This window comes from Streptomyces gilvus, assembly GCF_022513565.1.
GTDB lineage: Bacteria > Actinomycetota > Actinomycetes > Streptomycetales > Streptomycetaceae > Streptomyces > Streptomyces gilvus.
In genome coordinates this window covers 398182-454454 of record NZ_JAKWBE010000002.1, presented here as the reverse complement: position 1 = coordinate 454454, position 56273 = coordinate 398182, and the positions used below count along the sequence as shown (strand labels likewise).

Here is a 56273-nt window from a genome sequence, read left to right as displayed (position 1 = left end):
CCCGCCCAGGACCGCCCCGTACATGCTGGTCAGACCGCCCAGGAAGATCCCGGCGAAGGCCCGGAACAGCGGGGCGACCAGCGCGGTGGGCACCAGACCCGCGCGCGGCGCGTACAGGCAGGCGGCGAGCGCGGCCAGCCCCAGGCCGAGCGCCCAGGAGATCCGCGCCAGCCGCTGGGCGCTCAGCCCGACCACGCGGGCGGTGTCGGCGGACTCGGCGACGGCGCGCATGGCCGAGCCGAGCGTGGTGCGGGCGAACAGATAGCCCACCAGGGTCATCGCCACGGCGGCGACGCCGATCGTGACCAGACTCTGCACCGGCAGCGCGGCGCCGGACCAGCGCACCGTCCCGTCGACCAGGCTGGGGAAGGACTTGGGCTGGTCGCCCCAGATCGATCCGGCGGTGCTCTCGGCGATCAGGGACACGCCCATCGTGACCACGAGCGCGGAGAACAACTGGCCCTGCCCCAGCGGCCGGATCACCGTCTCCCGGACGAGCAGGCCCGCCGCGACGGTGATGGCGACGGCGGCGAGAATGCCGAGCACCGTGGCCACACCGTGGTCGTGGAGCGAGACCGCCACGTACAGGCCCAGTGTCGCGAGCGACGCCATCGCGAAGTTCACGACGTCCGTGGCCCGGTAGATGATGACCAGTCCCAGGCCCATGAGGCCGTAGACGGCTCCGCTGGCCAGACCGCTGACCAGGACAAGCAGGAACTGACTCACAGTCCCTCCCCCGAGGAAGGGCGCGTTCGCGCCACACGTGCAAGCGGCATGATCACCTCACGAACCGCGAAGTTAAAGTGAACTCAATTCAGTAAGCTAGGCACTCCGGTGCGGGGCGGGCAAGCCTCGTGCACGGGATTTGTGCGGGGCGGCCCGCAGGGGCTCAGCGCGCGGCGGTCGCGGGCGGCCCGGCGAGCGCGGTCCGCGCCGCCGCCAGACCGAAGACCAGCGCCGGGGCGAGGCCGCCCGCGTAAGCGCGCCGGTACAGGCCGCCCGCGTCGGCACCCGCCGCCAGCAGCCCCGGGATCGGACCGGCCCCGTCCGTGTCCGCGGACCGCACGCGTGCCTCCGTGTCGATCAGCAGGCCGCCGAAGGTGAACGTGATCGCCGGGGCCGCCTCGACGACGTAGAAGGGCGGTTCGTCCAGCGGCCGCCGGTCCAGCAGCCGGCCGGGTGCGGTCGCGGCGTTCGCCCGCGCGGCCGCGTTGAACTCCTCCACCCGGTCGCGGATCGTCGCGCCGGGATAGCCCCACTCCTCGGGCATCGAGGCGAAGTCCTCCAGGCTGTCGGCCACCGCGCTGCGGGCGCCGGCGCGGTGGCACAGCTGGAACTTGTCCAGGCCGGGGATGCCCTCGACGTAGGAGGCGCTGATCCACTCGCGGTGCACGCGCGCGTCGGCGACCAGCAGGCCCCGGGCCTCGGGCCGTTCCAGCAGCGCCATCGCCGTCAGGTGGTCCCCGACCGTCTCGTCGACGAAGCGCTCGCCGGTCGTGTCGAAGAGCAGGGCGTGCTCGCTGTAGTACAGCGCCAGGTCGACGAAGCGCGCGGGGTCGGCCAGGGAGACGCCCGCCGGCATCAGGTGGCCGTAGAAGCCCGCGTCCTTCTTCCCGAACGCGGCGCCGGCCGAGCGGCCGAGCGTGAGGCCGTCGCCCCGGCTGTGCGGGTTGGCCCGCAGCCCCATGTCCGCTGCCCGGGGGTGGACGTGTTCGGCGCGCAGGCTCGGATCGCCCTGGAATCCGCCGGTGGCCAGGAGCGTCCAGGTGGCCTCGATCCGGCGCACCGATCCGTCCGGCAGGACGCACTCCGCGCCCTTGACCACGCCGTCGTCCGTCACGAGGGCGCGGGTCCAGGTGTCGGTCAGCACCTCCTGGCCCCGGTCGCGGATCAGCCGTTCGCACGTGTCGAGGTAGTGGTTGGTGTCGACCTGGTGCCCCCGGCCGAAGCCGAGCACGGGCACCGGCGGCCGGCACTCCACACCGAGCGACCGGATCCAGGCCACCCCGTCGGCGAACCCGTCCACCAGGGCGGTGGCCAGCTCCGGGTCGCCGTCCGGGTTGACCCGGCGCATCTCCTCGACCGTCGGGGTCGTCCAGACGAAACCGGCGAAGCGCGCGGAGCCGCCGGTGCGTTCCGCCTTCTCCACCAGGACCACCGTGCCGCCCTCGGCGGCCACTCTCGCGGCGGCCGAGAGACCGGCCATGCCGCCGCCTATCACCAGAAGATCCACTGTCTCCGCATCCATAGCGGGTCCCACCGCCTTCGTGTCGCCGAGCGGGACAAGACGCTAATTGAACTCACTTCTGGAGTCGAGAGGGTGGGTGGCGCGAGGTGTCCCCGCGTGACTGACTGACGTACCGGCCTCCCGCACGGCAAGCGGCACGTCAGTCGGGAACCAGGACCGCGCGCCCCCGCACCTCACCGGACCGGAGCCTCGCGATTGCGTGCGGTGCCTCCGACAGCGGGAACTGCTCGGCCCCCACGCGCAGGACGCCGTCGCGGGCCAGGGAGACCACCGTCCGCAGTTCGGGCAGGGTTCCCCAGAAGGGCAGTGAGATCCGCGTTCCCGGAGGCAGCGTCCCCGGTTTGCGGACCGTCAGTTCTCCGCCGCCGCTGCCCACCACGGCCAGTTCCCCGCCCGGCCGCAGCACCTCCACCGCCAGCGCCAGACTGGACCGGCTGCCGACGAAGTCGAGCACGGCCGCCGCGCCCGCGCCGCCCGTCCGGCTGCTCAGGGTCGCCGCCGTGTCGGGCCGCAGGAGGGTGCCGAAGTGCGCGCCGCACTCGTCGGCCAGCGCGAGCGCCGCCTCACGCACGTCCACGGCCAGCACCCGCGCGGTCGTCGTGGCCCGCAGCAGCTGAACGGCCAGATGCCCCAGACCGCCGACGCCGATGACGACCACGCCGGCGCCCTCGTCCAGGGCGCCCCGTACCGCTGCCAGGGCGTGATACGCCGTGAGTCCGGCGTCCGACAGGGGCGCCGCCTGTACGGCCGGCAGGTCGCCCACCGGCACCACCAGCCGCCCGGACGGCACGAGCAGCAGATCGGCCATCCCGCCGTCCCGCCCGAGCCCCGCCCCGGTCCCCACGCGCTCCGCGTCCAGCGCCGCCCGCCGGTCGCAGTAGTTGTCGGCTCCCGCCGCACAGCGCGCGCAACTCCCGCAGCCCCAGGGGCCGTACACGACCACGCGCTCGCCGATCGCCGGGCCCGTGGCCAGCGGGCCGCGCTCGACCACACGGCCCGCGGTCTCGTGCCCGAGGGTGAACGGGAGCCGGTACGGAAGGGCGCCCGGGGACGCGTCGATGACATGGAGGTCCGAACGGCACAGGCCCGCCGCCTCCACCTCGATGAGGACCTCTTCGCCCGTCGGGCGCGGCCGGGGCACCTCGGTGAGTTCCGGCGGACCGCCCCAGCGGGTCAGCCGGACCGCTCTCGTCCTGCCTGTTGACATACCCGGGACATTAACAAAAATGAAGTCAGTTCAGTAGCCGACCGTGGGGTGGTGACCGTACGTGGAGGGTGAGCGCGCGGGGCGCTTCGACGGGCGGGTCGCGCTCGTCACCGGCGCGGGATCCGGCATCGGCGCGGCGGCCGCCCGGCGACTCGCCGCACAGGGTGCCCGGGTTCTGGTGGCGGACATCGACGGCCGGGCGGCCCAGGCGGTCGCCAAGGAGCTGCCGCGGGCGCACCCCCTGACCGTCGACGTGGCCCAACCGGCCCAGGTCGACGAGGCGTTCGACGAGTTGGTACGACGGCACGGGCGGCTCGACGTCGTCGTGCACGCGGCCGGCGTCGACGACCCCGCCGCCAAGGAGTGGATCGCCGAGGCGCTGCTCGCGGACCGGCCGCCGGAGGTGACGGCGCGGCTCGGCGACGAAGCGTGGCGCCGCGTCATGCGCGTCAACCTCGACGGCACCTTCCATGTGCTGCGGGCGGCCGTGCGGGTCATGGCACCGCGCCGGTCGGGAGCCGTTGTCACCGTCGGCTCCTCCTCGGCCTTCGACACCCTGGTCGGCTACCCGCACTACGCGGCCTCGAAGGCCGGGGCCCACGCGCTGAGCCAGTCCGTCGCCAAGGAGGCCATCGCGTTCGGCGTCCGCGTCAACACGGTGGCGCCCGGGCCGACCGAGACCGGCATGGCGGCGCGAACGCCCGCGGCGCTGCGGCAGGGCTTCGCGGACGGTCGGGTACGGCCGTACGCCACACCGGAGGAGATCGCCGACGTCGCCCTGTTCCTGGCGAGCGAGGAGGCGGCGAACCTCGTGGGCGCGGTGCTGCTGGCCAACGGCGGACGGTTCACGGTGTGAGCGCCGAACCGTCGTGGGCGACCGCCCGGTCCCGGCGGACGGCGGCGCCCGTCCCGCGCAGCCGCACGATGTCACCGACCCGCGCCCCCTGGGGCGGGCGCGGCCGAGGGAGGTACGCATGTTCCGGCTCGACGCCGACCCCGCGCTGCTGCGGGAGACCGAGGAGCAGCGCCAACTGCGCTCCGTCCTGCGGGAATTCCTCGCGCAGACCTGCGGACCGGAGGAGGTCCGCAAGCAGGCCGGCAGCCCGCGGGGCCACGACGAGGTGCTGTGGCACCGGCTCGCCGGCGAGATCGGCGTCCATGGGCTCGCCGTCCCCGAGGAGTACGGGGGCGCGGGCGGCACGTTCGCCGAACTCGCCGTGGCGATGGAGGAGACCGGGCGTGTGCTGTGCCCGGCGCCGCTGCTGAGCACCGTCGTCCTCGCGGGGCACACCTTGCTGGACAGCGGTGACCGGCGGGCCTGCGCACGCTGGCTGCCGGGCATCGCCGACGGCACGCTCACCGCCACGGTCGCCGGATTCCCGCAGCCGGGCGGTGTCACGGCCGAACGGGGCGCCGGTGGCTGGGTGTTGCGCGGCGGGGCCGATTTCGTGCCCGACGGGGCGGGCGCGGATCTGCTGCTGGTCGTGGCCCGGGCGCCGGACGGGGAGCGGTTGTTCGCCTGCGAACCCGACCCCGCGACCTGCGAGCGCACGGCCCGTCGCGTCCTCGACCCGACCCGCCGGCAGGCGCTCGTCCGCTTCCGGGGAGCACCGGCCGAGCCGGTCGGTGAGCCCCAACGGGCGCCGGACACGGTCGCCGGGGTCCTCGACGCGGCACGGGCGGCGCTGGCCGCCGAGCACGTCGGCGGGAGCGCGCACGCCCTGGACGCCGTACTCGCGCATGTGGGGCAGAGGACCCAGTTCGGGCGCCCCATCGGGTCGTTCCAGGCGGTCAAGCACCGGCTCGCCGACCTGCTGGTCGAGGTCGAGGGCGCGCGGTCGGCGGCGGCGTACGCGAGCGCCTGTCTCGCCGGACGGCGGACGGACGAGCTGCCGGTGGCGGCGAGCGCGGCCGCGGTGGCCTGCACCGCCGCCTACCGGCTGGCCACCGCGGAGTACGTGCAGCTGCACGGCGGCATCGGCTTCACCTGGGAGCACCCGGCCCACCTGTATCTGCGCCGGGCCCGGGCCGACGAGGCGCTGTTCGGCACCGGCGACGACCACCGTCTGCGCCTGGCCGGACTGCTGGGGCTCACCGGCCGCATCGGCTGACTTCTCGGGCGGACCGGCGGCGGCCGGTCCATTGACAGGGGCGTCCACTGCCCACAGAATCGAACTCAATTCAGTTCAGTTTGGAGGAACTCATGGCAGTCGAGGACGAGATCCAGTTCGAGCGCGACGGGCACGTGGCGCGGGTCTGGCTGAACCGCCCGCACAAGAAGAACTGCGTGACCGTGCCGATTCTCGAGCGGCTGGACGAGATCATCACCGAGGTCGACGCGGACCCGGAGCTGCGCGTGCTGATCCTGCGCGGCCGCGGCAACACCTTCTGCTCCGGGTTCGACCTGGACAGCCTCAAGGCCGACTTCGTCGGCCGGTCCAACGCCATCGACGTCGCCGTGCTGTCGGCGAAGGTCTGCGACCGGCTCTACTCGATGAAGACCCCGTCGATCGCCGTCCTGGAGGGCCACGTCACCGCGGGCGGCTTCGAGCTGATGATCTCCTGCGACTTCGCGATCGCCGCGGACGACGCCCTGATCGGCGACTTCCACATCCGGCGCGCGCTGTTCGGCGGCGCCGGCCCGATCTACCGGGTGCCGCGCATGATCGGCGTGCGCAAGACCAAGGAGCTCATGCTCACCGGCAAGCTGCTCACCGGCGTCGAGGCGGCCGAGTTCGACCTCATCAACGCCTCGGCCCCCGCCGACAAACTCGACGCCACCGTCGAGGAGTTCGCCGACCAGCTCGTCGACAAGAGCCCGTTCACCATGTGGATCACCAAGATGACCATCGACCGCAGCCTCGACGCCGACATCCAGTCACTGATGGTCATGGAGCACCTCGCGGTCGGCGTGATGCTCAACTCCGAGGACGCCGCCGAGGGCGTGTCGGCGTTCCTGGAGAAGCGGGAGCCGCAGTGGAAGGGCCGCTGAGCGACGTGCCGGAGACCGGGGCCCGGCTGCGGGGCTCCCGGTGCGCCGACTGCGCGGTGGCCGTCCACCCCGCCGACCCCGCCTGTCCGCGCTGCGGCGGACCGGCCGAGCCGGTCGAGCTCTCCGGCACCGGCACCCTGTGGACCTGGACCGTGCAGCGCTACGCGCCCAAGTCGCCGCCCTACGTCCCACCCGCCGCCGGCTTCGCGCCGTTCACCGTCGGATACGTCGAACTGCCGGAAGGTGTACGGGTGTTGGCCAGGCTCGACATCCGGCCCGAGGACGCGGAGATCGGCATGCCGGTGACGCTGACGGCCGGCGACGGCGTACCCAGGGCAGCGGGAGCCGCCGTATGAGCGGCGAGGACGTGCTGGTCTGCGGTGCCGGGATCACCTCGTTCGCCCGTACGGAGGCGAGCGGCCGGCAGCTGGCCGTGCAGGCCGTGCGGGCCGCTCTCGCCGACGCCGGACTGCCGTGGTCGCGGGTGCGGGCCGCGTACGGCGGCAGCGACGCGGCCGGCAACGCCGACACGCTGGTCGCCGAACTGGGCCTGACCGGAGTGCCGTTCACCAACGTGCGCAACGGCTGCGCCACCGGCGGCAGCGCGCTGGTCTCGGCCGCCCACGCCATCCGCTCCGGCGCGGCGGACGTGGCGCTCGCCGTCGGCTTCGACAAGCACCCGCGCGGCGCCTTCGACCCACGGCCCGCCGACTGGGGACTCGACGAGGCCTACGGCCGCGACGGGCTGATGGTGACCACCCAGTTCTTCGCCATGAAGATCCAGCGGTACATGCACGACCACGGCATCAGCGCCCGCACCCTGGCACTGGTCGCCGAGAAGGCGTACGCGAACGGGGTGCTCAACCCCCACGCCTGGCGCCGCAAGCCGCTCGACGCGGACGAGATCCTGGCGTCCGGGATGGTCAACGATCCGCTGACCCGCTACATGTTCTGCTCACCCGGCCAGGGCGCGGTCGCCCTGGTCCTGTGCAGCCCGTCCGTGGCCCGCGAGATCAAGGCGAGGGCCGTCACCCTGCGGGCGGCGGTCGTGCGCACCCGCCGGTTCGGCTCCTTCGAGGTGTTCAGCCCCTGGGCGCCCCCAGGGACCCCCACGAGCGTCAGCGCGGACGCCGCCCGAAGCGCCTTCGAGCAGGCGGGGCTCGGGCCGCGGGACATCGACGTGTGCCAGCTGCAGGACACCGAGAGCGGCGCCGAGGTGATGCACCTGGCCGAGTGCGGGTTCTGCGAGGACGGCGAACAGGAGTCCCTCATCCCGTTCGGGGCGACCGGGATCGGCGGCTCGCTGCCGGTCAACACCGACGGCGGATGCATCGCCAACGGCGAGCCCATCGGCGCCTCCGGACTGCGCCAGGTCCACGAGATCGTGCAGCAGCTGCGCGGACGGGCCGGCGAACGACAGGTGCCCGGCGATCCGCGCACCGGCTTCACCCATGTGTACGGGGCGCCCGGCGTCAGCGCCTGCACCGTGCTGACCCGTTGAGAGGAGGACCATGGACGGCATACCCGGCCCGGACGAGTTCCGGGCGCAGGCCCGCAGCTGGCTGAGGACCGTGGCGCCGGCGCGCGCCACCCACCAGGAGTGGGGCCGGGGCGACGACTCGGTGGCCGTCTTCGAGAACTGGACCGAGGACGAGGAACGCGCCCACACCGAGCGGACCCGGGCCTGGGAGCGCACCCGACACGACCAGGGCTGGGGCGCGCTCTCCTGGCCGGCGGAGTACGGAGGACGCGAACTCCCCGCGCACTACGAGCAGTTGTACCGGGCCGAGGAATCGGCGTTCGACGTGCCGCGGCGCACCGAGATCTTCCCGGTCACCCAGCAACTCGTCGCCCCCGCCCTCCGCATCTGGGGCACCCCGGAGCAGAAACGGCGCCTGCTGCGCCCCCTGCTCCGCACCGACGAACTCGCCTGCCAGCTCTTCTCGGAGACCGAGGCGGGTTCCGACCTCGCCGCCGTCCGCACCCGGGCCGTACGGGAGGACGACGGCTGGCGGCTGAACGGTCACAAGATCTGGACCTCCGGAGCCCGGGTCGCCACCTGGGGCGTGGCCGTCTGCCGGACCGACCCCGAGGTGCCCAAGCACACGGGCATCACGGTCTTCCTGGTCCGGATGGACGCGCCGGGCGTCACCGTACGGCCCATCCGGCAGATGACCGGCGGCTCCAGCTTCAACGAGGTCTATCTGGACGACGTGTTCGTCCCCGACACCGACCGGCTCGGACCCGTCGGCGAGGGCTGGCGGGTCGCCCTCACCGTGCTCGCCGCCGAACGCCTCGACTCCGGCGGACTCGGCCTGGACAACGCCGACCGCGCCCTCGACCTCGCCCGGCACCTGCCCCGACCGCTGAACGACGGCGAACGGCAGCAGGCGGCCGACCTGTTCGTCCGCGCCCTGGTCCAGCGGCTCATCGCCGTACGGGTCACCTCGGCGCTGGCGGCCGGCCGCGCACCCGGCGCCGAGGCCTCGGTCGGCAAGCTCCACGCCACCGCGACGATGCGCGCCACCACCGACCTCGTCCAGCAACTCCTCGGGCCGCGGCTGGCCGCCGACACGGGGGAGTGGGGCACGTTCGCCTGGACCGAGCACCTGCTCGGCGCACCCGGCTACCGCATCGCCGGCGGCAGCGACGAGATCCAGCGCAACATCCTCGCCGAACGCGTCCTCAGACTGCCCAAGGAGCCGAAGGGAGCAGGGCGTTGAGCACCACGACCGAAGTGAGCGAACTCGCCGGCCGGGTCCGGGGCCGACTGGCTCCCCGGCACCCCGACACGCCCCTCGGCGAACTCCGCACCCTGCCGGGCGGCCACTCCGGTCTCACCTACCGCATCGCGGCGGGCCCGGTGTCGTACGTCATCAAGGCGGTGCCACCGGGCCGGCACCCCGTCGGCCGCAATGACGTGCTGCGCCAGGCCCGGATCCTGCGGGCTCTTGCCGGATCGTCCGTCCCCGTGCCGGAGATCGTTGCCGCCGACGAGGCCGAACCCGCCTGGTTCGCCATGGAGTTCGTGGACGGCGAGGCGATCGAGCCGGTCCTCGACGAACACCGCCTCGATCCGGGACTGTGCCGCACGCGGATGCTGGCCGCGGCCCGCGTGCTCCGCGATCTGCACGACACGAAGGCACCGGAGACCGCCGAAGCGCTGGCCGCGGCGGGTGAGTTGGACAGATGGAGCCGCACCATGCGCGCGGTGCCGGCCGAACTCCGCTCCGGCGCCGAGGACGTGCTGGCGGCTCTGGGCTCCCGCGTCCCGGGCGGTGTTCCCCCGGTGCTCACCCACGGCGACTTCCGCCTGGGCAACGTCCTGTGCCGGGGCGCGCGGCCGGCCGCCGTCGTCGACTGGGAGATCTGGGGACTCGGCGATCCACGCATCGACCTCGCCTGGTTCCTCCTCTTCGCCGACCATCGCAACTTCCCCCGGCTCGGCCGCGCCGTCCCCGGACTGCCCACCGAAGGGGAACTGCTCGACGCCTACCTCGACGGCCGCCCCGAACCTCCCGCCCTCGACTGGTTCCGCGCCCTGGCCCGCACCAAGATGGCCGCGATCATGGGCCACAACCTGCGCCGGCACCGCGAGGGCACCCACCTCGACCCCGACCAGGAGCGGCTGCCGCCGACCATCGCGGCGATGATCCGCTCGGCCCACGGCATCCTCGCCCGACGGCCCTGAAGGAGCGCCACCATGGATTTCGCACTCTCCCCGCGGGCCGACGAACTCCGTTCGCGCATGGCCGCGTTCATGGAGGAGTACGTCCTGCCCGCCGAGCCGGTCCACGACCGGCAGCTCGCCGAGGCCGATGACCCGCATGAACTGCCACCAGTGATGCGGGAGTTGAAGGAGAAGGCCCGGGCTGAAGGACTGTGGAACCTCTTCCTCGCGCACGGGAACTGGGGCGCGGGCCTCACCAACCTGGAGTACGCGCCGCTCGCCGAACTCGCCGGACGGTCGGTGATCGGGCCCGAGGTGTTCAACTGCTCGGCACCCGACACCGGGAACATGGAACTGCTCGCCCTCTTCGGCACACCCGAGCAGCAGGACCGCTGGCTGCGGCCGCTGCTCTCCGCCGAGATCCGCTCGTGCTTCGCCATGACGGAGCCCGAGGTGGCCAGCTCCGACGCCCGCAACATCCGCACCCGGATCACCCGGGACGGCGACGAGTACGTCGTCAACGGGCACAAGTGGTACACGTCCGGAATCCTCGATCCCGACTGCCGGCTGATCATCCTCATGGGCGTCACCGATCCCGACGCGCCGACGTACCGGCAGCAGAGCATGCTGCTCATCCCGCGCGACACCCCGGGCATCACCGTGCTGCGCGATCTCCCCATGTTCGGCTACACCGACCGCTGCGGCCACGGAGACGTGCTCTTCGAGGACGTACGGGTGCCGGTCTCGGCGCTCCTCGGCGGTGAGGGCGAGGGATTCGCCCTGGCGCAGGGGCGGTTGGGCCCGGGACGGATGCACTACGCCATGCGGGCGGTCGGATTCGCCGAGCGCGCACTGGAGTTGATGTGCCGCCGGACCCTGACCCGCACCGCCTTCGGCGGCAGGCTCGCCGAACAGGGCGTCGTACGGGAGTGGATCGCCCGCAGCCGCATCGAGATCGAGCAACTGCGGCTGCTGGTCCTCAAATCGGCCTGGCTGATGGACACCTCGGGCAACGCGGCCGCCCGGACGGAAGTCGCCGCGATCAAGGTGGCCGCGCTGGAGGTCGCGCACCGGGTGGTCGACCGCGCGGTCCAGGCGCACGGGGCCGCGGGGGTCAGCGACGACACCGTCCTGGCCCGGCTGTACGCCATCACCCGGGCGCTGCGGATCGCGGACGGACCGGACGAGGTGCATCTGCGGACGGTGGCACGGCGTGAACTGGCCAAGTACCCCGAGGAGTCGGCGTGAACGGACGACAACTGGACGGCCGGGTCGCCGTCGTCACCGGCGGTTCCCGGGGCATCGGCCTCGGAATCGCCAAGGCGTACCGGGAGGCGGGCGCCCATGTGGTCATCGCCTCCCGGAAGGCGGACGGCCTGGCCGCCGCACGCGAGGAACTACTGCGGATCAAGGGGGACGGCGAGATCCACGAGGTGGTCGCCAACGTCGGCGAGCCCGAGGACGCCGAGGCGTGCGTCGAGGAGACCATGTCCCGCCTCGGCCGACTCGACATCCTCGTCAACAACGCGGCCACCAACCCCTACATGGGCGACCTCCTCGGCCTCGACCTGCCGCGCGCGGAGAAGACCGTACGGGTCAACCAGTACGGCATGCTCGCCTGGACCCGGTACGCGTGGCGGGCGTGGATGAGCGAGCACGGGGGAGCGGTGGTCAACATCGCCTCCGTCGGCGGGATCGTCGTCGACCCGCACATCGGCTGGTACAACGCCACCAAGGCCGCCATGCTCCACATGACCCGGCAACTCGCCTACGAGCTCGGGCCGATGGCACGCGTGAACGCCATCGCGCCCGGGCTGATCAAGACGGAGCTGGCCCGCGCCGTGTGGGAGCCGCGCGAGCCCGTCCTGACCGCGAGGCTGCCGCTGCGCAGGCTCGGGACGGTGGAGGACGTGGCGCACGCCGCCGTCTTCCTGGCGTCCGAGGCCTCGGCCTGGATGACGGGCCAGACACTGGTCCTGGACGGCGGGGCCACCGTGCTGCCGATCGGGGTGGACGCGTGACGGCCGCCGAGCTGTTCTCGCTGCGGGGGCGCACGGCCGTGGTCACCGGGGCCTCCTCGGGGCTCGGGGCCCGGTTCGCCACGGTCCTCGCGTCGGCCGGCGCCAGTGTGTTCGCCGCCGCCCGGCGACCGCACAAGCTCAAGGAACTCGCCGCCGACGACCCGCGCGTTCACCCCGTCGTCTGCGACGTCTCGCGCGAGGAGGACCGCGTCCGGCTGATGGGGACCGCGCTGGACGAGACCGGCCGGATCGACGTCCTGGTCAACAACGCGGGGGCGCCGGGCGCCGTACGCGCGGAGGACGAGAGCGCGGAGGACTTCGCGGGGGTGCTGGACGTGAACCTGGTGGCTCCCTTCCACCTCGCGCGGCTGCTGGCCGAGGCGCCGGTTCCGGACGGCGGCCGTACTCGCTCGGTCGTGAACGTGTCCTCCGTCCTGGGTCTTGTCTCCGGCGCGCCGCTGGGAGGCGCGGCCTACGCGGCGTCCAAGGCCGGGCTCGTCGGGCTGACCCGGGAGCTGGCGGGTCAGTGGGGGAGGTCGGGGGTGCGGGTCAACGCGCTCGCACCCGGCTGGTTCCGCTCGGAGATGACGGACGAGCTGTTCTCCGACGAACGCTCACGGCGCTGGGTCGAACGGGGCACGATGCTCGGACGCGGCGGCGAGCGGGGGGAGTTGGACGGGGCGCTGCTCTATCTGGCCTCGGACGCGTCCTCGTACTGCACCGGGCACGTGCTCACCGTGGACGGCGGGTGGACGGCGCGATGAGGGTCACGGCCGAGGTCGACGACGACGGGCTGGCACGGGTCGAGATGTGCCGGGGAGCGGGCAACGCGATCGACCTGGCGACGGCGCGGGCGCTGCTGGACGCCGCGCGGGAGTGCGAGAAGGCGCGGGTCCGGGCGGTGCTGCTCACCGGGCGGGGGCGGTCCTTCTGCGTCGGCGGCGACCTGAAGGAGTTCGCCGAGCTGTCGGGGGAGCGTCTGGCGGACCACCTCACCGAGGTCACCGACGCGCTCCACGGGGCACTGCGGATCCTCGCCGGCCTGGACGCTCCGCTGGTGGTCGCCGCGCAGGGGGCCGTCGCCGGGGCGGGGCTGGGTCTGCTGGCGGCGGCGGACGTCAGCCTCGCGTCGACCGACGCGGGCTTCACGGCCGCCTACACCGCGATCGGGTACACGCCGGACGCCGGGGTCAGCTGGGCCCTGCCCCGGCTGGTCGGACCCCGGCGGGCGCTGGACCTGCTGCTGACGAACCGGCGCGTGACGGCCGAGGAGGCGCTGCGGCTGGGGCTGGTGGGCCGGGTCGTCGCCCCGGAGCGGCTGACCGAGGAGGCCGTGGGGACGGCCCGGGCACTGGCCCGTGGAGCCACGTCGGCGTACGGCGTGACCCGCCGCCTGGTCACCCGGGCCCTCTCGGCCGGCCTCGCGGACCACCTCGACGAGGAGTCCCGCCACCTCACGGCCGCGGCGGCGTCGGCGGAGGGCAGGGAGGGCGTGACAGCGTTCCTCGCGGGCCGCCGACCGGACTTCCGGCGGCTCGACGGGGGCGGGGCCGAAGCCCCTTCCCCGGCGGCGTCGTCCTGACCCGCTTCGGTGACGGCTCCGCCACGCGAGCCCGCGTCCCGACCCGCTCGCGACCTCGGCGCTGCCCCAGCCCGCGCTCGCGTCCGCATTCAGCCGACGGGTGAGACGACCCGCGCCCCAGCCATAGCGCCCGCCACCGGTCCCCCGAGGGCCGGCCCGGGCGCCCCACGTCCAGCGCCCGCGTCCCCGATTCGGGACCGACTTGAACTTGGGTCTACTCTCGGACGACCGGGCGGTGATCGGAACCGTCCGTGGAGGAGAAGGAGAGACGATGGCGAGGGCGCGGATCGTGGATCCGGAGCAGGGGCCCAGGTCGAAGCGCGGCGCGATTCTCGTGGCCGCCGTGGAGCGGTTCGGGGAGGACGGCTACGAGAACACCAAGTGGTCGGAGGTGGCCGACCGGGTCGGCATCGGGCAGACCGCCCTCTACCACTACTTCGAGTCCAAGGCCCACTGCCTGCTCACCATCATGCGCCTGGAACTCCAGCGCTCCCACGACCAGTTCGTCGAGGCCACGAAGGACGAGACGGAACCGGTGGAGGAACTGCGCGCCGCCGTGCGCGCCGCCTTCGCCGTCACCGAGCAGGAGATCCGCCAGATGCGCATCCTGCAGGCCAACATGTCGCTGCTCGCCACCCCGCGGAAGTCCAAGCGCGAGGAGACCGAACGCGTCGCCGCCCGCCAGCTGGTGCAGATGGTCGAGCGTGACTGGACGAACCTGCTGATGCGCGGCATGTCCAAGGGCGCCTACCCGGTCCGCGACGCGCACACCCTCGGCCTCGCCGTCCTGGGCATGATCGTCAGCGTCTGGCGCTGGTACCGCCCGAGCGGGGCGATCCCCCTGTCGGAGATCAGCGAGATGATCGAGGGCTGTGTGGTGCGGATGGTCGCGGAATAGGCCTCGGCCCCGCGGAATACGCCCCCGGCCCCGCGGAATACGCCCCCGCCCCGCCCCTTGTCGGCGGCGGGGCGGGGGCCTTACAGTCAAACTGAACTGAACTCAGGTTGTTTCTGGAACTGAGGGAGAGCGATCGGCAGTGGTGATTCGCGAATACATGGCCCGGATGGACGGCCAGGACCCGGACAAGGCCCTCGAACTCCTGGAACCGGACTTCCGGTTCCTCATCTCCCTCCCCGCCGGCCAACACACCGGCACGTCCCGCGACGACTTCTCCGCATACATCGCCGGCCGCCACGCGGTGGACCGCCGGCACGAGATCGTCCGGTACGCGGTCGACGGGGACGTCGAGACGGCGTACGGCTTCGTCGTCGACCAGGGCGTGACGACCGGGGCCTTCCTCTCCGCCGCGCTGATCTCGCCCGCCGGGCTGATGGCCCGCTACCAGTCGTTCTTCACCCCCGACTTCGACCTCGTGGACCGGCCGTGAGCGCGCCGGCCACCTCCGCCGCCCCGTTCCTGACCACCTGGTTCGGGATCCTCGACAGCGACGACGCCTACCGCATCCTGGACCTGATCAGCGAGGACTTCTCCTTCTCGATCCTCTTTTCCACCGGGGGCGACGCCGGCACCGACTTCCACGGCGGACGGGCCGAGATGGAGGGCTACCTCGCCCAGCGCGAGGTGGGCGTGCGCACCCACCACCTGCTCACCGCGTCCACGGTCGGCCGGGACGAGCTGTATCTCGGCGAGGTACGCAGGTCCGGCGCACCGGAGGCGACCTTCGTGGCCTCGGCCCGGCTGGACGACGCGGGCAGGGTACGGCGGCTGCTGATCGGGCGCTCGCCCGCGGTCCTGTTCACCTGAGGAGGCGCGATGTACAACCTGGTCCTGCTGGCCGCCCGGCCGCCCGAGTGGACCCATGAGCGGTTCATCGCCTGGTGGCGCGGCGATCACGCCGAACTCACCCGGCGGCTGCCCGGCCTCAGGTCCTGGCGGCACACCGACCTCGACGCCGCCCTGGAACCGCGCTCTGAGGGCTGGGACGGGGTGTCCATCCTGAGTTTCGACACCCCCGAGGACCTGCGCACGGCACTCCGCAGCCCCGAGTGGGCGGCGGCCGTCGCCCAGGTCGGCGACATGCGCGGACGCCGGATCGCCGTCATGGGCGGCGAGATGGAGATGTACGGCGGCTGAGCATGCCCGGGGCGCGTCCCCGGGCCGACCCCGCCCACCCTCCTACACGCGGTGGGCCCTTCGCGACGAGGCGAGGAAGCGGATGCGACAGACAGTGCGGGAGTTCCAGCAACGGTCCGAACAGGCCGACTTCACGGCCGTCGTCGACGACCACGGACATCACGGCGCGCGCGATCTGCTGCGGCGGGCGACCGAGCTGGCCGAGGCGATGACCCCGGCCGGCACCCCGGGCGGCACGGTGCTGCTCCAGGCCGACAACTCGTGGCGCACGGTCGCCGCGACGCTCGCCGTCGGACTGACCGGCGGGGTCCTGGCCCTGGTCAACCGGCACACCACCCGCGCCGAGTTCACCGCCGCCCTGGAGGACATCCGGCCGGACGTCCTGATCGCCGAACCGTCCGCGATCGAGGACTGGGGTGCCACGGGAGCGCTGCCGGACGTGTCGGCGACGCAGGCCCTCGACGGCTGGACCGTCCTGGCCGGGCGCGGCCCGCGCGATGTCTCCCGGTGGTCCGGCGGTGCCGTCATCGGGCTGACCTCCGGCTCCACCGGCCGCCCCAAGGGCGTCGTCCAGTCGGAGAGCGCCCTGCGCTACGCGTGCTCGTGCACCGCCGAGGTCAACGGTCTGAGTGAGGGGGACGCGGTGGCCGCCGTCGTCCCGCTCTCCTCCACCGCCGCCTACTGCTTCGGGGTCTGTCTCGCACTGATGCTGGGCGGGCCGCTCGTGCTGTCCGGGCGGTGGGACCGCGAGGAGGCGCTCGCGCGGATGGCCGCCCATGACGTCCGGTGGACGATGTGCGTGCCGACCATGGCCTTCCAGATGGGGTCCGCGGCCGCCGGTTCGAAGGTCCTAAACGGGGTCCGTTCGATCACCGTCGGTGGGGGCCCCATGGACCGCGGGGCCCTCGCCCGTGCCGAACGCTCCCTGGGGACGACGATCCTGCGCGTCTTCGGCATGTCGGAGTGTCTCGGCCACACCTCGCCCCGGCCCGACGACCCCGAGGAGGTCCGCCTCGGCCGCGACGGACGGCCCTTCCCCGGCACCGATCTCCGGGCGGTGGCCCCCGACGGCACCGTTCTGGGGCCCGGCACGACCGGTCGCGCCCAGGTGCGCGGCCCTTCCCTCTTCCTCGGCTACGCCCGCGACGGCAAGGTCGAACCGCCGGCCCTCACCCCGGACGGCTTCTTCCCCACCGGCGACCTGCTGATGACCGCCGAGGACGGCACGGTCACCGTCATGGGCCGGGAGAAGGACGTCATCATCCGCGGCGGACGCAACCTCGACATCACCGAGATCGAGCGCGCCGTCGCCGCCCACCCGGCGGTGGCGCGCGCCTGCGTGGCCCCCGTGCCCGACCCGCTCCTCGGTGAACGCGCCGCCGTGCTGGTGGTGGTGGAGGACGGACACGGCGAACTCGGCCTCGACGAGATCACCGCACACCTCGCCCGCACCGGCCTGTCCAAGGCCAAGTGGCCCGAGTTCCTCTTCACCGTCCACGAGCTGCCGCAGACCACCGTCGGCAAACTCGACCGCTCCGGGGCCCGCGCGCTCGTCCACGACCTGCACGCGAAGGTCGCCCCCCACGCCGAACAGCACCGCCTAGGAGATGCATGACCACCCCCACGACCCACACGCCCCGTTTCGACCGCGGCCGTTGGGCGCAGGCCGGACCCGAGACCGTGGGACCCGGCGTCCACCGCATTCCGCTCCCGCTGCCGGACGACGGACTGCGCGCCGTCAACGTCTACGCGCTGGAAGGGCTGACGGAGGGGCTGGTCCTGGTCGACGGAGGGTGGTCGATCCCCGAGTCCCGTAAGGCACTTGAGGACGCGCTGGGCGAACTCGGCCACGACCTCGGCGAGATCGGCCATGTCCTGGTCACCCACATCCACCGCGACCACTACACCCAGGCCGTCGAACTGCGCAGGCTCCTGGGCTCCCGGGTCTACCTCGGCGCGGGCGAGCGGCGGGGTCTTGAGCTGCTGGGCGAACTGCGGACCGACGAGCCGGTCGGCTCGCTGGCCACCCTGCGGCAGGCCGGCGCCCACGAACTCGCCGAACAGGTCGCCGCGATGTACGACGGCGACTTCGACGCCACCGTCTGGGAGGCCCCCGACCGCTGGCTCCAGGCGGAGCAACTCGCCTTCGGTGACGTGGGCCTGACGGTCATTCCGACACCCGGCCACACCCAGGGACACGTCGTCTACCTCGACCAGGCGCGCGGACTGCTGTTCTCCGGCGACCACGTCCTGCCTCACATCACCCCCTCCATCGGCTTCGAACTCGGCGGCCCCGAACTGCCGTTGGGGGACTACCTCGACTCACTGCGGCTGATGACCACACTCGCCGACGCCCGGCTGCTGCCCGCGCACGGCCCGGTCGGCGACAGCGTGCACACGCGGGTCGGGGAACTCCTGGCCCACCACGACGACCGTCTCGCCGAGACGCTGGCCGCCCTCGACGGGCGTACCCGGACCGCGTACGAGGTGGCGGGGGAGCTGGGATGGACCCGCAGAAGGGTCCCCTTCTCGAAGCTCGGCGCCTTCGACCAGATGCTCGCCGTCAACGAGACGGCGGCGCACCTGGACGTGCTGGTGGCCCGGGGAAGCGCCGACCGCAGGCGGATCGACGAGGTCAACCGGTATACGCCCGTGGGTGGTTGACGGGGCCGCTCACCGCGCGGTCCAGCCGCCGTCGACGTAGAGTTCGGACCCGGTCATGAAGCTCGACTCGTCCGAGGCGAGGAAGGCCACGGCGGCCGCCACCTCCTCGGGCGTGCCGAGCCGGCCGAGCGGCGTCCCCTCGAGCATCGCGGCCAACCGGGGCGTGCCGCGCCACAGTTCGCGCGAGCGCGGTGTCTCGATGAATCCGGGATGCAGGGAGTTCACCCGGACACCGCGCTTGGCCCAGTACAGCGCGGCGTTCTTCGTCATCAGACGTACGGCGCCCTTGGCCGCGTGGTACGAGAACTGGGCGCCGAACCCGCCGACCGTGCCGAAGATCGACGCGACGTTGACGATGGAGCCGCCGCCGGCCCGCTCGATGGACGGCCCGGCGTGTTTCATGCCGAGCCACACACCGGTCTGGGTCACCCCGAGGACCTGCTCCCAGGACTCCATGGTCTCGGTCACGACGGTGTTCATGCCGGCGATGCCGGCGTTGTTCACCAGCACGGACAACTCGCCCCGCCGGGCGGTCACCTCGGCGACGACCTGCTGCCAGGCCGCCTCGTCCGAGACGTCCAGGGCCAGCCCCAGGGCGCCGCCCCCGACCTCCTGGGCGAGCTGCTCGCAGCGGCCGGCGTCGAGGTCGGTCACCACGACCGCCGCGCCCTCGCCCGCGAGCCGGCGCACGACGGCGTCGCCGATGCCTCCCGTGGCACCGGTCACCAGCACGGTCCTTCCCGCCATCCTGGAGCGCATCGGATCCCCTCGCCTCGCGGTCGTGTCGGTGGTGGTCAGTCCCGTACGCCGAGCCAGGCGAGGGCCCCGCCGTCGATGACGTACGACGACCCCGTGATGAACGCGGCGTCGTCGGAGGCGAGGAAGCACGCCAGCGCGGCGACCTCCTCCGGGCGTCCGAGCCGCTGAACCAACTGGGGCGCGGTCAGCTCGCGTTCGGCCGCCTCGGGGTCCGCGGCGGCGGCGAGGAAGTTCCGGGTGAGCCGCGTTTCGATGACACCGGGGCAGAAGCAGTTGCAGCGCACCGGGGCCAGGTCGACGGCGGTGACCTTGGTCAGATGGATGACGCCGGCCTTGGTGACGCCGTAGGCGGGCGCGTTGGCGAAGCCGGTGAGGCCGGAGACGGAGGCGGTGTTGACGATGGCGGGCCCGCGCGTGGAACGGCGCAGATACGGTGCGGCGAACTTCGTCGTCAGCCACACGGCCTTGAGGTTGACCTCGTAGACCGCGTCCCAGACCTCCTCCGGAAGGGAGTCGACCCCGCGGTCCGGTTCGGCCGTGAACGCGGTCTCGATCACCCCGGCGTTGTTGACCAGGACGTCGAGTCCGTCGAAGCGCCCCGCGGCTCGCGTGACCATGCCGGCGATGTCGTCGCGGACGCGCAGATCGCAGACGATCGGCTCCGCGCGGGCCCCGGCGGCACGCACCAGGGCCGCGGTCTCGGCGGCGGTCTCCGCGTCGCGGTCGGCGACGGCCACGGCGGACGCGCCCCGACGGGCCAGCTCCACGGCGATCGCCCGCCCGATGCCCTGCCCCGCGCCGGTGACCAGCGCGGTCTTGCCATCCAGGGAACCCACTGCTGCGCCCTCCCGAGTCACGACTCCTACATGAACTGAACTAGCTTCAGTTTGTCGGAGTCTACGGTCGGCTGAGCGGGGGCGACAAGCCCCGGGCGGACTGAACCCGATTCCGGCCCTTGCGGCCGGCTCAGAGCCGCAGGACGACCAGGGCGGTGTCGTCGGTGCTGCCGGTCGCGGGGAGGAGATCGGCCAGCAGGGCGTCGGCCAGGGGCTCCGGGTCGGCCTGGCGGTGGCGGGCGAGGGAGTCGGCCAGACGGGCCAGACCGACGTCGATGTCCTCGTCCCGCCGTTCGATCAGCCCGTCCGTGTAGAGGACCAGGGTGGCGCCCTCGGTGAAGGACACGGTGGCCTGGGGGCGGGGGAGGTGCTCCGGGCGGGCGCCGAGCGGCGGGTCGGTGGCCTGGTCCAGGAAGGTGACGGCGCCTTCGGGGTCCACCAGGGCGGGCGGTGGATGACCGGCGCTGCTGTAGGTGATGGTGTGGCCGTCCCAGTCGACGAAGGCGTTCACCGCCGTCGTCGACTCGGCGCCCTCGACGTAGCGGGCGTACAGCCCCAGCGCGTCCAGCGCCTGCGCCGGGCCCTCCACGACCCGGGACGCCGAGCTCAGCGCGCTGCGCAGCTGCCCCATGACGCACGCGGCCGCGAGACCGTGGCCGACGACGTCACCGACCGCCACCGCGATCCGGTCGCCCGGCGTGGGCAGGTCGACCAGGTCGTACCAGTCGCCGCACACGTTGAGCGCCCCGATGGCGGGCCGGTAGCGCACGGCCGTCCGGTGCTGCTCGATCGGCCGCGGGGCGGGCAGCAGCGCCGCCTGCAGCGCGAGTGCCACCTCACGCTCCCGGGCATGCGCCTGGCGCAGACGTTCGTTGACCTCCTGCAGCTCACGCGCGCGCGTGTAGAGCTCCGCCTCCAGCACACGGGCCTGCCGGTCGCTGCTGCCGGTGCCCCCGCGGGCCCGGATGAGCTCCGTGACCTCCTCCACCCGGTGCGCGATGAGGGCCACCTTCCCGTCCGGGCCGAGGATGGGCGCGTTGACCGGGCTCCAGTAGTGCTCCTGCCAGTGCCCCGGCCGCTCCGGGTCCTCGATGTCGTAACGCTGCAGGGCCATCGTGTCGCGCTCGCCGGTGGCGACCGCGCGCAGCATCGAGGCCTTCACGTCGCGCATGCCGGCGGCCGCCGGGTCGTTCGGGTTCTCCGGGAAGACGTCGAAGATGTAGCGGCCCACCAACTGCTCGCGGGTGCGTCCGGACAGGCGCTGGAAGTCCTCGTTGGCGTCCGCGTACACCAGGTCGGGGGTCAGCAGGGCCACCATGCCCGGGAGACCTCGGAAGACCGCCGCGTAGTCGATCTGCGGTTCCGTCATGCACTGCCTGCCTCGCCCCGAGCCGTTATATGAATGATTTTCCACGATAGAGGGGAAAACGCCGCAGGGGTGCGGGAGTGCTCCGTCCGGGTCCGCCGGGTGACGCGGCCACGGCGGAACCCGGCCGCCGTACTCACCTGGCCGTCGGCCCTCCTGGGATCGGCCCCGCTCGGCTACCCTGACCCAGGAGGTGGCCAAGTGGCTGAAAATGAGGGGGAGTTGGCGGAGTCGACCACTGTGGTGGTGATCGGTGCGGGACCCGCCGGCCTGACCGTCGCCAACCTGTTGCGGCGCAGCGGCGTCGACTGCGTGGTGCTGGAACGACGCAGCCGTGAGCACGTCGCGCAGCGGCAGCGGGCCGGCATCGTGGAGACCCGAGCCGTGCGGATGTTCGACTCCTGGGGGCTGGCCGACCGGGTCCTGGGCGGAGTCCCGCACGACGGCATCCTCGAGTTCCGGGTGGACGGCGAGAGCCATTTCGTGTTCGACGGCGACGGCTCCGACGGCCCGGCCGCCCAGCTCTGCCCCCAGCAGGTCCTCGTCCAGAAGCTCACCGTCCACTACCTCGCCGACGGCGGCGACCTGCGCTTCGAGGCGGCCGACGTCTCCCTGCACGATCTGAGCCGCGAGCGCCCCACCGTCCGCTACCGCGCCCCCGACGGCACGCTCCACGCCCTGACCTGCGCGTTCGTCGCCGGCTGCGACGGCGAGCACGGCATCAGCCGCGCCTCGGTCCCCGCCGGCGCCCTCACCGCCCACACCTTCGACCAGGGCATCGGCTGGCTCACCGTCCTCGCCGACGCACCGCCCCCGGCCCACCCGCTCCTGGCCGTCAGCCCCCAGGGCTTCGCCGCGCACTTCCCGCGCGGGCCGCGCAGCAGCCGCTACTACCTCCAGTGCCCGCCCGACGACCACCCCGACGCCTGGCCCGACACCCGCGTCTGGGACGCCCTGCGCACGCGCCTCGGCGACCCGGCGCTGGCCTCCGGCCCGATCACCGACCGGGAGATCTTCCGGCTGCGCAGTCTCGTCCACGACCCGATGCAGTACGGCCGCCTCTTCCTGGTCGGCGACGCCGCGCACATCGTCTCCCCGATGGGCGGCAAGGGCATGAACCTCGCCCTCTACGACGCCGACGTCCTCGCCCGCGCCGTACGCGACTTCGTGCACGACCACGACGACACCGGTCTGCGCGCCTACTCGCGCCGCTGTCTGCGCCGCGTCTGGAACGACCAGGAGTTCTCCCACTGGCTGACGCGCACGGTGCACGACGCCGGTGACGACACCGACGCCGGGCCGTTCCTCGGCCACCTCGCGCGCGCCCGCCTCGACCGGCTCTTCAGCTCCCAGGCCGCGGCGGGCGCTTTCGCGGAACTCATGACGGGCCTCGATCCGGAGACCAATTCCGTCGGTTCCCGAAAACCCTGACGCTCTTTCCGGGCCTCCGTGATCTTTCCGGGAGCTCATTGTCAGTGGCACGTCCTACTCTCGCCATATGACCTACAGCGTCTGGCACAGGGGCCTCGGTATCACGCTCGATCTGACCGAGGCCGATCTCGGGCACCCCGAATACCCCCGGCTGCTCGACGAGATCTACGGCAATTACCAACCGGATCTTCTCTACTGCCTGGAAGCCCATGAGGACGAGGGGTTCGTCTGCCCGGGCTTCATGACCATCCGCAAGGTCAACGGCCGTCCGCACGCGATGCATGTGGCAAAAGGGGAACGCCCCGAGACGAAGGCGGAAAGCGATCTCCACAAGGCGCTGGGGGAATACACCGCCGAGGTCGCGTCGGGCGAGGGATTCCGTGTGACGCGACCGGCTGCGGGCGAGCGGGGAAAGGGCCGCGTGGACGTCACGGTGGAGGGCGCCGACAGCCGCCGGCTCGCCTACGAAATCCAGCTCGCCGCGATAGCGGGCGGTTCCGTCGACGACCGCACCCGGATGGCCCGCCGGGCGGGACTGACCCCGCTGTGGCTGGTGAACAACGAGAACGCGATACCGATCGACCGCGCACCCTGGGCCCGGCTGAACGTGCAGAGCTGGCGCGACGTCACCGACCGCGCCGCCCTCCCGGTGCGTGGCGGGATCAAGCAGCTGAACATGTCCCGCTGCGACTGGAGCAATCCGGTGCCCTGCCCCCAGCAGGGAGCGGGCCGCTGCGGCGGTCGGCACGCGCTGTGGGAACCGGTCCGGGGTCTCTATTACGAGGACGTCATCCGGCGCACCGCCACCGGCGAGCTCGTCTCCCTGTACCTGCCCCGCCCCGAGGGCCGGCGCGGCTGGCACATGTGGGTCACCCCGGCCGACAAGGAGGAGTTCCTGGAGGGCCGGCCCGAACCGGTCCCGGGCACGGTCGTGCCTGCGGCGCGGCCCGCGACCGGCGCGGAGCGGCGCGGGGAGGGGCCTGCCGGAGGGGTGCGGGCCGAGCTCGACCGGGCGCTGGACGACGAGCGGCCCATCGACGCCTCGCCGTGGCACACCGAGCCGGGACCGTCCGAATTCTCCCGCCCGTTCGTCGTGGGGGAGTTCGTGATACCGGGTGATCTGGTCGCCGCCCGGCGCACGTTCACCCGGGCCCTGGAACACGCCGCCGACATCGCCGCGCATCTGCCGAGCGGCGCGGACATCGCGGCGGGCCGCGCCGAGATCACCGGCGAGCAGCGGGAGCGTCTCGCGGACGCGCGGGAGCGGTGCCGGCGTCTCGCCGAGGAGATGCACACGCACCCGTGGTGGGAGACGGTCGGCGACCGACAGGCCGCCCGGGACGCGCTGACGTACGCCGCGACCCATGACAGCGCCTCGTCCTGGACTGTTCGTCCAGGAGCTGGACCTGTAGTCTACGGTTCGTGACGGATGACGCGGAGGACATGGAGGGCACGGAGGACCGGGCCCTCGACGCCGAGCGGGACGCGATCCTCGCGGCGCTGCGTCCGGTCGTCGAGGGGATCGCGGCGACCTTCGGACCGGTGTCCGAGGCGGTCCTGCACGACTACCGCCACCCGGAGAACTCGGTCGTGGCCGTCGCCGGTTCGGTGACCGGGCGGGCCGTGGGCGGCGCGATGAGCGAGATCGGCCTGCGCGTCCTGGCCCGCGGCGACCAGGCCGAGGACGAGCTGAACTACGTCACCCGCACCCGCTCCGGCACGCTGGTCAAGGCGTCCACGATGGTGCTGCGCGACTCCACCGGAGCGGTCTTCGGCGCCCTGTGCGTCAACGTCGACATCACCGCCGTACAGCAGGCCCACGCCCTGCTCGGCGCCCTGTCCGGAGTCGCCGCCGGCGCGGCCGACGCTCCGGTCACCACCTTCGGCAACGACATCGACTCCGTCGTCGACGCCCTCCTCGACGCCCACCGGATCGGGCGCAACCGCCCCTGGGCCGCCCTCGACCGCGCCGAACGCCTGGAGCTGTTCAGCGCCCTCGACGACCACGGCGTCTTCCAGGTGCGCCGCGCCGTCGAACAGGTCGCCGGACGCCTCAACATCTCCCGAGCCTCCGCCTACAACTACCTCTCCCAGACCCGCGCCGCTGCTGCACCGGCCCCCGCGAGCGGGCGCGCGGCTCGCGCCGCTGCCGCCCTGCCCCCGGCTGAAGGATCCGTGGCCGGTGCCGCTACGGCTCCGCCCGGGGCTGGCGGATCTGCGGCTCGCGCCACCACCGCTCCGGCCCCCGCGAGCGGGCGCGCGGCTCGCGCCGCTGCTGCTCCGACCACTGCTGGAGGATCCGTGGCCGGTGCCGCTACGGCTCCAACCGGGGCTGGAGGATCCGCGGCCGGCGCCGCCACCGCCCCGCCCCCGGCAGGGGGATCCGCGGCCGGCGCCGCCACTGCTCCGACCCCCGCTGGAGGATGTGCCGCCCGCGCCGCCACCACCCCGCCGCCGCCGGCTGGAGGATCCGCCGCCCGCGCCGCCACCGCTCCGACCCCCGTTGAACGACCCGCAGCCCCCACCACCGCCCCGACCCCCGCTGGAGGACCCGCGTGACGATCAGTACCCCGCCCGTCACCCTCGACGCCGTTCGTGACGCGGCGGCGCGGCTTCGGGGCGTTGTCCATCGCACGCCCGTGCTGCGTTCACGCACCCTCGACGCCCTGGTCGGGGCCGAGGTTCATCTCAAGTGCGAGAACTTCCAGCGTGTGGGCGCCTTCAAGTTCCGCGGTGCCTACAACGCCGCCTCCCGGCTCACCCCCGAGCAGTTGGCCCGGGGCATCGCCGCCTACTCCTCCGGCAACCACGCCCAGGCCGTCGCCCTGGCCGCCCGGGAACTGGGCACCTCGGCCGTCATCGTCATGCCCGAGGACGCCCCCGCCTCCAAACGGGCCGCCACCGAGGGCTACGGCGCCGAGATCGTCACCTACGACCGCTACACCGAGGACCGCACGGCCGTCGCCGAAGCCCTCGCCGACGAACGCGGCCTCGCGCTCATCCCGCCCTACGAGCACCCCGACGTCATGGCGGGACAGGGCACCGCAGCCCTCGAACTCCTGGAGGAAACAGGGGAGTTGGACGCACTGATCGTGCCCGTCGGCGGCGGCGGGCTGATCGCCGGGAGCGCCACGGCGGCCAAGGGCGTCAGCCCCGGCCTCCGCGTGATCGGCGTCGAGCCCGAGGCCGGGGACGACACCAAACGGTCCCTGGAGGCGGGCCGGCGCGTCACCATCCCGGTGCCGCGCACCATCGCCGACGGGCAGGCACTGGAGACGCCCGGCGAGCTGGCCTTCTCCGTCAACCAACGGCTCGTCGACGGGATCGCACTCGTGTCCGACGACGAGATCAGCGCGGCGATGCGGTTCGCGTTCGAGCGGCTGAAGATCGTCGTCGAGCCGAGCGGCGCCACCGGGCTGGCCGCGCTGCTCGCCGGGCGGGTGGACGCGCTGCCCCGCCGGGTCGGTGTCATCGTCTCCGGCGGCAATGTGGACGCCGACCGGTTCGCCCGGCTGTGCGGCCGGGCGACGGCGTCATGACCAGAACTCGTCGGTCCGGTCGAGGTCCTCGACACACTCGTCGAGATCGGTGATCTTGTCACCGACGATCCGGAAGACGATGCCTCCGTCCTCGTCGATCCGCTTGTCACCGCGCTGGGCGGTGGCATGGTGCATGGAGACGACATGGCCGCGGCCGTCCACCAGGACGTTGCGCAGTTCGACCTTGAAGGTGCCGCCCGTCTCCTCGTAGAGCCGGCGGTAGTACTCGAGGACCGCGTCGATCCCCTTGCAGTCGCCCGACAGCTGGTGACTGCCGGGCACATGGTGCGTGGCGTCGTTCGTCATCATCGAGCGGAGGGTGTCCATGTCGCCACGCGAGAAGGCTTCGTAGCCCGTGCGGACCAGACGTGCGTGAGGGTGTTCGGCCACGGTGATCGCCACCTTTCTGGTGCTTCGGCGATTGCGGCTTCCAGCCGTCATTCTGCGCTCACCCGAATGGCGGTGTCGACCGCAGGGGCGGACGATGGTGGCGTGGGCAGGGCTCGCAATGGAGGGAGCCGACATGATTGAGATCAAGGCCATCGAGAAGCCCGACGAGCGGCGCGACTTCCCGCGCGGACACCTCGAAGCGGTCCATATGAGCGGACTCGACTTCGCCGTGGGGACCTTCGAACCGGGCTGGCGCTGGTCGGAGTCCGTCGCGCCCATCGCCGGGACGGAAAGCTGCCAGGTCCACCACAACGGCTACTGCGTATCGGGCCGCATGCGGCTGCGCATGGACGACGGCGCCGAGCAGGAAGTCGGACCGGGCGACGTGTTCGTGGTGACTCCGGGCCATGACGCCTGGGTCGTCAGCGACGAGCCGTGCGTGGTGTACGACTTCGCCGGCCAGATGGCCACGGAGTACGCGAAGTCCAAGGGCTAGCAGGGATCACACCGGAAGAAGGTGGGCGATCAACTCGCCGAGCTGGCGGGCGTTGCGGCACTCGTGCATCTCCACCAGCTCGGCGTACTCCGGTGCCGCGGAGTCCCCCGTGCCCCACTGGGCGCGCGGCTCGGGGTTCAACCAGTAGACGCGGCGGGCCCGTTCCCCGATGTGGCGTACGGCCGCCAGGTTCGGGTCGCTCATGTTCGTCCGGGCGTCACCCAGCACGAACACCGTCGTGCGGGGGCCGACCGCGTCGCCGTAGCGCTCCGCGAACTCGCCCAGCGCGACGCCGTAGTCGCTGCTGCCGTGCCAGCCCGTGAGCGTGGCCTCGGCCCGGATCCGGGCGCTCAGGCCCTCCGCGTCCGCGGCGCCGTGCTCCAGCAGTCCCGTCACCTCGTCGATCCGGTTGACGAAGGCGAACACCCGCACCTTGCTGAACTGGTCGTGCAGCGCCTGCACCAGCAGCATCGTGAAGTCCGAGAACCCGGACACCGAGCCCGACACATCGCACAGCAGCACCAGTTCGGGCCGGACGGGACGGCGTCTGCGCAGCACCGGCTTCATCGGCACCCCGCCCGTCGACAGGGACCCGCGCAGCGTGCGCCGCAGATCGATGCTGCCCCGCGCCGCCCGGCGCCGGCGCGCAGCGAGCCGGGTGGCGAGCTTGCGGGCGAGCGGCCGCACCGTCCGGCGCAGTTCGGCGAGCCGGTCCTGGCCGGCGTAGAGGAAGTCGAGCCGGTCGGGGGTGGTGGCCACCGCGCGCCGGGCGAGCTGGTCCCGGTCGCGCCGCTCGGCCACCCGCCGACGCGCCTCCGCCGCCACCAGCCGCCGGAAGGCCTCGATGCGCCGCCGGATCTCGTCGTCGAGCAGCCGGTCGGTGAACCCCGAACCGCCGCTCGTGGCACGGACGTCGTCCCGGACCCGGGCGAACAGCGTCTGCGGGCGCAGCCGTTCCAGCGTCTGGTACGACGACCAGCCGTCCGACCCGGGTGCGGAGCCGTACCCGCCGAAGCCGTCGACCGCCTCCGCCGCCAACCGCCCCAGCAGGGCGGCGTCGTCGTCGGCGAGGGCGGCAGCGAGACGGTCGCGCAGGTCGTCCCGGTCCGCCGGCCCGGTCCCGGGCGCGCCGATGCCGCGCGGGAAGTACAGGTCGAAGACCGGGTCGAACACCTGGCGTTGCGCCGGGCCGTGCAGCAGCGTCGCCGCCAGCCCCTCCCGCAGCAACTCCCGGTCGCCCAGCCCCAGTTCCGCTACGGCCCGCGCCGCGTCCACGGTCTCGCCGGTGCCGATCCGCATACCGTGCGCGCGCAGCGCCCCGACCAGCGAGGTCAGCCGCTCCGCGACGCCCGGCGCCGTCACACCGCGTCCAGGTCGAGCTTGGCGGCGGCCTTGAGGACGTCGTCCTGATGCTTGAGCAGCACGCCCAGCGTCTCGCGTACGACGGTCTCCTCCAGGGTGTCGGCGCCGAGCGCGAGCAGAGTACGGGCCCAGTCGATGGTCTCGGCCACCGAGGGGACCTTGCGCAGGTCCATGGCGCGCAGCGCGCCCACCACCCGGACCACGGAGGTGGCCAGCGCCTCGTCCAGGCCGGGCACCTTGAGCCGTACGATCCGGCGCTCCAACTCCTCGTCCGGGAAGCCGATGTGCAGGAACAGACAGCGGCGGCGCAGCGCCTCGGACAGCTCACGGCTCGCGTTGGAGGTCAGGACGACGAAGGGACGCCGGGTCGCGGTGATCGTGCCCAGCTCGGGGACCGTCACCTGGAAGTCGCTGAGCACCTCCAGGAGCAGACCCTCCACCTCGACGTCCGCCTTGTCGGTCTCGTCGATCAGCAGCACCTTGGGCTCGTCGCCGCGGATCGCCGTCAGCAGCGGGCGCGTGAGCAGGAACTCCTCGCTGAAGATGTCGGTGCGCGTCTCGTCCCAGGTCTCGTCGCGGCCCGCGCTGATGCGCAGCAGCTGCTTGGCGTGGTTCCACTCGTACAGCGCACGGGACTCGTCGACGCCCTCGTAACACTGCAGCCGGACCAGCCGTGCGCCCGCCACCTCGGCCACCGCCTTGGCGAGCTCCGTCTTTCCCACCCCGGCCGGGCCCTCGACCAGCAGCGGCTTGCCGAGCCGGTCGGCGAGGAAGACGGTCGTGGTCACCGCCGGCGAGGCGAGATAACCGGTGGCGGCGAGACGCGCGGAGACGTCGTCGACGGACGTGAACAACGGGGCCTCCAGGTGGGCGGCGGTACCGGGTCTACTATCTAAGCGCTTGTTCACCGCTTGTGTCACCCCGGAATCCGCAGCCCGCGCGAGTCCGCCGGCGGAAGGACCGGCCGCTGATTGTCAGTGGCGGGCGCTACCTTCCGGGCATGGGTATCTATCTGGTCAGTGTGGGCGCGCGGGAATGGGCCGACGAGGACGAGGACGAGGGCGGTCGTGGAGCCGTCGCCTCGGGGCTCAACGAGGAGTTGGAGCGGCGCGGGCTGCCGCGGTACGAGCCGGTCGCGGAAGAGGAACCGAACGCCTGGTTCGAGGAGAAGATCAGCCCTCCCATGGACGGGTTCGCCGCGCTGTGCCGCGCCCACCTGACGCCCCGGGAGCAGGACACCCTCGGCGAGTGGACGGTGCTGGTGCCGGTGTCCCTGGACGAGGAGATAGAACTGCCCGTCGGATCCGCCTACACCGACACGACCGTGATCGCGGGAGCGCCGCAGGTGCTCGCCCTGGCCCGGCGGTTGGCGGAGGTCATCGGGCTGCCGCCGGAGGTGCCGCAGGAGCCCGGGAACCTCGGCCTGACGTTCTGGTTCCTCGAGGGCGAGGCGAAGGAACTGGCCGCCGTCCGCCCGGGCCCCTGGAGCGAGGACCTGGACACCGCCTTCTACGTCGCCCTGTACCTGCGTGCCGCCGAGCACTCACTGCGCCGCGGCTGCCCGATGACGTACTGCTGACGCTAGGCCTCCGCCTCCCCGCTCACGAGCACGACCTCCAGGACGCGCGGCCCGTGCACCCCCTCGACCCGGTCCAGCTCGATGTCACTGGTGGCGGACGGGCCGGAGATCCAGGTCAACGGGCGGGTCGGGTCGAGGCGTTCGAGGGCCTGGGGCACGGAGGAGACCACCTGGTCGGGGACCCGGACGACGCAGATGTGATGGTCGGGGACCAGGGTGATACGGCGCCGGCCCTGATCGGGGGAGCCGTCGAGCACGATGGTGCCGGTCTCGGCGACGGCGAGGGCGCATGCCGTGACCACACTGGCTACCCGGTCGAGCTCGTGCGGGGTGCTTTCGGCGAGATCCGCGATGTGTTCGACCTCGGCGCCCGAAAGCCACCCTCTCTCCAGCCCCGCAGGCACCATCACCGTCTTCGAACCCCGCTCGGCGAGCAACCGGCCGATCAGGGCCGCCAGTTCACCCGTCGCGCACCGGTGCACGATCGCCCGGTAGTCCGCCAGATTCTCCGCCAGCAGATCCACCGTCTCCTCGACGCTCCGCTCACCGTGCTCACGCAGATACTCCCGCGGAACCGCCTGCTCGTACGGCCGCTCGTCCGGTGTCACATCGGCCAGCGCGCGCCGCACCCGGCCCAGGATCCTGTCCCTGCTGCTCACTTGGCACCGCCCTTTCCACCGTTCGTGCGCTGCCACCAGTCCCGGAACGGCTCCGCCGGGAGGGTCGGCAGATCCCGGCTGCCGCTCCACGCCCGCCCCGGCCCGGGCAGGGTCCGCGGATGCAGCCGACGGGTGCGGGAGGCGAGTCGCTGGCCGCCGCGCAGGGCGCCGGGGTGGGTGAACGCCCAGCGGGCGGCGCGCATCGCGGCCCGTTCGGCGGCATGTCCCTTCGCGGGCTTGAGTACCACCTTGTTGCCCTGCCGTACCGCCGGACCGCCCTCCACGACCCGCTCCCGCAGGTGCACCAGCACCTCCGGGATGTCGATCGCGACGGGGCACACCTCGTAGCAGGCGCCGCACAGCGACGACGCGTACGGCAGCGAGGCGTCGATCTCGCTCGCCGTGCCCCGGAGTTGGGGGCTGAGGATGGCGCCGATGGGGCCAGGGTAGACCGAGCCGTAGGCATGCCCGCCGGCCCGTTCGTACACCGGGCAGACGTTGAGGCAGGCCGAGCAGCGGATGCAGCGCAGCGCCTGGCGGCCGACCTCGTCGGCGAGGGTGTCGGTGCGACCGTTGTCGAGCAGCACCAGATGGAAGACCCGCGGCCCGTCAGCCGCCTCGGAGTCCGTCGTACCGGTCCACATCGAGGTGTACGGGTTCATGCGCTCGGCCGTCGAGGAGCGGGGCAGCGTCTGCAGGAACACCTCCAGGTCCCGCCAGGTCGGCACGATCTTCTCGATGCCGACGACCGAGATCAGCGTCTCCGGCAGGGTCAGGCACATGCGCCCGTTGCCCTCCGACTCCACGACCACCAGCGTGCCGGTCTCCGCGACCATGAAGTTGGCGCCGGAGATGCCGACCTTGGCCCGCAGGAACTTCTCGCGCAGATGGAGCCGTGCGGCCTCGGCGAGTTCGGCGGGCGTGTCGCTCAGGCCCTCGGGGGCCGGGCGGCCCCACTCGCCCATCTCCTTACGGAAGATGTCCCGGATCTCCCCCCGGTTGCGGTGGATGGCCGGGACCAGGATGTGCGAGGGCCGGTCCTTGCCCAACTGCACGATCAGCTCGGCCAGATCGGTCTCGTAGGCCCGGATGCCCTCGGCCTCCAGGGCCTCGTTGAGCCCGATCTCCTGCGTGGCCATCGACTTGACCTTGACGACCTCCGACTCGCCGGTCTCCTTCACGAGCCGGGCGACGATCCGGTTGGCCTCGTCGGCGTCGGCGGCCCAGTGGACCGTGCCGCCCGCGGCCGTGACCGACTCCTCCAGCTGCACCAGGTAGCGGTCGAGATGCCGCAGCGTATGGTCCTTGATCCGCTTGCCGGCCTCCCGCAGGAGTGCCCAGTCGGACACCTCCGCGACCGCCTTGGCCCGCTTGGCGCGGATGGTGTGCGTGGCGTGGCGCAGATTCCCGCGCAGGGTCTGGTTGCCCACCGCTTCGTGCGCGGCCTCGGGAAAGGCCGGCATTCCCAGATACGTCCCGCTCATACGGCCGGCTCCTCCTCCGTGCTCGCCAGGATCTCCGCGATGTGCACCGGTTTCATCCCCACCTCGAGCCGGGTCATGGTGCCGCCGATGTGCATCAGACAGGAGTTGTCGGCCGCGCACAGCACCTCGGCGCCGGTCGACTCGGCGTTGCGCACCTTGTCGACGCCCATCGCGGCCGAGACGTCGGAGTTCTTCAGCGCGAAGGTGCCGCCGAAGCCGCAGCACTCCTCGGCGCCGGGCAGTTCGACCAGCTCCAGCCCCTTGACGGCCTGGAGGAGCCGCCGGGGCCGGTCGCCGAGGCCCAGTCCGCGCAGCCCGTGGCAGGTGGGGTGGTAGGTCACCTGGTGCGGGTAGTACGCCCCGACGTCCGTCACCCCCAGCACGTCCACCAGGAACTCCGTCAGCTCGTACGTCTTCGGCACCACCGGCGCCAGCGTCGCGGCGAGGGTGTCCCCGCGCCCCTCGGCCCGGGCCCGCTCACCCATCCGCGGATACAGCTCCCGCACCATCGCCCCGCACGACCCGGACGGCGTCACGATCGCCTCGTACTCGCCGAAGACATCGGAGAAATGCCGGGCGAGCGGCTCGGCCTCATGCCGGTAACCGGTGTTGTAGTGCGCCTGCCCGCAGCAGGTCTGGGCCATCGGGAAGTCGACCTCGACGCCCAGCCTGGTCAGCAGTTTCACCACAGCACGCCCGGTGTCCGGATACAGCGTGTCGTTGACGCAGGTCAGGAACAGAGCGACACGCATCGCGGCTCCTCGTGAATAGATCATCGGATGAGTGCAGAGTAGTCGGCCCGGCGGGCGCGGGGGAGCCCCCCCTCACCGGTCGGCGAGCCGGGCCTGCGCCTCCCGCCACGGCGCCGTGTCGCCCCGCGGCTCGTACCGGGTGAGCGGCTGGGTACGGGTGAGCAGCCGCCGTCCGCTCGCGAGATCGCCGACGAGCCCGTGTGCCCGGGCCTGGACCAGCACGTTTCCCAGGGCGGCCGCCTCCGTCGGGCCCGCCACCACGGGCAGCCCGCACGCGTCGGCGGTCAGCTGGCACAGCAGCGCGTTGCGGGTGCCGCCCCCGACGACGTGCACGACGTCGACCGGGTGACCCGCCAGCCGCTGCGCGTCCTCGACAGCCCTGCGGTGCGCGAGGGCCAGCGAGTCGAGGATGCACCGGGTGATCTCGGCGGGCGTCCCCGGCACCGGCTGCCCCGAGGCGCGGCACGCCTCGGCGATCCGCTCCGGCATCCGGCCCGGCGCCAGGAACGCCGCGTCCCCCGCGTCCACCACCGACCGCAGCGCGGGCACCTCGGCCGCCTCCAGCAGCAGTCCGCCCAACTCCGGCTCGCCCCAGGCCCGTACGCACTCCTGCAGCAGCCACAGCCCCATGATGTTGCGCAGATACCGGACCGTGCCGTCCAGGCCCAGTTCATTGGTGAAGTTGGCCGCCCGGCTCTCCTCGCTCAGCACGGGCGCGTCCAGTTCGAGCCCGGCCAGCGACCAGGTGCCGGTGCAGATGTACGCGAACCGCTCGCCGTCCGCCGGCACGGCGGCCACCGCGGACGCCGTGTCGTGCGAGCCGACCGTCGTCACCGGCACCGGACCCGCGAGCCCGGTCTCCTCCAGCACCTCCGCCCGCAGCACCCCGGCCGGATCGCCGGGCCGGCGCAGCGGAGCGAACAGGCCGAGGTCGACGCCCAGCCGGGAGGCGAGGTCGTACGACCAGGCGCGCGTGCGGGGATCGATCAGCTGGGTCGTCGAGGCGTTGGTCAGCTCGGTGCCCTGCTCGCCGGTCAGCCAGTACGACAGCAGATCGGGAATGAGCAACAGGCGCCGGGCGGCGGCGAGCTGAGCGGAATCCCGGGCCGCGACCAGCTGGTACAGCGTGTTGAAGGGCGCGTACTGCAACCCGGTCGCCGCGTACAGCTGCTCGGCCGGCACGCTCGCCCACACCTTCTCCGCAACGCCCTCGGTGCGGGAGTCCCGGTAGTGCACCGGGTTGCCGAGCAGCGCCCCGTCGGCGTCCAGCAGACCGTAGTCCACGGCCCAGCTGTCGATGCCGACCGAGTCGACCTGCCCGGCCGCCCTGAGGCCGTCCAGCACACCCCCGTACAGCGCGAGGACGTCCCAGCGCAGCCCCTCCGGAACGCGCACCGGCCGGTTCACGAACCGGTGCGCCTCGGACAGCTCCAGGCTGTCGGGGCCCACGCGGCCGACCATGACCCGCCCGCTGGACGCGCCGAGATCGACCGCGGCGTACGACTTCACGGCGCCGCTCATCGCAGGAACGCGGCCGCGACACCGGCGTCGACCGGGACATGCAGGCCGGTGGTGTGGGTCAGCTCACCGCCGGTCAACGCGAACACCGCGTTCGCGACATGCTCCGGCAGCACCTCGCGCTTGAGGATGGTCCGCTGCGCATAGAACTCGCCCAGCTTCTCCTCCGGCACCCCGTACACGGCCGCGCGCTGCGCGCCCCAGCCGCCGGCGAAGATCCCGGACCCGCGCACCACGCCGTCCGGGTTCACCCCGTTCACGCGGATGCCGTGCTCACCCAGCTCGGCGGCCAGCAGCCGCACCTGATGGGCCTGGTCGGCCTTGGTGGCGGAGTAGGCGATGTTGTTGGGACCGGCGAAGACCGCGTTCTTCGAGGCGATGTAGACGATGTCGCCGCCCAGCTCCTGCGCGATCATCACCCGGGCCGCCTCCCGCGAGACGAGGAAGGAACCGCGGGCCATGATGTCGTGCTGCAGGTCCCAGTCCTTCGCCGAGGTCTCCAGCAGCGGCTTGGAGATCGAGATACCGGCGTTGTTGACCACCAGGTCGACCCCGCCGAACGTGAGCACGGCCGCCTTGAACGCCTCCGCGATCTGCTCCTCCGACGTCACGTCGACGGTCACCGCGACTGCCTTGTCCGACCCGCCCAGCTCCTCGGCCACGGCGGCCGCGTTCTCGGCGTTCAGATCGGCGATGACGACACACGCGCCCTCACCGACCAGCCGCTCGGCGATCGCCTTCCCGATCCCGCTGCCGGCCCCCGTCACCAGCGCCACCCGGGTCGCCAGCGGCTTGGGCTTCGGCATCCGCTGGAGCTTGGCCTCCTCCAGCGCCCAGTACTCGATGCGGAACTTCTCCGACTCCTCGATCGGCGCGTACGTCGACACCGCCTCGGCGCCCCGCATCACGTTGATGGCGTTGACGTAGAACTCACCGGCCACCCGCGCGGTCTGCTTGTCCTTGCCGAACGAGAACATGCCCACCCCCGGCACCAGCACGATCGCCGGGTCCGCGCCCCGCATCGCGGGGGAGTCGGGCAGCGCGTGCCGCTGGTAGTAGGCGGCGTACTCCTCGCGGTACTCGGCGTGCAGCTCCTTCAGTCGGGTCACCGCCTCCTGGAGCGGAGCGGTCGGCGGAAGGTCGAGGACGAGCGGCCGTACCTTCGTCCGGAGGAAGTGGTCCGGGCACGAGGTGCCCAGCGCGGCCAGCCGCGGATGCTCGGCCCGCGCCACGAATTCGAGCACGACCTCCATGTCGGTGAAGTGCCCGACCTGCGGCTTGTCCTGGGAAGCGAGGGCCCGGACGTACGGCGCCAGCGCGGCGGCCCGCTCCCGGCGCTCCTCGTCGGGCAGCGCCTCGTAGCCCTCGATCACCGGTCCGAACGGCTCAGGCTTCCCGCGCTCCGCCAGGAACGCCTCCGCGGTCCGGATGATGTGCAGCGAGTTGCGCTCGCACGCCTCGGACGTCTCTCCCCACGCCGTGATCCCGTGACCGCCGAGCACGCAGCCGATGGCCTGCGGGTTGGCCTCCTTCACGGCCGCGATGTCCAGGCCCAGCTGGAACCCGGGCCGCCGCCACGGCACCCACACCACGCTGTCCCCGAAACACTCGGCGGTCAGCTTCTCCCCGTCGGCGGCGCAGGCCAGCGCGATCCCCGAGTCGGGGTGCAGATGGTCGACGTGCGCGGCCTCGACGAGCCCGTGCATCGCCGTGTCGATGGACGGAGCCGCACCACCCTTGCCGTGCAGGCAGTAGTCGAAGGCGGCGACCATCTCGTCCTCACGCTCGACCCCCGGATACACCCCCTTGAGCGCCCGCAGCCGGTCGAGCCGCAGGACGGCCAGTCCGGCCTCGGTGAGCGTCCCGAGGTCACCTCCGGACCCCTTGACCCACATCAACTCGACGTCACCACCGGTCACGGGATCGGTCTCGGTGCCCTTCGCCGAGGCGTTGCCGCCGGCGTAGTTGGTGTTACGTGGATCGGAGCCGAGCCGGTGCGAACGGGCCAGCAGAGCGGCGGCTTCGGGGTGGGGTGCCATGAGCGGGTCTCTTCCTTGCTTCGTCGGAACGGTGGGAAAGCGGGAGGCGGGGGAGTCAGGCGCCCCAGCCGGCCTGGGTTCCGCCGACCCGCTCCTCGACGATCTTCTCGGCCCATCCGGAGCGGCGGTAGGCGGCCATCGGGTCGGGGTCGAGGCCCATTTCTTCGCGGACCTCGGCGAGCAGTGGGCGTACATCCGTGTTGTAGGCGTCCATGAGGGCGGCGTTGGCGGCGAGGACGTCGCCGTCGCGCTGGGCGGCTGCCAGGGCGTCGCGGTCGACCAGCAGGGCCTTTGCCGTCGCCTCCTGGACGTTCATCACGGAGCGGATGATGGCGGGGATCTTGGCTTCGATGTTGTGGCACTGGTCGAGCATGAAGGCGACGTCGGAGGTGTAGCCGCCGCCGCGGATGACCTCGTACATGATGCGGAAGAGCTGGAAGGGGTCGGCGGCGCCGACCATGAGGTCGTCGTCGGCGTAGAAGCGGGAGTTGAAGTCGAAGCCGCCGAGTTTGTTCTCGCGCAGGAGGGTGGCGACGATGAACTCGATGTTGGTGCCGGGTGCGTGATGCCCGGTGTCCACCACGACCTGCGCCTTCTCGCCGAGCTTCAAACAGTGCACGTAGGCGGTGCCCCAGTCGGGGACGTCGGTGGAGTAGAAGGCGGGCTCGAAGAACTTGTACTCCAGCAGCATCCGCTGGTCGTCGCCGAGTCGCTGGTAGACCTCGGCCAGGCCTTCGGCGAGGCGGTCCTGGCGGGCGCGGAGGTCGTCCTGGCCGGGGTAGTTGGTGCCGTCGGCGAACCAGAGTTTCAGGTCGCGGGAGCCGGTGGCGTCCATGATGTCGACGCATTCCAGCAGGTGGTCGAGTGCCTTGCGGCGTACGGCCGCGTCGGGGTGGCAGATGCTGCCGAGCTTGTAGTCGTCGTCCTGGAAGGTGTTGGAGTTGATCGCCCCCAGCTTCAGGCCGTGGTCCTCGGCGTACTTCGCCAGCGCGCCGTAGTCGTCGACCTTGTCCCACGGAATGTGCAGGGCGACCGTCGGCGCGACACCCGTGTGCGCGTGCACCTGCGCGGCGTCGGCCAGCTTCTCCTGCGGTGTGCGGGGAACCCCTTGCTGGGCGAACACCTTGAACCGGGTCCCCGAGTTCCCGTACGCCCACGACGGTGTCTCGACTGCCTGGGTCTTGAGCGCGGACTTCACCGCGGCGAGCTCGGTCACTTCAGGGCTCCTGTGACGTCGGGTCGGAAGGCTTCAACATGAATCGATTCAGGAGGGGAAGCTTAGGCCGGTTGCCCAGGGTGTCAAGCGTTCGCGCACACCCTGTTGCCCGTAGCCTGACCGTGACCTTTGGCTCTCGAAGGACTCTCGAAATTTTTTCGGGGCCCACCCATTGACGTGACAAGCTCGCCGCGCCTAACGTCCCGGCAACCAAGTTGAAACCTTTCACGACGCCGTGAGGACCTCCCGAGGGTCACCTGGGGCGTCGTCGAGGAGCCCCTCATGACCCACCCGTCCGACCCGGGTCCGGCCCCGGTGCTGGCGCTCGAGGACATCTCGAAGTCCTTCGGCGCCGTGCGTGCCCTGCGGGACGTGTCCCTGGAACTGTTCCCCGGCGAGGTGCACGCCCTCGCCGGTGAGAACGGTGCGGGCAAGTCCACTCTGATCAAGACCCTCGCCGGGGTGCACCGGCCGGACGCCGGCCGGGTGCTGCTCGACGGTGAGCCCGTCGTCTTCCACGGCCCCGGTGACGCCCGCGACGCCGGAATCGCCGTGATCTACCAGGAGCCCACGCTCTTTCCCGACCTTTCGATCGCCGAGAACATCTTCATGGGCCGCCAGCCCCGGCGTGCCCTCGGCCGGATCGACCACAGGGCCACGCACGCCGCGACCCTGGCGCTGATGCAGCGCCTCGGGGTCGAGCTCGACCCCGACCGCCCGGCGCGCGGCCTGTCCATCGCCGACCAGCAGATCGTCGAGATCGCCAAGGCCCTCTCCTTCGAGGCCCGTGTCCTGATCATGGACGAGCCGACGGCCGCCCTCACCGGAAGCGAGGTCGCCCGGCTCTTCGGTGTCGTGCGCACCCTGCGCGAACAGGGCGCCGCGGTGCTGTTCATCTCGCACCGCCTGGAGGAGATCTTCGAGATCTGCCAGCGGGTCACCACCCTGCGCGACGGCGCCTGGATCTCCAGCGAGCCGATCGAGGGCATGACCGAGGACGACCTGGTGCGCCGCATGGTCGGCCGCGACCTCGACGAGCTCTACCCCAAGCAGGACGTCAAGCCGGGCCAAGTCGCCCTGAGCGTGCGGCGGTTGACCCGGGAGGGCGTCTTCACCGACATCTCCTTCGAGGTGCGCCACGGAGAGATCGTCGGTCTCGCCGGACTCGTCGGCGCCGGTCGCACCGAGGTGGCGCGCGCCGTCTTCGGCATCGACCGCTGGGACGCCGGCGAGGTCGAGGTCGAGGGGCGCAGGCTCACCAACGGCGCCCCCTCCACCGCGATGGCCGCGGGCCTCGCCCTCGTCCCCGAGGACCGGCGGGCCCAGGGCCTGGTGATGGACATGTCCATCGAACGCAACATCGGCCTCACCGGCCTGCGTACGACCGTCCGGGCCGGTCTGATGGACCGGGGCGCCGAGCGCAGCCGCTCCCTCGACTGGGCGGTCAAGCTCCAGGTGAAGTACGCCCGGATCGCCGACACGGTCAACACCCTGTCCGGCGGCAACCAGCAGAAGGTCGTCCTCGCCAAGTGGCTCGCCACCGGGCCGAAGGTGCTGATCGTCGACGAGCCCACCCGGGGCATCGACGTCGGCACCAAGGCCGAGGTGCACCGGCTGCTCAGCGAGCTGGCCGCCGACGGCGTGGCCGTCCTGATGATCTCCTCCGACCTGCCCGAGATCCTCGGCATGGCCGACCGCGTGCTCGTGATGCACGAGGGCCGCCTCGCCGCCGAGATCCCACGCGCCGAAGCCACCGAGGAAACCGTGATGGCCGCAGCCACCGGGAGGGCCGCCGCATGACGGTGACCACTCCCAACGAAGCCCCCGTCGCCGAGGTGCCGAGGTCCAGCGGCACCCGGCTCGTCGACCGCGTCTTCAAGATGCGCGAACTCGCCATCCTGGTCGTCTTCCTGGTGATGATCGTCGTCACCCAGATCGGCAACAGCGACTTCCTGTCCGAACAGGGCATCAAGGACCTGCTGCTGAACGCGACCATCCTGGTCCTGGTCGCCACCGGCCAGTCCCTGGTGGTGATCACGAGGAACGTCGACCTGTCCGTCGGCTCCACCCTCGGCATCGCCGCCTTCGCCGCCGGCGACTACCTGCACGGCGGCGGGAACGCGGTCGTCGCCGTCGTACTCGCGGTGCTCCTGGGCGTCGGCTTCGGCCTGCTCAACGGTCTGCTCGTCAGCCTCGGCCAGGTCCCGGCCCTCGTCGTCACCCTGGGCACGCTCTACATCATCCGCGGCATCGACTCCATCTGGGTCGGCTCCCGCCAGATCACGGCGGCCGACCTGCCGGGCGGCTTCGTGGACTTCGGCTCCGGCGGCATCTCCGCGGTGCCGTGGCTGGCGCTGATCGCGCTGGCGGTGCTGGTCGCCACGGCGTACTACCTCAAGCACTTCGGCAGCGGACGGGAGCTGTACGCGCTCGGCTCCAACCCGGAGGCCGCGCGGCTGGCCGGCATCCCGGTCCGCAAGCGGATCCTCGCCGCTTACACCTTCTGCGGCGCTCTCGCCGGGCTCGCGGGCGCCATGTACCTGGCCCGCTTCGGCAACGTCGACTCCGGGACCGGAACCGGTTACGAACTCACCGTCGTCAGCGCGGTCGTGGTCGGCGGTGTCGTCTTCACCGGCGGCTCCGGCAGCGTGTACGGCGCCGCGCTCGGTGCCCTGCTGCTGACCTCCGTCAACAGCGTGCTGCCCGCCCTCGGCGTCAGCTCCGTGTGGGTGCTCGCCATCAACGGCATCCTGCTCATCCTCGCCATCTCGGTCGACCGGATCGTCGCGCTGCGCGTGGCCTCCGCGCTGAAGAAGTCGGCCGCGAAGAAGACGGCCCTGCAGAAGGGGAACGCCCGCCATGCCTGACTCCCTGACCCGCGCGATCCGCTGGGACACGGTCGTCGGCGCCCTCCTGGTCGTGCTGTTGCTGCTGTCGTTCGGCACGGTCGACGGATTCGGGAACGCCCTGAACCTGTCCTTCCTGATCGGCAACACCCTGCCGATCGCGCTGATCGCCCTGCCCATGACGCTGCTGGTCGTCTCCGGTGAGATCGACCTGTCCGTGGCCTCCACGGCCGGCCTGTCCGGCGCGGTGATGGGCAAGCTGTGGAACGAGGGCATGGCGATCGAGACGATCATCCCGCTCTGCCTGCTCCTGGGCGTGGTCTGCGGGCTGGTCAACGGCCTGCTGGTGACCCGGCTCGGGCTGCCCTCCCTCGCCGTCACCATCGGCACCCTCGCCGCCTACCGGGGCATCGCACAGATCGTGCTCGGCTCCGACGCGGTGACCGACTTCCCCTCCCAGTACCTGAACTTCGCGGCCGGCCGGCTCGGGAACACGTTCCTGCCGCAGGCCTTCCTGCCCTTCCTCGTGCTGCTCGTGATCGCCGTGGTCGTCCTGCACGCCACGCCGTTCGGGCGGTCGCTGTTCGCCATCGGGGCGAGCGAGGAGGCGGCCCGGTTCGCCGGGATCCGGGTCAAGCGCCACAAGCTGATCCTGTTCACGGTGACGGGGCTGATGGCGTCCCTCACCGGGATCTTCTGGGCGCTGCACTACGCCAGTGCGCGGTACGACAACGCGACCGGGCTCGAACTGTCGGTGGTCGCCGCGGTGTTGCTCGGCGGCATCGACTTCGACGGGGGCAAGGGGACGCTGGGCGGTGCCATCGCCGGTGTCTTCCTGCTCGGGGCGTTGCAGAACGTGATGAGCCTGCTGAATGTCTCCGCGCAGTCGCAGATCGTCGTCACCGGTGTGTTGCTGGTCATCTCCGTGCTCGGCCCGCGGGTCGCACGGCAGATCGCGGTCGCTCGGGCGGCGGCGCGTTCCGCTGGTTAGGCCGGTTGTCAGCTGCGGGCCTGGTGTGGCTGGTCGCGCCCGCGCGGCGGAGGCGCCTATCGACTCCGCCCGCGCCCCTTTCGGGGCGCGTTGTAACTCACCTCTCATCAAAGGACTCCATGCCATGCGTAAGTCATCCCTCCGTCGTGCCTGTGCGGCGCTCGCCGCCGGAACCTCCCTCGCTCTCGCCCTGACCGCTTGCGGCGGGACCACCAAGAACAACTCCAAGAGTGACGACTCGGCGGCCACCTCCACCGCCAAGGCCGACCCGAACGCCGCGCTGAAGAAGGGGCTGACCGTCGGGTTCCTGCCCAAGCAGGTCAACAACCCGTACTTCACCTCCGCCGACAAGGGCGGCGAGAAGGCGCTGACCGAACTCGGCAGCAAGTACAAGGAGGTCGGCCCCTCCAGCGCCACCGACACCTCCGGCCAGGTCTCCTACGTCAACACGCTCACGCAGCAGCAGGTGAACGCGATGGCCGTGTCCGCGCAGGACCCGGGCGCCCTGTGCACCGCGCTGAAGCAGGCCATGAGCAACGGCATCAAGGTCGTCACCTACGACTCCGACACCAAGCCGGACTGCCGCAACGCCTTCGTCTCGCAGGCCTCCGCCGAGGACCTCGGCCGTACCGAGGTGCAGCTGCTGGCCCAGCAGATCGGCTACAAGGGCGAGATCGCGATCCTGTCCGCCGCGCAGACGGCCACGAACCAGAACACCTGGATCGGGTTCATGAAGGAGGAGCTGAAGGACCCGAAGTACAAGAACATCAAGCTGGTCAAGATCGCCTACGGCAACGACGACGCCCAGCAGTCCTTCCAGCAGACCCAGGGCCTGCTGCAGCAGTACCCGAACCTGAAGGGGATCATCTCCCCGACCACCGTCGGCATCAAGGCCGCCGCCCAGTACCTGTCCGGCTCCAAGTACAAGGGCAAGGTCAAGCTCACCGGCCTCGGCACCCCCAACGACATGCGCAACTACGTCAAGAACGGCACCGTCGAGGGCTTCGAGCTGTGGGACCCGGCGAAGCTCGGCGACCTCGCCGCCCGCACCGCCGTGGCGCTGGCCTCCGGTCAGATCACGGGCAAGGAGGGCGAGACGTTCAAGGCCGGCTCGACCACGTACACCATCGGCAAGGACGGTGTGATCACGCTCGGCAAGCCGACCGTGTTCAACGCCAAGAACATCGACCAGTTCAACTTCTAGGCCCCTTCGTCCCGTTCGGGAGCTGGTACTTCATGCAGCGCGTCTGTTTCCTCCTCAAGGTCCGCGAGGACCGGCTCGCCGAGTACCGCGAACGCCATGCCGCCGTGTGGCCGGAGATGCTCGAGGCGCTCTCCGCCACCGGCTGGCACAACTACTCCCTCTTCCTGCGCGACGACGGCCTGCTCGTGGGCTATCTGGAGACCGAGGACTTCGCCGCCGCCCAGGCCGGCATGGAGGCCACCGAGGTCAACGCCCGCTGGCAGACGGAGATGGCGCCGTTCTTCGAGTCGCTGGACGGCGCCCGGCCCGACGAGGCCATGAAACCGCTCACGGAAGTGTTCCACCTCGCCTGACCGCCCCGCCGACCGTCCCCGCCCCCCGCTGGAGCCGCTCATGAAAAGACGCGCCGTGCTCGCCACCGCCATACTGGCGGCCGTGGCAACACCGGGCATCGCACGGGCCGCCGACCCCGGCCCCTCCGTCAGCAGGAAGAGCACCACCCAACTCGACCCCCAGGCCATCTTCTTCGTCTCCTACGACGGTCTGGTCAACAACAACTCGTTCCAGAAGAACGGCCTGTTGACCTACAAGGGCTACCAGTACGCCGCCTGGTACACCTCGACGGGCAACGCCGTGGCCGGCCGGCGTGCCCTCGGCGCGAGCAGCTGGTCGACCGTCACCCTCTCCCACGTCCTGAAGACCAGCGACTCCCACAACGTCATCTCCATGGGCGTCTCCAAGGTCGACGGCCGGCTGCACCTCAACATGGACTCGCACAGCGACGGCTACTTCTACGTGAAGTCCGTCGCCGGTCTGCTGGACAACCCCGGCACCACCGCCTGGACGTCGTCCGTGTTCGGCGCGGTTCAGACGTCCATGGACGGCCTCGCGCTCACCTCCCAGTTCACCTACCCGCAGTTCGTCTCCACGCCCGAGGGCAAGCTCCAGCTCAGCTACCGGGTCGGCATCTCCGGCAACGGGCGCAACGCCCTTGCGGAGTACGACGGTTCGAGCTGGACGGCGCTCGGGGAGTGGTCCAGCTCCACGGGCACGTACACCAGCTCGCACGGCTCCTCGACGGCCCGCAACATGTATCTGCACGGCATCGACTACGACGTCAACGGCCGGCTGCACGCCTTCTTCACCTGGCGTGAGCAGAACGCGGCCGTGATGTGCAACAGCGGCGGCATCACCAACCACGACTCGGGTTATGTCTACTCGACCGACCGCGGCCGCACCTGGCGCAACGACGCGGGCACCCTGGTCGCCACCACCGGCACCTCGGACACCGTCGCCGTCACCGACACCGGACTGGTCGTCGACTCCCTCAACCCCGACCACTCCCTGATGAACCAGGAGAGCCAGTGGACGGACTCCGCCGGCCTCCCGCACGCGATCATCAGCTACGTCCCCGGGCGCTTCGGCCAGTGCACCACGGACTACGTCGCCGACCGCACCGCCAACGGCCGCGCCTTCCACCTCCGCAAGAACTCCTCCGGCACCTGGACCAAGACCGAGATTCCCGTCGCCCTGAACTCCAGCCAGCGCACCAAGCTGGTCCTGGACAAATACGACAACGCCTACGCGGTCTTCCCCTACGGCCGTATCGCCGCCGCGTCGAAGGCGTCCGGGTACACCGACTGGACACTGCTGTTCGACGGCGGTGACCTCAACGCCTTCGGTGAGGTCGTCATCGACGAGCTGCGGGTGAGGTACGACAACGTCCTGTCGTTCATGTACCAGGAGAAGTCGAGCGGCACGACCCCGTCGGCGCTGCATGTCGTCGACTTCGCACTGCCCGCGTGACCGGCGCCGATGTGCGGGGCGACGACGGTAATGTGAAGGTCTTCTTCCCGCCGTCCCGCGTTCCTCTGGAGGTCCCTGCCTGATGGCCCAGTCGGTGGGTATCAAGGACGTCGCCCGTGCCGCCGGAGTCTCCGTCGGCACGGTGTCCAACGTCATCAACCGTCCGGACACGGTCGCGACGGAGACCCGGGCACGGGTGCTGTCCGCGATAGACCGGCTCGGGTACGTCCGCAGCGAGTCCGCGCGCCAGTTGCGCGCGGGCCGCAGCCGGATCATGGGGCTGCTCGTGCTCGACATGGGCAACCCGTTCTTCGTGGACGTGGCGCGCGGTGCCGAGCGCGCCGCGCGCGACGCCGGGCTCGGCGTGATGGTCTGCAACAGCGCGCAGAGCGCCGGTGAGGAGGCGGAGTACCTCTCGCTCTTCGCCGAGCAGCGGGTGCGGGGCGTGCTGCTCACCCCCGCCGACGCGACCGGCCGCAACATCGAGACGTTCCGCCGGCACAACATCCCCTTCGTCCTCGTCGACCGGGTGGCCGAGGGGACGACCGAGTGCTCGGTCTCCGTCGACGACGTGGCGGGCGGTGCGCTCGCCGTGCGCCATCTGGTCGACGCCGGGCACCGCTCCATCGCGTACGTCAGCGGCCCGCCCGGCCTCAACCAGGTCCGCGACCGCCGCACGGGCGCCCTGAACGCGCTCGCCGAGGCGGGCCTCGGCCCCGAGTGCCTGCGTGAGCTGCCCACCGAGCGACTGGACGTGGCCGCGGGCCGGGACGCCGGCGCCCGTCTGCTCGGCCTCGCCGACCGCCCCAGCGCCGTCTTCTGTGCCAACGACCTGCTCGCCCTCGGCGTACTGCAGGCCATGTACGCGGCCGGCGTCACCGTCCCGGACGACCTCGCCATGGTCGGTTACGACGACATCGAGTTCGCGGCCGCCGCCGCCGTCCCGCTCACCTCCGTACGCCAGCCCGCCGTCACCATGGGCGCCCTGGCGGCGGATCTGCTGCTGGAGGAGACCGAGGCTGAAGGCGGGGGCAGGCGGCACGAGCACCGGCGTGTCGTCCTCCAGCCGGAGCTGGTCGTACGGCGTTCGAGTCTGTCGGCCCGCTGATCGCCTGTTCAGTAGGATTTCATGATCCCCGGGGTCGGCCGGCGGACGAACTTGTGGTGAAGTGGGACGCGACCGGAAGTCCGTCCGTCCCTGGAGATCAGTTGAGTGCCACGTACCGCCAGCCCGGCGTCGTCCTCACCGACCGCCACTTCACCGTGCCCCTCGACCACGACGACCCGGCGGGGGAGTCCATCGAGCTGTACGCCCGTGAGGTCGTCGCGAGTGAGAAGGTACGGCAGGACCTGCCCTGGCTGGTCTATCTGCAGGGCGGTCCCGGATTCGGGGCGAATCGTTTCGTCGGGAAGCCGGCGTGGCTGGGGCGGGCCCTGAAGGAGTACCGGGTCCTCCTCCTCGACCAGCGGGGCACCGGTCACTCCACGCCCGCCAACCGTCAGACCCTCCCGCTGCGCGGGGGAGCTGCCGAACAGGCGGACTACCTGGCCCACTTCCGCGCCGACGCGATCGTCCGCGACTGCGAGGCCATCCGCCCGCAGGTCACCGGCGGCGCCCCCTGGACGGTCCTCGGCCAGAGCTTCGGCGGCTTCTGCGCGGTCAGCTACCTCTCCAGCGCCCCCGAGGGCCTGGCCGCCGCCGTGATCACCGGCGGTCTGCCCTCCCTCGACGCCCACGCCGACGACGTGTACCGGGCCGCCTACCCGCGCATCGAACGCAAGGTCGCCGCCCACTACGCACGCTACCCGCAGGACGTCGAGCGCGCCCGCCGTATCGCCGACCACCTGCTCACCCACGAGGTGACCCTGCCCAACGGCTACCGCCTCACCGTCGAGGCCTTCCAGTCCCTCGGCATCATGCTCGGCGGCAGCGAGGGCAGCCACCGTCTCCACCACCTCCTCGAACACGCCTTCGTCCGCACCCCGCTGGGCATGGCTCTCTCCGACGCCTTCCAGGAGGAGGTGCAGGGCAGCCTGTCGTACGCCAGCCATCCCCTGTACGCCCTCGTCCACGAGGCGATCTACGGCCAGGACGAGCGCCCCACCGCCTGGTCGGCCGAGCGGGTGCGGGCCGAGTTCCCGCAGTTCGACGCCCCCAAGACGCTGGCCGGCGACACCCCCCTGCTGTTCACCGGCGAATCGGTCCACCCCTGGATGTTCGACTGCGATCCGGTGCTGCGGCCCCTGCGCGACACGGCCGAACTCCTCGCCGCCCGCACCGACTGGCCGCCGCTGTACGACCCCGCCCGCCTCGCCGCCAACGAGGTCCCGGCCGCGGCGGCCGTCTACCACGACGACATGTACGTCGACACGGCGCACGCCCTGGAGACGGCCCGGGCGATCCGGGGCCTGCGCACCTGGGTGACGAACGAGTTCGAGCACGACGGCGTCCGCGCGGGCGGCCCCCGCGTCCTGGACCGCCTCCTCGCCCTCGCCCGCGACGAGGCATGACAGCACGCCGACGGCGGCCGGGGACGCGATGCGGTGGACGCGGTGGTCGGTCAGGGTGATCGCCGCGGCCGCGGCCCTGGCGATCACCGCGTGGCTGCTGGGAACGACCAGTCCCCGCAGCCGGGCACGCCTCCGTCGTGGACCACGTACTTGGCGTGACCGCGGAGAACGTGCTCAACGTCGCCGCTCGTCGGGGGCGGTGTGCGCGATGACCGCGGACACGATCGTCTCCCGGTCGGCCGGGTCGACGCCGTGTCCGGCGTCCTCCAGGACGAGCAGCCGTGCGCCGGGAATCTCCTCGGCGAGCGCCTCACCATGGGCGAGGGGGAACAGCGGATCCGCGGTTCCGTGGATCACCAGCGTGGGTAGCGCGATCGACGACAGGCGCCGACGCGGGGGCTCGCCCTCGGCGAGCAGGTCGTGGTTGCGTACGGCGGCGACGTCACGCGCCCGCTCGACGTCACGACGGACGAGCTCCCGGACGGCGGCCTCGTCGAACGGACGCCGCCCTCCCGCGAGCACGCGCGCGTACGCGACCCGGTGATCGACCACCGAGGCGTTCCGCTCCCAGTCGACCTGCGCCGACGACACGAACCGCATGAACTCCTCGCTCGGCGGGGGCAGTTCGGGACCCCCGCGCACCGCGCGGGACGTGCTGATCAGGACCAGCGAGAGAACACGATCCGCACGGTCGAGCGCGGCCAGCTGCGCCAGCGCCCCTCCGGCCGAGACCCCCACCAGATGGGCGGCCCCGATCCCGTATGCGTCCAGCACCCCCACGGCGTCCCGCACCAGATCCGCTCCGGTGTATCCGGGGCGGCCGGGTTCGTAGGTCACGGACCGACCGGTGTCGCGATGGTCGTACCGGATCACGAAGCGCCCGCCCTCGGCGAGCATCCGGCAGAACCCCTCGTCCCACCAGAGCATCGAGGCCCCGGTCCCCATGACGAGCAGCACCGGCGGGTCCGACCGGTCACCGAACGACTCGGTGCACAGGCAGACACCGCCCGCGTCGATCATCCGCTCGGCCACCGCCACACCTCCTCACCGCGGCCATTGTGCCCGCTCGGGAGGAGGCGTCGGCCGAGGTGTGCTTGGATCACCGTGAGGCGTGGCGCCGACCGACGGGGGACGGGATGGACGACGAGGAAGTGCTGGCCGGACGGTTCGAGGAGCACCGAGGGCATCTGAAAGCGGTCGCCTACCGCATGCTCGGCTCGCTCGCCGAGGCCGAGGACGCCGTGCAGGAGACCTGGCTGAAGCTGAGCCGCAGTGACGCGGGGGCGATCGAGAACCTGGGCGGCTGGCTGACCACCGTCGTCGGCCGGGTCTGCCTCGACATGCTGCGCTCGCGCGCCGCGCGCCGCGAGGACCCGATGGACGAGACGTTCGTGCCCGATCCGGTGATCAGGCCGCTGGAGCGGATCGACCCGGAGCAGGAGGTCCTCCAGGCCGACTCGGTGGGGCTCGCGCTGCTGGTGGTCCTCGAGACGCTGGAACCGGCCGAGCGACTGGCGTTCGTGCTGCACGACCTGTTCGCCGTGCCGTTCGACGACATCGCGCCGATCGTGGAGCGCAGTTCCGCGGCGACCCGGCAGCTCGCGAGCCGGGCCCGGCGCCGGGTGCGGGGCGCCACGCCGTCGGCGGAGCCCGATCTCGGCCGGCAGCGGCAGGTCGTCGACGCGTTCATGGCCGCCGCCCGGGCGGGCGACTTCGAGGCGCTGGTCGCGGTCCTGGACCCCGACGTCGTGCTGCGCGCCGACTCCGGAGCGCTGGTCGGGGGCGCCGCCGCGTCGAAGGTGGTGCGCGGTGCGCGGAGCGTGGCCGAACAGGCCCTGTTCTTCCGTCAGTTCGCGCACTCGATGCGGATGGTCCTGGTCAATGGGGAGGTCGGGATCCTCAACGCCCCCGAGGGGCGGGCGCGGGCGGTCATGGGGGTCACCGTCGCCGACGGCCGGATCACCGCCGTGTACATCCTGGCCGACCCCGAGCGGCTGGCCCGGCTCGACCTGGACAGCCTCGACTGAGCTTCAGGCCGCCACGGCCAGGGGACCGAGGGTTCGGTACGGGTTGACGACCCGCCCGTCCGGAAGCAGCTCGCCGGTGTCGTCGAAGACGATGGTGCCGTTGCACAGCAGGCTCCACCCCTGTTCCGGGTGGGCCGCGACGGCGGCGGCGGTGTGGTGGTCGGGGCTGTCTGCGGTGGGGCACGGAGGCCGGTGGCTGCACATGATCTCTCTCCTCGATCCGTCTGGCTCCCGCCTGAAGTGGGCTCGTATCCGTGGTAGCCGAGTTTGTCTTCCGTTGTATGAGAAGACCCCCACAAGCCCGGAATCTCATCGGTGAGGTTCGGTTCTGGTTCGGTTTCCGCAGGGTCGTGGAAGCCGGGCAGGCCCACTGTCAGAGCCGCGTGGGACCGTGGGGCGTGGCGGCGTGACCACGCGAAGGGGGTCGTGTCATGGGCGACGTCGACGCGCAGTTCCTGCGGGGCCTGTTCGACGAGGAGGGCAGCCTGCATGCCGGAGGCCGGATCGCGCTGTACCGGCTCTACGGCCTCGAGGGCCTGCTGTATGTCGGCATATCGGTCGCTCCGCTCACCCGGGTGCGCACGCATCTGCGGGAGCAGCCGTGGGGGGCGCAGGTCATCGGGATACGGATCGGCTATCCCGAGGACGCGGAAGCGGCCGAGCGTGAGGCGGTCTGGACCGAGCGCCCCAAGTACAACGTGATCTTCAACGGCCGTCTCCCGCCCCCGCCCGCGGACCCCGCGTCCCGGCTCAGAACCGAACTGGCCGTGGAGCAGCGGCGGTTGCGGGAGTTCGAGGCCGCCGTCCCCGAGTCCTCGGCCCATCTGCGGCTCATCGTCCGCGGGATCGAGGCGAAGAAGGAGAAGATCGCGAGGATACGGCAGCGGATCGAGGCCACCGAGGCGGCCCGGCAGCCCTAGGCTCGGGGGCGGGTGCCGTACAGCGGTGCCGCCTGTTCGATAACATGTGCGATATGTCAGATCAGACCGTCGGCCGCGCCGACCTGCGTGCGGACTGTGAGCGGTGTTTCGGGCTCTGCTGTGTCGCTCTGCCCTTCGCCGCCTCCGCCGACTTCGCGATCGACAAACAGGCCGGCAAGCCCTGCCCGAACCTGAGGGGCGATCACCGCTGCGGCATTCACGCCACGCTGCGGCAGAAGGGGTTCACCGGCTGCACGGTCTACGACTGCTTCGGCGCCGGCCAGCGGGTCTCGCAGGTCACCTTCGGCGGACAGGACTGGCGTGCCGGCTCGCGGGAGCACGCCCGGCTGATGTTCGACGTCTTCCCGGTCGTACGGCAGCTGCACGAGCTGCTGTGGTACCTCGGCGAGGCGCTCACCCTGCCGGCCGCCCGCCCCCTCCACACCGATCTGCGCCGCCTTCTGGAAGAGACCGAGAGCCTTGCCGGCCAGACCCCGCAGCAGTTGGCCGCGTTGGACGTCGGCGCCCACCGGCAGGCGGTGAACGTCCTGCTGCTGGAGGCGAGCGAGCTGACGCGGGCGGGCGTCCGGGGCCGTAGGAAGGACCGCCGCGGGGCCGATCTCATCGGCGCCCGCCTCAAGGGCGCCGACCTGCGTGGGGCGAATCTGCGCGGCGCCTGTCTGATAGCCGCCGACCTCACGGGTGCCGATCTGCGGGGCGCCGACCTGATCGGCGCCGACCTGCGGGACGCCGAGCTCACGGACGCCGATCTGACCGGCGCGTTCTTCCTGACCCAGCCCCAGCTCAACGCGGCCCGGGGGAGCGCCGGAACGCGGCTGCCGGGCTCAGTCACCCGCCCGGTGCACTGGGCAGCGCGGCTCTGACGGAGCCTCCTCGGCCGTGGTCGTCGCACCGGCGGTCACCGTGCGGCGGTCCAGGTGCAGCCGCAGCCCGTCCGGCATCAGGGTGAGCCGCTCGGTCACCCGCAGCCGGTAGCCCGGCTCGGGGACGAACGCGTAGCGGCGCAGCAGCAGGCCCAGTACCAGGGTCGCCTCGTGCAGCGCGAACTGCCGGCCGATGCAGGCCCGCGCTCCCGTGCCGAACGGCTTGAAGGAGTGCGCCGGGCGGGAGCGCACCGCCTTGGGGTCGAAGCGGTCCGGGTCGAAGCGCTCGGCGTCGGCGCCCCATGCCGTGGGGTCCCGGTGCAGCATCGGGGTGAGCACCAGCGTCCAGGCCCCTCGCCGCATCGGATACCGCCCGGCGAGCACGGTCTCCTGGACGGCCTCGCGGGCGAACGCGGGCGCGGTCGGCCACAGCCGCAGCGACTCGTCCAGCACCCGGCGGACGTACCGGAGCTTGGCCACCTGGTCGTAGCCGGGCGTCGGGGTCCGGCCCCAGACGCGGTCGACCTCCGCGCGGGCGCGGGCGGCGACCTCGGGGTGGCGGGAGAGGTAGTGCAGGGCGAAGGACAGGGCGCCCGAGGTGGTCTCGTGGCCCGCCACCAGGAAGGTGATGACCTGCCGCCGGACGTTCTCGGGGGAGAGACGTTCACCCGTCCCGGGGTGGACGGTCTCCAGCATCCGGTCCAGCAGGTCGCCGTCACCGCCCGCTGTGCGCCGGGCGCGGACCAGGTCGTCGACGGTGCGGTTGAGGAAGGCGATGTCGGCCTCGTTGCGCCGCGCGGCCCGCCGGAGCAGCCCGGGGAAGGGAACGGAGTTCAGCCGCTGGGCGTAGGTGAGCGTGCCCACCATCGCGGTGATGAAGGGGTGCGGCCGGGAGCGCTCGAAGGAGCCGAAGTCATGACCGAACCCGGTCTGTGCGATGGTCTCCAGCGTCAGCTTGGTCATGTCCCCGGGCACGTCAGTAAAGTGCGGACATGGCCGCGAACCAGGGCGAGCGCACGCGCCGCCGGCTCAGCACCGGTGAGCGCCGGGAGCAGCTGCTGTCGGTCGGGGCGCGGCTGTTCTCGGAGAGTCCCTACGACGACGTCTGGATCGAGCAGGTCGCCGAGATCGCCGGTGTCTCCCGCGGGCTGCTCTACCACTACTTCCCGACCAAGCGGGAGTTCTTCGCGGCCGTCGTCGAGCGCGAGAGCGAGCGCATGCTGCGGATGACGGCGGCCGTGCCCGGAGTCCCGGTGCGCGAGCAGCTCTCGGCGGGGCTGGAGGCGTATCTCGAGTACGTCGAGGCCCATGCGCACGGCTTCCGGGCCTTCCACCGCGCCGACGCCGCCGGGGACCAGGCCGTACGCCGGGTCTACCAGCGGGCGCTGGCCGCGCAGGAGCGTCAGATCCTCGCGGCGCTGGAAGCGGACCCCGAGTTCGGCCCGCTCGCCGGGGCGCGGCCCGATCTGCGGCTCGCGGTCCGGGGCTGGCTGGCCTTCACCACCGCCGTCTGCCTGGAGTGGCTGCGCGGCTCGGAGCTGGGGCGCGAGCAGGTCCGCGACCTGTGTGCCCGGGCGTTGCTGGGCGTCATCGCGCCCTGAGGATCCGCTGCTCGGGCACCCCCACGGTTGGCGTGCACCCCGATCTCCGATAGGTTAGGCAAGCCTTACCTAAACAGGAGGTTTCTGGGATGGGTGACAGCCAGAGCTGGACCGCCGCGCCCGCCGCGGCCGAACGGGCCCGTTCGGTGCTCGCCACCGCGTGGTCCTGCGCGGTGACCGCCGAGGGCGGGCGCGAGGAGTTCGTCGGCGCGCACACCGTCGCCGAGGACGGCCGGGTCCGCTTGAGCGTGCCCGAGGACAGCGCGCTGCTCACGGCGGCGATCTGCGCACCCCGCGGCGAGCCGTCCGCCGTGCTGGAGTTCGCCGACGTGGCGCCCGTCCCGGTGCGCAGCCGGATCCGCGCCCGGCTCTGGCTCGCGGGATGCCTCGTCCCCGACGAGGACCGACTGGCCTTCCGCCCCACCCGGATCGTGCTGCGGCAGCCGTCCGGCGCGGTCGTCGTCGACCTCGACGAGTTCACCGCCGCGGCGCCCGACCCGCTCGCCCTCGCCGAGGCGCATCTGCTGACCCACCTCGCCGACTGCCACCCCGACGCGGTGGAACGGCTCACCCGCCTCGTCGACCACGCCAGTCTGCACGGCGCCGTACGCGTCCAGCCCCTCGCCGTCGACCGGCACGGACTGACCCTGCGCATCGAACGCAACCGCGCCCACGGCGACGTACGCCTGCCCTTCCACACGCCCGCCGACGACGTCGGTCAGCTCACCGAGCGCATGCACGCCCTGCTCTCCCAGGCGCGCGCCGCCTCCTGCCCGCGAGCCCTACAGCGGCAGCGCACAGACCGCGACCGGTGAGGCGAACGGCGCGCCCGCGAGCCGCAGTTCACCGCTCTTGCCGTCGACGTGGAACACGCTGACCGTGCCGGACTTCTGGTTCGCCGCGAACAGCAGGCCGCCGTCCGGCGAGAAGGCGATCTGCCGGGGAAAGTCGCCCGCCACCGCGACCGTGCCGAGCAGCCGCAGCCGGGCGCCGTCCGCCTCGACGGCGTAGCGCGCCAGGGTGTTGTCGCCGCGGTTGGCGAGGAAGGCGTACGAGCCGTCGCGGGTCACCAGGATCTGCGCGGGGTAGTTGGTGCCGGAGCCGGAGCCCGTGGACTGCGGTGCGCCGATGGTCAGCCGCCCGGTGGACGGTTCGTAGCCGCAGACCGCGATCGTGTCGTCGACCTCGTTTGCCAGATAGGCGTGGCGGCCGTCCGGGTGGAAGGTGAGATGGCGCGGACCGGCGCCGGGCCGGGTGTGCGCCTGCGCGACCTCGGTGAGCCGGCCGGTGCGCTCGTCGAGGCGGTAGGTGTAGACGGTGTCCGTGCCCAGGTCGACCGCGAGCACATGGCCGCCGTCGGGGCTGGTGATGAACTGGTGGGCGTGCGGCCCCTGTTGGCCGGGCCCCGGCGCCGGATCGGAGTGCACGACCAGGTCGGCGCGCTTGCCGAGGGCGCCCGAGCTGTCGATGGGGTGCACCGCCACGCTGCCGGAACCGTAGTTGGCGCTGAGCAGCCAGCGGCCGCTCGGATGCACCGACAGATGGCAGGGCCCGGCCCCGCCGGTTGGGCGGCTGCCCAGGACCTTGCGGTCGGCGAGGCGTACGGCGGTCACGGCGCCGTCGTCCCGCTCGTCCACCGCGTACAGCGTGCGGCCGTCCGGATGCGCGGCCAGATAGGACGGATCGGGCACTCCGGTGAGGGTGCCGGCGCCGGTGACCCGGCCGCTCGTGGGGTCGTAGGTGGCGAGTCCGATGCCCCTGCCGCCGCCCTCGACGGAGGTGTAGGCGCCGATGTAGAGGGGACGCGGCCCGGACTTGCGGGGTGCGGGGCGGGGCGGGGAGGGCTTGGCCGACGGCTGCGGTGGGGTGGCGGCGACCGCGGGTTCGGCGTCCGGGGTGCCCTTGGGCGGGGCCGGCGCGGGCAGTGCCGTGACCGCGGCGGCCCCCGCGAGCGCGCCGACGAGACGGCGCCTGCTCCAGCCGCCGCCCGCCGCTCCGGTCCCACTGCCCATGCCCGCACCTCGGATGATCGCCGGCCCCGCTCGTGACTAGCCACCATGACCCGGAGGCCCCGAAGCGTGCAACACCGGCATCTTTCGTTGCGCAGGGCGCAATGCGTGGTTCCGTCGCGCGCCGGCGTGCCGCACCACCTGGCCGGACACCGCCGAGGCGATTCCCGCCAGCGGCCACGTGCCTGACTTGCGCGAGCTGCCGGACGTGGGGCGTGGGGGCCGACCGAGGCGGGGTGGGCGGGTGTCCGCCCGGTCACGACCGTCGCGGCCGCCGTCGCCGGGACCGGTGCCCTACCAGTCGCCGTCCTGCACCGGCTTGCCCGGGGCGTCCCCCAGGTGCTGCACCTGGTGCGGTGCCGGGGGCTGCCAGGGCTCGTGGTCGTCGCCGAGCCAGTCGCCGACCGGCTTCACCGCCTCCAGCGTGTCCGTCGGAGCGAGATCGGCCGCGTCCTGGTCGTAGTAGTCGAACCAGGGCAGGCCCGCGCTGGTGTAGGCCTCGCGGTCCACGGGCGACGGCGGAGGCGCCTCGCCGGTGATACGGCGCCACTCCGGGGGCGTCACCAGGTGCACGAACACCCGCCCCGCCGGCTCCTCGGCCCAGTCCGACAGCGGCCGGTCGTCCTCGTAGACCTCCTGCCGCATCGAGCCGCCGACCCCCAGCCCCATGGCCGCGGCGGCCGACGCCGCGCCCGGGGCGGGAGGCGGTGCCGCCGCCATCGGCATCGCCGCACCGTAGCCGCCCATCGCCGTCATCCGGCGCGACGCCCGCGCCCTGCGCCGCTCCGCCTCCCGCCACTCGGCCAGCTTCGGGCCGGTCAGCTGGAAGGACTGCAGTTGTACGCCGCCCCACACCTCCTCGCCGGTGACCTGGCCCTCCACGGTCGCCCCGAGGCCCAGTGGTACGGCCACGAACTGGCGGACCGTCCCCTTGCCGGAGTTGATGCCGTCCAGCCAGGGCTGGCGGGGCAGCACGAGGTAGTTCTGCGGGTCGCGGGACAGCCGGTCGCTCCACGGCTCGCCCGAGACCGCGCACACCTTGCCCACCCCGACCTGCAGGGCGGCCGGCTCGGCGGTGCCGGAGAAGCTCAGCCACATCGCCTCGCGCAGATACACCGGCAGCATCACACCGCCCCGCGCGCGCCACTGCTCGGGCACCGTGTCCGCGTGGTCGGCGATCCGGCGCACCGGGAACTGACCGAGCCCCGGCGGCAGTGGATGGGTGCCCGTCTCGGGCAGCCGCAGCGTGCGCATGAACCGCACCGCCGCACCGCCCGGCAACCGCAGTACGTCCCCGTCGATCCGCACGGCCTCGCCGCTCATCCGCCCGCCCCCTCGCATCCGGTGCCGAGGGCGCCCACCGCCCCCGGTGACTACGTCACCTAGAACGACGGGCGCCCTCGCCGCGGTTCCGGCGCAGCACCTCCGGCACCCGCAGCCGCCCGCCGTCGCGCAGGCTCTCCCGCAGCCGGGTCAGCCGGGGCATGCGCTCGCGCTGCTCACGGGAGGTGCGGTCCAGTTCCTCCAGCAGCCGGCGGGAGCGGTGCTCGGTGTCCATCTCGTCCAGGA

General features: G+C 72.2%; 55 protein-coding genes and 2 pseudogenes (2 of these 57 only partly in view). 36 read left to right on the top strand and 21 right to left on the bottom strand.

Going from position 1 to position 56273, the window contains the following annotated elements:
- The 3 genes from MKW14_RS06295 to MKW14_RS06285 all read right to left on the bottom strand — a co-directional run.
- Nucleotides 1-726 carry the 5' portion of a branched-chain amino acid ABC transporter permease gene (locus MKW14_RS06295; RefSeq protein ID WP_240859569.1) on the bottom strand. It extends 144 nt beyond the left edge of the window, so the window shows 726 of its 870 coding nt (coding positions 1-726); the start codon lies at nt 724-726; its stop codon lies beyond the left edge, outside the window.
- Nucleotides 727-889: 163 nt separating this feature from the next.
- Nucleotides 890-2233: an FAD-dependent oxidoreductase gene (locus tag MKW14_RS06290; protein WP_308314582.1), complete on the bottom strand. Its 1344-nt coding sequence runs from the start codon at nt 2231-2233 to the stop codon at nt 890-892.
- Between the two features lie 154 nt (nt 2234-2387).
- Nucleotides 2388-3455, bottom strand: coding sequence for an NAD(P)-dependent alcohol dehydrogenase (locus MKW14_RS06285; protein WP_240859567.1), 1068 nt, complete (start codon nt 3453-3455; stop codon nt 2388-2390).
- 61 nt (nt 3456-3516) lie between these two features.
- Here MKW14_RS06285 and MKW14_RS06280 point away from each other — a divergent pair, with 61 nt between their 5' ends.
- The 17 genes from MKW14_RS06280 (at nt 3517) to MKW14_RS06200 (ending at nt 18479) form a co-directional block, all read left to right on the top strand.
- Entirely contained in the window at nt 3517-4311 is a 795-nt protein-coding gene (locus tag MKW14_RS06280) for an SDR family NAD(P)-dependent oxidoreductase (protein ID WP_240859565.1), read from the top strand.
- A 118-nt stretch (nt 4312-4429) separates the two neighbouring features.
- Complete coding sequence (locus MKW14_RS06275) at nt 4430-5566, top strand: acyl-CoA dehydrogenase family protein (protein ID WP_240859563.1); 1137 nt, start codon at nt 4430-4432, stop codon at nt 5564-5566.
- 92 nt (nt 5567-5658) lie between these two features.
- Nucleotides 5659-6447 (top strand): enoyl-CoA hydratase/isomerase family protein, encoded by a 789-nt coding sequence (locus tag MKW14_RS06270; RefSeq protein ID WP_240859561.1) that lies wholly within the window; start codon nt 5659-5661, stop codon nt 6445-6447.
- The gene (locus MKW14_RS06265) at nt 6432-6803 is read left to right on the top strand and encodes a Zn-ribbon domain-containing OB-fold protein (protein ID WP_240859559.1); all 372 of its coding nucleotides are present in this window, start codon (nt 6432-6434) and stop codon (nt 6801-6803) included. Before MKW14_RS06270 ends, MKW14_RS06265 begins: the two co-directional genes overlap by 16 nt.
- Nucleotides 6800-7948, top strand: coding sequence for a thiolase family protein (locus MKW14_RS06260; protein ID WP_240859557.1), 1149 nt, complete (start codon nt 6800-6802; stop codon nt 7946-7948). Before MKW14_RS06265 ends, MKW14_RS06260 begins: the two co-directional genes overlap by 4 nt.
- Before the next feature lie 10 nt (nt 7949-7958).
- Nucleotides 7959-9170: an acyl-CoA dehydrogenase family protein gene (locus MKW14_RS06255; RefSeq protein WP_240859556.1), complete on the top strand. Its 1212-nt coding sequence runs from the start codon at nt 7959-7961 to the stop codon at nt 9168-9170.
- Nucleotides 9167-10138 carry a phosphotransferase family protein gene (locus MKW14_RS06250; RefSeq protein ID WP_240859554.1) on the top strand — a complete coding sequence of 324 codons (972 nt, stop codon included), beginning with the start codon at nt 9167-9169 and terminating at the stop codon, nt 10136-10138. Before MKW14_RS06255 ends, MKW14_RS06250 begins: the two co-directional genes overlap by 4 nt.
- A gap of 12 nt (nt 10139-10150) precedes the next feature.
- The gene (locus MKW14_RS06245; protein ID WP_240859552.1) at nt 10151-11365 is read left to right on the top strand and encodes an acyl-CoA dehydrogenase family protein; all 1215 of its coding nucleotides are present in this window, start codon (nt 10151-10153) and stop codon (nt 11363-11365) included.
- Nucleotides 11362-12138 (top strand): SDR family oxidoreductase, encoded by a 777-nt coding sequence (locus MKW14_RS06240; protein WP_240859550.1) that lies wholly within the window; start codon nt 11362-11364, stop codon nt 12136-12138. Before MKW14_RS06245 ends, MKW14_RS06240 begins: the two co-directional genes overlap by 4 nt.
- Nucleotides 12135-12902, top strand: coding sequence for an SDR family NAD(P)-dependent oxidoreductase (locus MKW14_RS06235; protein WP_240859548.1), 768 nt, complete (start codon nt 12135-12137; stop codon nt 12900-12902). The genes MKW14_RS06240 and MKW14_RS06235 overlap by 4 nt, the downstream gene beginning before the upstream one ends.
- On the top strand, nt 12899-13720 hold the full coding sequence (locus tag MKW14_RS06230; protein WP_240859546.1) for an enoyl-CoA hydratase-related protein: 822 nt from the start codon (nt 12899-12901) through the stop codon (nt 13718-13720). The genes MKW14_RS06235 and MKW14_RS06230 overlap by 4 nt, the downstream gene beginning before the upstream one ends.
- 271 nt (nt 13721-13991) lie before the next feature.
- The gene (locus tag MKW14_RS06225) at nt 13992-14618 is read left to right on the top strand and encodes a TetR/AcrR family transcriptional regulator (protein WP_240859544.1); all 627 of its coding nucleotides are present in this window, start codon (nt 13992-13994) and stop codon (nt 14616-14618) included.
- A 139-nt stretch (nt 14619-14757) separates the two neighbouring features.
- Nucleotides 14758-15108, top strand: a complete 351-nt coding sequence (locus tag MKW14_RS06220) for a nuclear transport factor 2 family protein (RefSeq protein WP_240859543.1) — start codon at nt 14758-14760, stop codon at nt 15106-15108.
- A complete protein-coding gene (locus tag MKW14_RS06215) occupies nt 15105-15485 on the top strand; it encodes a hypothetical protein (RefSeq protein WP_240859542.1) in 381 nt (126 codons plus the stop codon). Before MKW14_RS06220 ends, MKW14_RS06215 begins: the two co-directional genes overlap by 4 nt.
- 9 nt (nt 15486-15494) lie before the next feature.
- Nucleotides 15495-15815 (top strand): EthD family reductase, encoded by a 321-nt coding sequence (locus MKW14_RS06210; protein WP_240859539.1) that lies wholly within the window; start codon nt 15495-15497, stop codon nt 15813-15815.
- Nucleotides 15816-15897: 82 nt separating this feature from the next.
- Complete coding sequence (locus tag MKW14_RS06205; RefSeq protein ID WP_240859537.1) at nt 15898-17430, top strand: class I adenylate-forming enzyme family protein; 1533 nt, start codon at nt 15898-15900, stop codon at nt 17428-17430.
- Nucleotides 17427-18479: an MBL fold metallo-hydrolase gene (locus MKW14_RS06200; protein WP_240859535.1), complete on the top strand. Its 1053-nt coding sequence runs from the start codon at nt 17427-17429 to the stop codon at nt 18477-18479. Before MKW14_RS06205 ends, MKW14_RS06200 begins: the two co-directional genes overlap by 4 nt.
- 9 nt (nt 18480-18488) lie before the next feature.
- On the opposite strand, the gene MKW14_RS06195 is transcribed toward MKW14_RS06200, so the two are convergent.
- The 3 genes from MKW14_RS06195 to MKW14_RS06185 all read right to left on the bottom strand — a co-directional run bounded on the left by MKW14_RS06195 (nt 18489) and on the right by MKW14_RS06185 (nt 21443).
- The gene (locus MKW14_RS06195) at nt 18489-19238 is read right to left on the bottom strand and encodes an SDR family NAD(P)-dependent oxidoreductase (protein ID WP_240859533.1); all 750 of its coding nucleotides are present in this window, start codon (nt 19236-19238) and stop codon (nt 18489-18491) included.
- A 35-nt stretch (nt 19239-19273) separates the two neighbouring features.
- A complete protein-coding gene (locus MKW14_RS06190) occupies nt 19274-20074 on the bottom strand; it encodes an SDR family NAD(P)-dependent oxidoreductase (RefSeq protein ID WP_240859531.1) in 801 nt (266 codons plus the stop codon).
- A gap of 130 nt (nt 20075-20204) precedes the next feature.
- On the bottom strand, nt 20205-21443 hold the full coding sequence (locus tag MKW14_RS06185; protein ID WP_240859529.1) for a PP2C family protein-serine/threonine phosphatase: 1239 nt from the start codon (nt 21441-21443) through the stop codon (nt 20205-20207).
- A 198-nt stretch (nt 21444-21641) separates the two neighbouring features.
- Between MKW14_RS06185 and MKW14_RS06180 the strand changes: the two genes are divergently transcribed.
- The 4 genes and pseudogenes from MKW14_RS06180 to MKW14_RS06165 all read left to right on the top strand — a co-directional run bounded on the left by MKW14_RS06180 (nt 21642) and on the right by MKW14_RS06165 (nt 26410).
- The gene (locus tag MKW14_RS06180; RefSeq protein WP_240859528.1) at nt 21642-22871 is read left to right on the top strand and encodes a 4-hydroxybenzoate 3-monooxygenase; all 1230 of its coding nucleotides are present in this window, start codon (nt 21642-21644) and stop codon (nt 22869-22871) included.
- Nucleotides 22872-22938: 67 nt separating this feature from the next.
- Complete coding sequence (locus tag MKW14_RS06175) at nt 22939-24297, top strand: DUF8825 domain-containing protein (protein WP_240859526.1); 1359 nt, start codon at nt 22939-22941, stop codon at nt 24295-24297.
- Nucleotides 24298-24314: 17 nt separating this feature from the next.
- A pseudogene (locus MKW14_RS06170) lies at nt 24315-24989 on the top strand (helix-turn-helix transcriptional regulator); the annotation flags it as partial.
- A 437-nt stretch (nt 24990-25426) separates the two neighbouring features.
- Nucleotides 25427-26410 carry a threo-3-hydroxy-L-aspartate ammonia-lyase gene (locus MKW14_RS06165; protein WP_240859525.1) on the top strand — a complete coding sequence of 328 codons (984 nt, stop codon included), beginning with the start codon at nt 25427-25429 and terminating at the stop codon, nt 26408-26410.
- Here MKW14_RS06165 and MKW14_RS06160 read toward each other — a convergent pair.
- Nucleotides 26405-26800 carry a nuclear transport factor 2 family protein gene (locus MKW14_RS06160; RefSeq protein WP_240859524.1) on the bottom strand — a complete coding sequence of 132 codons (396 nt, stop codon included), beginning with the start codon at nt 26798-26800 and terminating at the stop codon, nt 26405-26407. The genes MKW14_RS06165 and MKW14_RS06160 overlap by 6 nt on opposite strands.
- A 133-nt stretch (nt 26801-26933) precedes the next feature.
- On the opposite strand from MKW14_RS06160, the gene MKW14_RS06155 reads away from it, so the two are divergent.
- Nucleotides 26934-27296 (top strand): cupin domain-containing protein, encoded by a 363-nt coding sequence (locus MKW14_RS06155; protein WP_240859523.1) that lies wholly within the window; start codon nt 26934-26936, stop codon nt 27294-27296.
- A 6-nt stretch (nt 27297-27302) separates the two neighbouring features.
- On the opposite strand, the gene MKW14_RS06150 is transcribed toward MKW14_RS06155, so the two are convergent.
- A complete protein-coding gene (locus tag MKW14_RS06150; RefSeq protein WP_240859522.1) occupies nt 27303-28658 on the bottom strand; it encodes a vWA domain-containing protein in 1356 nt (451 codons plus the stop codon).
- Complete coding sequence (locus MKW14_RS06145; RefSeq protein WP_240859667.1) at nt 28655-29512, bottom strand: AAA family ATPase; 858 nt, start codon at nt 29510-29512, stop codon at nt 28655-28657. Before MKW14_RS06145 ends, MKW14_RS06150 begins: the two co-directional genes overlap by 4 nt.
- A 146-nt stretch (nt 29513-29658) precedes the next feature.
- Here MKW14_RS06145 and MKW14_RS06140 point away from each other — a divergent pair, with 146 nt between their 5' ends.
- Nucleotides 29659-30237, top strand: a complete 579-nt coding sequence (locus MKW14_RS06140; RefSeq protein WP_240859520.1) for a hypothetical protein — start codon at nt 29659-29661, stop codon at nt 30235-30237.
- Between the two features lie 2 nt (nt 30238-30239).
- Here MKW14_RS06140 and MKW14_RS06135 read toward each other — a convergent pair whose 3' ends face one another.
- The 6 genes from MKW14_RS06135 to rhaI all read right to left on the bottom strand — a co-directional run bounded on the left by MKW14_RS06135 (nt 30240) and on the right by rhaI (nt 37905).
- Entirely contained in the window at nt 30240-30896 is a 657-nt protein-coding gene (locus MKW14_RS06135) for a LutC/YkgG family protein (protein ID WP_240859518.1), read from the bottom strand.
- Nucleotides 30893-32380, bottom strand: a complete 1488-nt coding sequence (locus MKW14_RS06130; protein WP_240859509.1) for a LutB/LldF family L-lactate oxidation iron-sulfur protein — start codon at nt 32378-32380, stop codon at nt 30893-30895. The genes MKW14_RS06135 and MKW14_RS06130 overlap by 4 nt, the downstream gene beginning before the upstream one ends.
- Complete coding sequence (locus MKW14_RS06125; RefSeq protein WP_240859507.1) at nt 32377-33132, bottom strand: (Fe-S)-binding protein; 756 nt, start codon at nt 33130-33132, stop codon at nt 32377-32379. Before MKW14_RS06125 ends, MKW14_RS06130 begins: the two co-directional genes overlap by 4 nt.
- Before the next feature lie 72 nt (nt 33133-33204).
- The gene (locus MKW14_RS06120) at nt 33205-34653 is read right to left on the bottom strand and encodes a rhamnulokinase (RefSeq protein ID WP_240859505.1); all 1449 of its coding nucleotides are present in this window, start codon (nt 34651-34653) and stop codon (nt 33205-33207) included.
- Nucleotides 34650-36689 carry a bifunctional aldolase/short-chain dehydrogenase gene (locus MKW14_RS06115; RefSeq protein ID WP_240859503.1) on the bottom strand — a complete coding sequence of 680 codons (2040 nt, stop codon included), beginning with the start codon at nt 36687-36689 and terminating at the stop codon, nt 34650-34652. Before MKW14_RS06115 ends, MKW14_RS06120 begins: the two co-directional genes overlap by 4 nt.
- A 55-nt stretch (nt 36690-36744) precedes the next feature.
- Nucleotides 36745-37905, bottom strand: a complete 1161-nt coding sequence (gene rhaI, locus MKW14_RS06110) for an L-rhamnose isomerase (protein ID WP_240859500.1) — start codon at nt 37903-37905, stop codon at nt 36745-36747.
- Nucleotides 37906-38187: 282 nt separating this feature from the next.
- Here rhaI and MKW14_RS06105 point away from each other — a divergent pair, with 282 nt between their 5' ends.
- The 8 genes from MKW14_RS06105 to MKW14_RS06070 all read left to right on the top strand — a co-directional run bounded on the left by MKW14_RS06105 (nt 38188) and on the right by MKW14_RS06070 (nt 47263).
- The gene (locus tag MKW14_RS06105) at nt 38188-39705 is read left to right on the top strand and encodes a sugar ABC transporter ATP-binding protein (RefSeq protein WP_240859498.1); all 1518 of its coding nucleotides are present in this window, start codon (nt 38188-38190) and stop codon (nt 39703-39705) included.
- Nucleotides 39702-40772 (top strand): ABC transporter permease, encoded by a 1071-nt coding sequence (locus tag MKW14_RS06100; protein ID WP_240859496.1) that lies wholly within the window; start codon nt 39702-39704, stop codon nt 40770-40772. Before MKW14_RS06105 ends, MKW14_RS06100 begins: the two co-directional genes overlap by 4 nt.
- The gene (locus tag MKW14_RS06095; RefSeq protein WP_240859494.1) at nt 40765-41742 is read left to right on the top strand and encodes an ABC transporter permease; all 978 of its coding nucleotides are present in this window, start codon (nt 40765-40767) and stop codon (nt 41740-41742) included. The genes MKW14_RS06100 and MKW14_RS06095 overlap by 8 nt, the downstream gene beginning before the upstream one ends.
- Before the next feature lie 124 nt (nt 41743-41866).
- Nucleotides 41867-42946: a rhamnose ABC transporter substrate-binding protein gene (gene rhaS / locus MKW14_RS06090; RefSeq protein ID WP_240859493.1), complete on the top strand. Its 1080-nt coding sequence runs from the start codon at nt 41867-41869 to the stop codon at nt 42944-42946.
- A gap of 32 nt (nt 42947-42978) precedes the next feature.
- Nucleotides 42979-43299, top strand: a complete 321-nt coding sequence (locus MKW14_RS06085; protein ID WP_240859492.1) for an L-rhamnose mutarotase — start codon at nt 42979-42981, stop codon at nt 43297-43299.
- A 40-nt stretch (nt 43300-43339) separates the two neighbouring features.
- Entirely contained in the window at nt 43340-44752 is a 1413-nt protein-coding gene (locus tag MKW14_RS06080) for a BNR repeat-containing protein (protein WP_240859491.1), read from the top strand.
- 82 nt (nt 44753-44834) lie between these two features.
- Nucleotides 44835-45860 (top strand): LacI family DNA-binding transcriptional regulator, encoded by a 1026-nt coding sequence (locus tag MKW14_RS06075; protein ID WP_240859490.1) that lies wholly within the window; start codon nt 44835-44837, stop codon nt 45858-45860.
- Nucleotides 45861-45961: 101 nt separating this feature from the next.
- Entirely contained in the window at nt 45962-47263 is a 1302-nt protein-coding gene (locus tag MKW14_RS06070) for an alpha/beta fold hydrolase (protein ID WP_240859487.1), read from the top strand.
- 174 nt (nt 47264-47437) lie between these two features.
- Here MKW14_RS06070 and MKW14_RS06065 read toward each other — a convergent pair whose 3' ends face one another.
- Nucleotides 47438-48295: an alpha/beta fold hydrolase gene (locus tag MKW14_RS06065; protein ID WP_240859486.1), complete on the bottom strand. Its 858-nt coding sequence runs from the start codon at nt 48293-48295 to the stop codon at nt 47438-47440.
- 104 nt (nt 48296-48399) lie between these two features.
- Here MKW14_RS06065 and sigJ point away from each other — a divergent pair, with 104 nt between their 5' ends.
- Entirely contained in the window at nt 48400-49290 is an 891-nt protein-coding gene (gene sigJ, locus MKW14_RS06060) for an RNA polymerase sigma factor SigJ (protein ID WP_240859485.1), read from the top strand.
- Nucleotides 49291-49293: 3 nt separating this feature from the next.
- Here the strand turns inward: sigJ and MKW14_RS06055 are convergent, their stop codons facing one another.
- Complete coding sequence (locus MKW14_RS06055; protein ID WP_240859483.1) at nt 49294-49494, bottom strand: DUF5999 family protein; 201 nt, start codon at nt 49492-49494, stop codon at nt 49294-49296.
- A gap of 227 nt (nt 49495-49721) precedes the next feature.
- On the opposite strand from MKW14_RS06055, the gene MKW14_RS06050 reads away from it, so the two are divergent.
- The gene (locus MKW14_RS06050; protein WP_240859481.1) at nt 49722-50210 is read left to right on the top strand and encodes a GIY-YIG nuclease family protein; all 489 of its coding nucleotides are present in this window, start codon (nt 49722-49724) and stop codon (nt 50208-50210) included.
- 53 nt (nt 50211-50263) lie between these two features.
- Nucleotides 50264-51094, top strand: a complete 831-nt coding sequence (locus MKW14_RS06045) for a pentapeptide repeat-containing protein (protein WP_240859479.1) — start codon at nt 50264-50266, stop codon at nt 51092-51094.
- Here the strand turns inward: MKW14_RS06045 and MKW14_RS06040 are convergent.
- Nucleotides 51056-52072: pseudogene (locus MKW14_RS06040) on the bottom strand (cytochrome P450); the annotation flags it as partial. The gene MKW14_RS06045 and the pseudogene MKW14_RS06040 overlap by 39 nt on opposite strands.
- A gap of 14 nt (nt 52073-52086) precedes the next feature.
- Between MKW14_RS06040 and MKW14_RS06035 the strand changes: the two are divergent.
- On the top strand, nt 52087-52695 hold the full coding sequence (locus MKW14_RS06035) for a TetR/AcrR family transcriptional regulator (RefSeq protein WP_240859477.1): 609 nt from the start codon (nt 52087-52089) through the stop codon (nt 52693-52695).
- An 89-nt stretch (nt 52696-52784) separates the two neighbouring features.
- Nucleotides 52785-53510 carry a DUF2470 domain-containing protein gene (locus MKW14_RS06030; protein WP_240859475.1) on the top strand — a complete coding sequence of 242 codons (726 nt, stop codon included), beginning with the start codon at nt 52785-52787 and terminating at the stop codon, nt 53508-53510.
- Here the strand turns inward: MKW14_RS06030 and MKW14_RS06025 are convergent.
- The 3 genes from MKW14_RS06025 to MKW14_RS06015 form a co-directional block, all read right to left on the bottom strand.
- Nucleotides 53478-54707, bottom strand: coding sequence for a lactonase family protein (locus tag MKW14_RS06025; protein WP_240859473.1), 1230 nt, complete (start codon nt 54705-54707; stop codon nt 53478-53480). The genes MKW14_RS06030 and MKW14_RS06025 overlap by 33 nt on opposite strands.
- Before the next feature lie 291 nt (nt 54708-54998).
- Nucleotides 54999-56027 (bottom strand): hypothetical protein, encoded by a 1029-nt coding sequence (locus MKW14_RS06020; protein WP_240859471.1) that lies wholly within the window; start codon nt 56025-56027, stop codon nt 54999-55001.
- A gap of 55 nt (nt 56028-56082) precedes the next feature.
- On the bottom strand, nt 56083-56273 hold the final stretch of the coding sequence (locus tag MKW14_RS06015; RefSeq protein ID WP_240859470.1) for an FUSC family protein. The gene runs 1081 nt beyond the window's last position; only the last 191 of its 1272 coding nucleotides appear in the window; its start codon lies beyond the right edge, outside the window; the stop codon is at nt 56083-56085.

Bases quoted from the DNA above. Each gene is read 5' to 3' on its own strand.
- MKW14_RS06285 (WP_240859567.1), bottom strand. From the start codon at position 3,455: ATGTCAACAGGCAGGACGAGAGCGGTCCGGCTGACCCGCTGGGGCGGT.
- MKW14_RS06275 (WP_240859563.1), top strand. From the start codon at position 4,430: ATGTTCCGGCTCGACGCCGACCCCGCGCTGCTGCGGGAGACCGAGGAG.
- MKW14_RS06270 (WP_240859561.1), top strand. From the start codon at position 5,659: ATGGCAGTCGAGGACGAGATCCAGTTCGAGCGCGACGGGCACGTGGCG.
- MKW14_RS06260 (WP_240859557.1), top strand. From the start codon at position 6,800: ATGAGCGGCGAGGACGTGCTGGTCTGCGGTGCCGGGATCACCTCGTTC.
- MKW14_RS06255 (WP_240859556.1), top strand. From the start codon at position 7,959: ATGGACGGCATACCCGGCCCGGACGAGTTCCGGGCGCAGGCCCGCAGC.
- MKW14_RS06245 (WP_240859552.1), top strand. From the start codon at position 10,151: ATGGATTTCGCACTCTCCCCGCGGGCCGACGAACTCCGTTCGCGCATG.
- MKW14_RS06230 (WP_240859546.1), top strand. From the start codon at position 12,899: ATGAGGGTCACGGCCGAGGTCGACGACGACGGGCTGGCACGGGTCGAG.
- MKW14_RS06225 (WP_240859544.1), top strand. From the start codon at position 13,992: ATGGCGAGGGCGCGGATCGTGGATCCGGAGCAGGGGCCCAGGTCGAAG.
- MKW14_RS06210 (WP_240859539.1), top strand. From the start codon at position 15,495: ATGTACAACCTGGTCCTGCTGGCCGCCCGGCCGCCCGAGTGGACCCAT.
- MKW14_RS06205 (WP_240859537.1), top strand. From the start codon at position 15,898: ATGCGACAGACAGTGCGGGAGTTCCAGCAACGGTCCGAACAGGCCGAC.
- MKW14_RS06200 (WP_240859535.1), top strand. From the start codon at position 17,427: ATGACCACCCCCACGACCCACACGCCCCGTTTCGACCGCGGCCGTTGG.
- MKW14_RS06195 (WP_240859533.1), bottom strand. From the start codon at position 19,238: ATGCGCTCCAGGATGGCGGGAAGGACCGTGCTGGTGACCGGTGCCACG.
- MKW14_RS06185 (WP_240859529.1), bottom strand. From the start codon at position 21,443: ATGACGGAACCGCAGATCGACTACGCGGCGGTCTTCCGAGGTCTCCCG.
- MKW14_RS06175 (WP_240859526.1), top strand. From the start codon at position 22,939: ATGACCTACAGCGTCTGGCACAGGGGCCTCGGTATCACGCTCGATCTG.
- MKW14_RS06155 (WP_240859523.1), top strand. From the start codon at position 26,934: ATGATTGAGATCAAGGCCATCGAGAAGCCCGACGAGCGGCGCGACTTC.
- MKW14_RS06140 (WP_240859520.1), top strand. From the start codon at position 29,659: ATGGGTATCTATCTGGTCAGTGTGGGCGCGCGGGAATGGGCCGACGAG.
- MKW14_RS06130 (WP_240859509.1), bottom strand. From the start codon at position 32,380: ATGAGCGGGACGTATCTGGGAATGCCGGCCTTTCCCGAGGCCGCGCAC.
- MKW14_RS06125 (WP_240859507.1), bottom strand. From the start codon at position 33,132: ATGCGTGTCGCTCTGTTCCTGACCTGCGTCAACGACACGCTGTATCCG.
- MKW14_RS06120 (WP_240859505.1), bottom strand. From the start codon at position 34,653: ATGAGCGGCGCCGTGAAGTCGTACGCCGCGGTCGATCTCGGCGCGTCC.
- MKW14_RS06115 (WP_240859503.1), bottom strand. From the start codon at position 36,689: ATGGCACCCCACCCCGAAGCCGCCGCTCTGCTGGCCCGTTCGCACCGG.
- MKW14_RS06105 (WP_240859498.1), top strand. From the start codon at position 38,188: ATGACCCACCCGTCCGACCCGGGTCCGGCCCCGGTGCTGGCGCTCGAG.
- MKW14_RS06100 (WP_240859496.1), top strand. From the start codon at position 39,702: ATGACGGTGACCACTCCCAACGAAGCCCCCGTCGCCGAGGTGCCGAGG.
- MKW14_RS06095 (WP_240859494.1), top strand. From the start codon at position 40,765: ATGCCTGACTCCCTGACCCGCGCGATCCGCTGGGACACGGTCGTCGGC.
- rhaS (WP_240859493.1), top strand. From the start codon at position 41,867: ATGCGTAAGTCATCCCTCCGTCGTGCCTGTGCGGCGCTCGCCGCCGGA.
- MKW14_RS06085 (WP_240859492.1), top strand. From the start codon at position 42,979: ATGCAGCGCGTCTGTTTCCTCCTCAAGGTCCGCGAGGACCGGCTCGCC.
- MKW14_RS06080 (WP_240859491.1), top strand. From the start codon at position 43,340: ATGAAAAGACGCGCCGTGCTCGCCACCGCCATACTGGCGGCCGTGGCA.
- MKW14_RS06075 (WP_240859490.1), top strand. From the start codon at position 44,835: ATGGCCCAGTCGGTGGGTATCAAGGACGTCGCCCGTGCCGCCGGAGTC.
- sigJ (WP_240859485.1), top strand. From the start codon at position 48,400: ATGGACGACGAGGAAGTGCTGGCCGGACGGTTCGAGGAGCACCGAGGG.
- MKW14_RS06055 (WP_240859483.1), bottom strand. From the start codon at position 49,494: ATGTGCAGCCACCGGCCTCCGTGCCCCACCGCAGACAGCCCCGACCAC.
- MKW14_RS06050 (WP_240859481.1), top strand. From the start codon at position 49,722: ATGGGCGACGTCGACGCGCAGTTCCTGCGGGGCCTGTTCGACGAGGAG.
- MKW14_RS06045 (WP_240859479.1), top strand. From the start codon at position 50,264: ATGTCAGATCAGACCGTCGGCCGCGCCGACCTGCGTGCGGACTGTGAG.
- MKW14_RS06035 (WP_240859477.1), top strand. From the start codon at position 52,087: ATGGCCGCGAACCAGGGCGAGCGCACGCGCCGCCGGCTCAGCACCGGT.
- MKW14_RS06030 (WP_240859475.1), top strand. From the start codon at position 52,785: ATGGGTGACAGCCAGAGCTGGACCGCCGCGCCCGCCGCGGCCGAACGG.
- MKW14_RS06025 (WP_240859473.1), bottom strand. From the start codon at position 54,707: ATGGGCAGTGGGACCGGAGCGGCGGGCGGCGGCTGGAGCAGGCGCCGT.
- MKW14_RS06020 (WP_240859471.1), bottom strand. From the start codon at position 56,027: ATGAGCGGCGAGGCCGTGCGGATCGACGGGGACGTACTGCGGTTGCCG.